52 protein-coding genes and 1 pseudogene (1 of these 53 only partly in view) are annotated in these 56268 nt (G+C 65.3%); 28 read left to right on the top strand and 25 right to left on the bottom strand.

What is annotated here, in order from left to right; genetic code table 11:
• The 9 genes from AC1VNY_RS11840 to AC1VNY_RS11800 all read left to right on the top strand — a co-directional run.
• On the top strand, nucleotides 1–74 hold the 3' end of the coding sequence (locus AC1VNY_RS11840; protein WP_482405279.1) for an ABC transporter substrate-binding protein. 1267 nt of this gene lie to the left of the window's left edge; only the last 74 of its 1341 coding nucleotides appear in the window; the start codon falls outside the window, past its left edge; it ends in the stop codon at nucleotides 72–74.
• A 116-nt stretch (nucleotides 75–190) separates the two neighbouring features.
• Entirely contained in the window at nucleotides 191–1129 is a 939-nt protein-coding gene (locus AC1VNY_RS11835; protein ID WP_028340672.1) for a carbohydrate ABC transporter permease, read from the top strand.
• On the top strand, nucleotides 1129–2040 hold the full coding sequence (locus AC1VNY_RS11830; protein ID WP_016847559.1) for a carbohydrate ABC transporter permease: 912 nt from the start codon (nucleotides 1129–1131) through the stop codon (nucleotides 2038–2040). Before AC1VNY_RS11835 ends, AC1VNY_RS11830 begins: the two co-directional genes overlap by 1 nt.
• A 4-nt stretch (nucleotides 2041–2044) precedes the next feature.
• Complete coding sequence (locus tag AC1VNY_RS11825) at nucleotides 2045–3145, top strand: ABC transporter ATP-binding protein (RefSeq protein ID WP_038386336.1); 1101 nt, start codon at nucleotides 2045–2047, stop codon at nucleotides 3143–3145.
• 29 nt (nucleotides 3146–3174) lie between these two features.
• Entirely contained in the window at nucleotides 3175–4164 is a 990-nt protein-coding gene (locus AC1VNY_RS11820) for a hydroxyacid dehydrogenase (protein WP_482405278.1), read from the top strand.
• A 68-nt stretch (nucleotides 4165–4232) separates the two neighbouring features.
• Complete coding sequence (locus AC1VNY_RS11815) at nucleotides 4233–5657, top strand: amidase (RefSeq protein ID WP_482405277.1); 1425 nt, start codon at nucleotides 4233–4235, stop codon at nucleotides 5655–5657.
• 80 nt (nucleotides 5658–5737) lie between these two features.
• Nucleotides 5738–6397, top strand: coding sequence for a hypothetical protein (locus AC1VNY_RS11810; RefSeq protein ID WP_482405276.1), 660 nt, complete (start codon nucleotides 5738–5740; stop codon nucleotides 6395–6397).
• A gap of 55 nt (nucleotides 6398–6452) precedes the next feature.
• On the top strand, nucleotides 6453–7226 hold the full coding sequence (locus tag AC1VNY_RS11805) for a transporter substrate-binding domain-containing protein (protein ID WP_482405275.1): 774 nt from the start codon (nucleotides 6453–6455) through the stop codon (nucleotides 7224–7226).
• 171 nt (nucleotides 7227–7397) lie between these two features.
• Complete coding sequence (locus AC1VNY_RS11800) at nucleotides 7398–8225, top strand: DUF2147 domain-containing protein (RefSeq protein ID WP_482405274.1); 828 nt, start codon at nucleotides 7398–7400, stop codon at nucleotides 8223–8225.
• Nucleotides 8226–8415: 190 nt separating this feature from the next.
• On the opposite strand, the gene AC1VNY_RS11795 is transcribed toward AC1VNY_RS11800, so the two are convergent.
• Nucleotides 8416–8820, bottom strand: coding sequence for a (R)-mandelonitrile lyase (locus AC1VNY_RS11795; protein ID WP_482405273.1), 405 nt, complete (start codon nucleotides 8818–8820; stop codon nucleotides 8416–8418).
• Between the two features lie 23 nt (nucleotides 8821–8843).
• Entirely contained in the window at nucleotides 8844–9542 is a 699-nt protein-coding gene (locus AC1VNY_RS11790) for a ribonuclease activity regulator RraA (protein ID WP_076828879.1), read from the bottom strand.
• Between the two features lie 211 nt (nucleotides 9543–9753).
• Here AC1VNY_RS11790 and pxpB point away from each other — a divergent pair, with 211 nt between their 5' ends.
• The 4 genes from pxpB (at nucleotide 9754) to AC1VNY_RS11770 (ending at nucleotide 12873) form a co-directional block, all read left to right on the top strand.
• Nucleotides 9754–10485 (top strand): 5-oxoprolinase subunit PxpB, encoded by a 732-nt coding sequence (gene pxpB / locus AC1VNY_RS11785; protein ID WP_482405272.1) that lies wholly within the window; start codon nucleotides 9754–9756, stop codon nucleotides 10483–10485.
• The gene (locus AC1VNY_RS11780; protein WP_482405271.1) at nucleotides 10482–11516 is read left to right on the top strand and encodes a 5-oxoprolinase subunit C family protein; all 1035 of its coding nucleotides are present in this window, start codon (nucleotides 10482–10484) and stop codon (nucleotides 11514–11516) included. Before pxpB ends, AC1VNY_RS11780 begins: the two co-directional genes overlap by 4 nt.
• Before the next feature lie 30 nt (nucleotides 11517–11546).
• Nucleotides 11547–12320, top strand: a complete 774-nt coding sequence (locus AC1VNY_RS11775) for a LamB/YcsF family protein (protein ID WP_482405270.1) — start codon at nucleotides 11547–11549, stop codon at nucleotides 12318–12320.
• A 151-nt stretch (nucleotides 12321–12471) separates the two neighbouring features.
• Complete coding sequence (locus AC1VNY_RS11770) at nucleotides 12472–12873, top strand: hypothetical protein (protein ID WP_482405269.1); 402 nt, start codon at nucleotides 12472–12474, stop codon at nucleotides 12871–12873.
• A 74-nt stretch (nucleotides 12874–12947) separates the two neighbouring features.
• On the opposite strand, the gene AC1VNY_RS11765 is transcribed toward AC1VNY_RS11770, so the two are convergent.
• The 3 genes from AC1VNY_RS11765 to AC1VNY_RS11755 form a co-directional block, all read right to left on the bottom strand.
• Entirely contained in the window at nucleotides 12948–13100 is a 153-nt protein-coding gene (locus AC1VNY_RS11765) for a hypothetical protein (RefSeq protein ID WP_016844408.1), read from the bottom strand.
• A 250-nt stretch (nucleotides 13101–13350) separates the two neighbouring features.
• Nucleotides 13351–14508, bottom strand: a complete 1158-nt coding sequence (locus tag AC1VNY_RS11760; RefSeq protein WP_482405268.1) for a CmpA/NrtA family ABC transporter substrate-binding protein — start codon at nucleotides 14506–14508, stop codon at nucleotides 13351–13353.
• The gene (locus AC1VNY_RS11755; protein ID WP_028332037.1) at nucleotides 14505–15095 is read right to left on the bottom strand and encodes an ANTAR domain-containing response regulator; all 591 of its coding nucleotides are present in this window, start codon (nucleotides 15093–15095) and stop codon (nucleotides 14505–14507) included. The genes AC1VNY_RS11760 and AC1VNY_RS11755 overlap by 4 nt, the downstream gene beginning before the upstream one ends.
• Nucleotides 15096–15216: 121 nt before the next feature.
• Between AC1VNY_RS11755 and rimO the strand changes: the two genes are divergently transcribed.
• Together rimO and AC1VNY_RS11745 are read left to right on the top strand one after the other, a co-directional pair.
• A complete protein-coding gene (rimO, locus tag AC1VNY_RS11750) occupies nucleotides 15217–16542 on the top strand; it encodes a 30S ribosomal protein S12 methylthiotransferase RimO (RefSeq protein ID WP_482405267.1) in 1326 nt (441 codons plus the stop codon).
• A 235-nt stretch (nucleotides 16543–16777) separates the two neighbouring features.
• Nucleotides 16778–17974, top strand: coding sequence for an acetylornithine transaminase (locus tag AC1VNY_RS11745; RefSeq protein ID WP_482405266.1), 1197 nt, complete (start codon nucleotides 16778–16780; stop codon nucleotides 17972–17974).
• Between the two features lie 98 nt (nucleotides 17975–18072).
• Here the strand turns inward: AC1VNY_RS11745 and AC1VNY_RS11740 are convergent, their stop codons facing one another.
• From AC1VNY_RS11740 to pcsA, 3 genes are all read right to left on the bottom strand, one after another.
• Nucleotides 18073–19047, bottom strand: a complete 975-nt coding sequence (locus AC1VNY_RS11740; protein ID WP_026192759.1) for a quinone oxidoreductase family protein — start codon at nucleotides 19045–19047, stop codon at nucleotides 18073–18075.
• 159 nt (nucleotides 19048–19206) lie between these two features.
• Nucleotides 19207–19932, bottom strand: coding sequence for a TerC family protein (locus AC1VNY_RS11735; protein WP_482405265.1), 726 nt, complete (start codon nucleotides 19930–19932; stop codon nucleotides 19207–19209).
• The gene (gene pcsA, locus AC1VNY_RS11730; protein WP_461191991.1) at nucleotides 19929–20657 is read right to left on the bottom strand and encodes a phosphatidylcholine synthase; all 729 of its coding nucleotides are present in this window, start codon (nucleotides 20655–20657) and stop codon (nucleotides 19929–19931) included. Before pcsA ends, AC1VNY_RS11735 begins: the two co-directional genes overlap by 4 nt.
• Before the next feature lie 133 nt (nucleotides 20658–20790).
• Here pcsA and AC1VNY_RS11725 point away from each other — a divergent pair, with 133 nt between their 5' ends.
• The gene (locus tag AC1VNY_RS11725) at nucleotides 20791–21975 is read left to right on the top strand and encodes a UbiH/UbiF family hydroxylase (RefSeq protein WP_482405264.1); all 1185 of its coding nucleotides are present in this window, start codon (nucleotides 20791–20793) and stop codon (nucleotides 21973–21975) included.
• Between the two features lie 12 nt (nucleotides 21976–21987).
• On the opposite strand, the gene AC1VNY_RS11720 is transcribed toward AC1VNY_RS11725, so the two are convergent.
• Entirely contained in the window at nucleotides 21988–22941 is a 954-nt protein-coding gene (locus AC1VNY_RS11720; protein WP_016845765.1) for an AEC family transporter, read from the bottom strand.
• A gap of 121 nt (nucleotides 22942–23062) precedes the next feature.
• On the opposite strand from AC1VNY_RS11720, the gene hspQ reads away from it, so the two are divergent.
• A complete protein-coding gene (gene hspQ, locus AC1VNY_RS11715; protein WP_021081543.1) occupies nucleotides 23063–23395 on the top strand; it encodes a heat shock protein HspQ in 333 nt (110 codons plus the stop codon).
• A gap of 47 nt (nucleotides 23396–23442) precedes the next feature.
• Here hspQ and AC1VNY_RS11710 read toward each other — a convergent pair whose 3' ends face one another.
• On the bottom strand, nucleotides 23443–24717 hold the full coding sequence (locus AC1VNY_RS11710; RefSeq protein ID WP_482405263.1) for an MFS transporter: 1275 nt from the start codon (nucleotides 24715–24717) through the stop codon (nucleotides 23443–23445).
• Between the two features lie 196 nt (nucleotides 24718–24913).
• Between AC1VNY_RS11710 and AC1VNY_RS11705 the strand changes: the two genes are divergently transcribed.
• Nucleotides 24914–25039, top strand: coding sequence for a hypothetical protein (locus AC1VNY_RS11705; RefSeq protein WP_370195945.1), 126 nt, complete (start codon nucleotides 24914–24916; stop codon nucleotides 25037–25039).
• A gap of 17 nt (nucleotides 25040–25056) precedes the next feature.
• On the opposite strand, the gene AC1VNY_RS11700 is transcribed toward AC1VNY_RS11705, so the two are convergent.
• On the bottom strand, nucleotides 25057–25890 hold the full coding sequence (locus AC1VNY_RS11700) for an invasion associated locus B family protein (RefSeq protein ID WP_482405262.1): 834 nt from the start codon (nucleotides 25888–25890) through the stop codon (nucleotides 25057–25059).
• A 385-nt stretch (nucleotides 25891–26275) separates the two neighbouring features.
• On the opposite strand from AC1VNY_RS11700, the gene AC1VNY_RS11695 reads away from it, so the two are divergent.
• The 3 genes from AC1VNY_RS11695 (at nucleotide 26276) to AC1VNY_RS11685 (ending at nucleotide 30925) form a co-directional block, all read left to right on the top strand.
• A complete protein-coding gene (locus tag AC1VNY_RS11695) occupies nucleotides 26276–28009 on the top strand; it encodes an extracellular solute-binding protein (RefSeq protein ID WP_482405325.1) in 1734 nt (577 codons plus the stop codon).
• 28 nt (nucleotides 28010–28037) lie between these two features.
• Entirely contained in the window at nucleotides 28038–29591 is a 1554-nt protein-coding gene (locus AC1VNY_RS11690) for an AMP-binding protein (RefSeq protein ID WP_482405261.1), read from the top strand.
• 107 nt (nucleotides 29592–29698) lie between these two features.
• Nucleotides 29699–30925, top strand: a complete 1227-nt coding sequence (locus AC1VNY_RS11685; RefSeq protein WP_482405260.1) for a GGDEF domain-containing protein — start codon at nucleotides 29699–29701, stop codon at nucleotides 30923–30925.
• 63 nt (nucleotides 30926–30988) lie between these two features.
• Here the strand turns inward: AC1VNY_RS11685 and AC1VNY_RS11680 are convergent, their stop codons facing one another.
• The 5 genes from AC1VNY_RS11680 to AC1VNY_RS11660 are packed head-to-tail and all read right to left on the bottom strand — an operon-like array spanning nucleotide 30989 to nucleotide 35436.
• Complete coding sequence (locus AC1VNY_RS11680; RefSeq protein WP_197971312.1) at nucleotides 30989–31924, bottom strand: arginase family protein; 936 nt, start codon at nucleotides 31922–31924, stop codon at nucleotides 30989–30991.
• A complete protein-coding gene (locus AC1VNY_RS11675; RefSeq protein ID WP_482405259.1) occupies nucleotides 31921–33177 on the bottom strand; it encodes a M20/M25/M40 family metallo-hydrolase in 1257 nt (418 codons plus the stop codon). Before AC1VNY_RS11675 ends, AC1VNY_RS11680 begins: the two co-directional genes overlap by 4 nt.
• Nucleotides 33164–33829, bottom strand: a complete 666-nt coding sequence (locus AC1VNY_RS11670) for an amino acid ABC transporter permease (RefSeq protein ID WP_283061502.1) — start codon at nucleotides 33827–33829, stop codon at nucleotides 33164–33166. The genes AC1VNY_RS11675 and AC1VNY_RS11670 overlap by 14 nt, the downstream gene beginning before the upstream one ends.
• Before the next feature lie 8 nt (nucleotides 33830–33837).
• Nucleotides 33838–34632, bottom strand: coding sequence for an ABC transporter substrate-binding protein (locus AC1VNY_RS11665; protein ID WP_304495366.1), 795 nt, complete (start codon nucleotides 34630–34632; stop codon nucleotides 33838–33840).
• Between the two features lie 27 nt (nucleotides 34633–34659).
• Nucleotides 34660–35436 carry an amino acid ABC transporter ATP-binding protein gene (locus tag AC1VNY_RS11660; RefSeq protein ID WP_482405258.1) on the bottom strand — a complete coding sequence of 259 codons (777 nt, stop codon included), beginning with the start codon at nucleotides 35434–35436 and terminating at the stop codon, nucleotides 34660–34662.
• A gap of 192 nt (nucleotides 35437–35628) precedes the next feature.
• On the opposite strand from AC1VNY_RS11660, the gene AC1VNY_RS11655 reads away from it, so the two are divergent.
• Nucleotides 35629–36534 carry a LysR family transcriptional regulator gene (locus AC1VNY_RS11655; RefSeq protein ID WP_482405257.1) on the top strand — a complete coding sequence of 302 codons (906 nt, stop codon included), beginning with the start codon at nucleotides 35629–35631 and terminating at the stop codon, nucleotides 36532–36534.
• A gap of 24 nt (nucleotides 36535–36558) precedes the next feature.
• Here the strand turns inward: AC1VNY_RS11655 and mfd are convergent, their stop codons facing one another.
• A complete protein-coding gene (gene mfd, locus AC1VNY_RS11650) occupies nucleotides 36559–40077 on the bottom strand; it encodes a transcription-repair coupling factor (protein ID WP_482405256.1) in 3519 nt (1172 codons plus the stop codon).
• A complete protein-coding gene (locus AC1VNY_RS11645; protein WP_028332052.1) occupies nucleotides 40074–40364 on the bottom strand; it encodes an FAD assembly factor SdhE in 291 nt (96 codons plus the stop codon). Before AC1VNY_RS11645 ends, mfd begins: the two co-directional genes overlap by 4 nt.
• Before the next feature lie 142 nt (nucleotides 40365–40506).
• Between AC1VNY_RS11645 and recG the strand changes: the two genes are divergently transcribed.
• A complete protein-coding gene (gene recG, locus AC1VNY_RS11640; protein ID WP_482405255.1) occupies nucleotides 40507–42615 on the top strand; it encodes an ATP-dependent DNA helicase RecG in 2109 nt (702 codons plus the stop codon).
• Between the two features lie 17 nt (nucleotides 42616–42632).
• Here the strand turns inward: recG and AC1VNY_RS11635 are convergent, their stop codons facing one another.
• From AC1VNY_RS11635 to AC1VNY_RS11620, 4 genes are all read right to left on the bottom strand, one after another.
• A complete protein-coding gene (locus AC1VNY_RS11635; protein WP_482405254.1) occupies nucleotides 42633–43430 on the bottom strand; it encodes a DUF502 domain-containing protein in 798 nt (265 codons plus the stop codon).
• 106 nt (nucleotides 43431–43536) lie between these two features.
• Nucleotides 43537–45363: a glutamine--fructose-6-phosphate transaminase (isomerizing) gene (gene glmS, locus AC1VNY_RS11630; protein WP_028340707.1), complete on the bottom strand. Its 1827-nt coding sequence runs from the start codon at nucleotides 45361–45363 to the stop codon at nucleotides 43537–43539.
• Between the two features lie 175 nt (nucleotides 45364–45538).
• Nucleotides 45539–46186, bottom strand: coding sequence for a hypothetical protein (locus tag AC1VNY_RS11625; protein WP_482405253.1), 648 nt, complete (start codon nucleotides 46184–46186; stop codon nucleotides 45539–45541).
• Nucleotides 46183–46458, bottom strand: coding sequence for a hypothetical protein (locus AC1VNY_RS11620; protein ID WP_482405252.1), 276 nt, complete (start codon nucleotides 46456–46458; stop codon nucleotides 46183–46185). The genes AC1VNY_RS11625 and AC1VNY_RS11620 overlap by 4 nt, the downstream gene beginning before the upstream one ends.
• Before the next feature lie 395 nt (nucleotides 46459–46853).
• Here AC1VNY_RS11620 and AC1VNY_RS11615 point away from each other — a divergent pair, with 395 nt between their 5' ends.
• Nucleotides 46854–48821 carry an oleate hydratase gene (locus AC1VNY_RS11615; RefSeq protein WP_482405251.1) on the top strand — a complete coding sequence of 656 codons (1968 nt, stop codon included), beginning with the start codon at nucleotides 46854–46856 and terminating at the stop codon, nucleotides 48819–48821.
• Between the two features lie 54 nt (nucleotides 48822–48875).
• Here the strand turns inward: AC1VNY_RS11615 and AC1VNY_RS11610 are convergent, their stop codons facing one another.
• Both AC1VNY_RS11610 and AC1VNY_RS11605 read right to left on the bottom strand, forming a co-directional pair.
• Nucleotides 48876–49670 carry an adenylate/guanylate cyclase domain-containing protein gene (locus tag AC1VNY_RS11610; RefSeq protein ID WP_038376465.1) on the bottom strand — a complete coding sequence of 265 codons (795 nt, stop codon included), beginning with the start codon at nucleotides 49668–49670 and terminating at the stop codon, nucleotides 48876–48878.
• A 175-nt stretch (nucleotides 49671–49845) separates the two neighbouring features.
• The gene (locus tag AC1VNY_RS11605; protein ID WP_482405250.1) at nucleotides 49846–50910 is read right to left on the bottom strand and encodes a carbon-nitrogen hydrolase family protein; all 1065 of its coding nucleotides are present in this window, start codon (nucleotides 50908–50910) and stop codon (nucleotides 49846–49848) included.
• 175 nt (nucleotides 50911–51085) lie between these two features.
• Between AC1VNY_RS11605 and AC1VNY_RS11600 the strand changes: the two genes are divergently transcribed.
• From AC1VNY_RS11600 to AC1VNY_RS11590, 3 genes are all read left to right on the top strand, one after another.
• Nucleotides 51086–52036 carry a LysR family transcriptional regulator gene (locus tag AC1VNY_RS11600; protein WP_482405249.1) on the top strand — a complete coding sequence of 317 codons (951 nt, stop codon included), beginning with the start codon at nucleotides 51086–51088 and terminating at the stop codon, nucleotides 52034–52036.
• Between the two features lie 77 nt (nucleotides 52037–52113).
• Complete coding sequence (locus tag AC1VNY_RS11595; protein ID WP_482405248.1) at nucleotides 52114–52440, top strand: DUF485 domain-containing protein; 327 nt, start codon at nucleotides 52114–52116, stop codon at nucleotides 52438–52440.
• A gap of 12 nt (nucleotides 52441–52452) precedes the next feature.
• Complete coding sequence (locus AC1VNY_RS11590) at nucleotides 52453–54036, top strand: solute symporter family protein (protein ID WP_482405247.1); 1584 nt, start codon at nucleotides 52453–52455, stop codon at nucleotides 54034–54036.
• A gap of 257 nt (nucleotides 54037–54293) precedes the next feature.
• Here the strand turns inward: AC1VNY_RS11590 and glmU are convergent, their stop codons facing one another.
• Entirely contained in the window at nucleotides 54294–55652 is a 1359-nt protein-coding gene (gene glmU, locus AC1VNY_RS11585; RefSeq protein ID WP_482405246.1) for a bifunctional UDP-N-acetylglucosamine diphosphorylase/glucosamine-1-phosphate N-acetyltransferase GlmU, read from the bottom strand.
• A 183-nt stretch (nucleotides 55653–55835) separates the two neighbouring features.
• Here glmU and AC1VNY_RS11580 point away from each other — a divergent pair.
• Nucleotides 55836–56268 (top strand): annotated as a pseudogene (locus AC1VNY_RS11580) (hypothetical protein); the annotation flags it as partial.

Genomic DNA, 56268 nt, shown 5'->3' with positions numbered 1-56268 from the left:
ACCACCAGGGTGAAAGCATGGAAAAGACACTCGCCTGGGCCGAGGGCGAGTGCGAAGGTTTCATGCGAAGCTGACGACAAGCGAGGTCTCGCGCGACCACCCGTAATGTTGGCCGCGCGAGGTCCCGTCTTCACATCCCAGCCGTCGGACCGGCGAGCTGTGCAACCAACCCGCGCGAGGGACCTGCGTTATGGTTGATGTCGCATTCCAATCCAACCGCGCAGCCGCTGCCCAGACGGGACGAAGGCGCGTCGGCCTGCGCAACGCGCTGCGGCGCAAGTCGATGGCCGCGTTCCTGATGACGTTGCCGCTGATCCTTCTGATCGCGATCCTGGTGCTCTACCCGGCCCTCTACTCCTTGCACCTTGCGACGCTGAACAAGGCGATGACGAAGTTCGTCGGGTTCGGCAATTTCGAGTTCCTGTTCAAGCGCGACACCTTCTGGCTGGTGGTCAAGCAATCCTGCATTTTCGCGATCTCGGCGGTGATCTTCAAAGCCCTGATCGGCTTCATCGTCGCGCATTTCGTGCACAACGTACCCGCCAACAAGCAGCGCAAGTGGCGCGGCATGCTGCTGGTGCCGTGGGTGATCCCGCCGGCGATGAGCACGCTGGCGTGGCTCTGGCTGTTCGACCCCTCCTACAGCGCCTTCAACTACACGCTTTCCTTCTTCGGGATCGGGCCGATCCCGTGGACCGGCGATGCGATGTGGGCGCGCTTCTCGGTGATCCTGGTCAACGTCTGGTACGGCGCGCCATTCTTCATGATCATGTATCTGGCGGCGTTGAAATCGGTACCCGACCAGCTTTATGAGGCGGCCGCGATCGACGGCGCCAATTGGTGGCAGCGGATCTGGTACGTGACCCTGCCGATGATGCGGAACATCATCGCGATCACGACGCTGTTCTCGCTGATCGTGACCTTCGCCAATTTCGACATCGTGCGCATCCTGACCGCGGGCGGCCCGCTCGACCACACCCATATCTTCGCCACCTGGGCGTTCCGCGTCGGCATCGAGGGCAGCGATGTGCCGCTCGGCGCCAGCGTTTCGCTGTTCATGGTGCCGATCCTCGCGGTCGCGGCGATCTTCATCCTGCGCGACATCACCAAACGCGGGAACGAAGCCTGATGAGCTCGCTGACGATCGACAAGTCCGGACCGACCCGCAAGGTCAAGTACGGCAGCATGAGCCGCGACCGCGCCTGGGCGCTACGCTGGTCCTATTTCTTCCTGGTGCTGTTTGCGATCTTCTCGCTGACGCCGCCGATCTACATGCTGATCACGTCGCTGAAGAGCAGCGCCGAGATCTCGGCCGCGACCAATCCGTGGTGGGTCTATCACCCGACACTCAGCAACTACATCGAGCTCCTGACCTCGAACCAGTTCCTGCGCTTCTTCTGGAACTCGGCCTGGGTCTCGATCATCGTGGTCACCATCACGATGCTGATCAGCGTGCCGGCGGCCTTTGCGCTGGCGCGGATGAAATTCTGGGGCTCTGCGACGCTCGCGACCGGCGTGTTCCTCACCTATCTCATTCCGGACAGCCTGCTGTTCATTCCGCTGTTCAAGATGTTCGCCGTGTTCGGCGACTGGACCGGCATCCAGCTGGTCAATCGCTGGTACGTCCTGCTCTTCATCTACCCGACGCTGACGGTGCCGTTCTGCACATGGATCATGATCGGCTATTTCGCCTCGATCCCGAAGGAGCTCGACGAGGCGGCGATCATCGACGGCGCGAGCTGGTTCCAGACGCTGACCCGGATCTTCATCCCGGTCGCCCTGCCCGGCCTGATCGCGGCCACGATCTTTGCCTTCACCGTCTCCTGGGCTCAGTTCCTCTATCCGCTGGTGTTCACGACATCGACCGATCAGCTGGTGCTGCCGGTCGGCATCATCACGACCCTGATCAAGGGTGACGTCTTCAACTGGGGACAGATCATGACCGGCGCCCTGCTCGGCGCCGCGCCGCCGCTGATCATCTACGCCTTCCTGATGGACTACTACATTGCCGGCCTGACCGCCGGTGCGACAAAGGGTTGAACTTATGGCTGACGTCAGTTTGCGGAAGGTTGTGAAGCGTTACGATGAGGTCGAGGCGGTGCGCGGCATCGACCTTGATATCGCCGACCATGAGTTCGTGGTGCTGGTCGGGCCGAGCGGCTGCGGCAAGTCGACGACGCTGCGGATGATCGCCGGCCTCGAGGACATTTCCGACGGCGACATCATGATCGGCGGCGACGTCGTCAACGACGTGCCGCCAAAGGACCGCGACATCGCGATGGTGTTCCAGAACTATGCGCTCTATCCGCATATGACCGTTGCCGAGAACATGTCGTTCGGTCTGCGGCTGAAGCACTATCCCAAGGCCGAGATCAAGAGCCGGGTCACCGAGGCCGCCCGCATGCTCGACATCACCGACCTGATCGACCGCAAGCCGAAGCAGCTCTCCGGCGGCCAGCGCCAGCGCGTCGCGATGGGACGGGCGATCGTGCGCAATCCGAAGGTGTTCCTGTTCGACGAGCCGCTGTCCAACCTCGACGCCAAGCTGCGCGTGCAGATGCGGATCGAGATCAAGAAGGTGCATCAGAAGGTCCGCACCACGACCGTCTACGTCACCCACGACCAGGTCGAGGCGATGACGCTCGCCGACCGCGTGGTGGTGATGAACCACGGCAGGATCGAGCAGATCGGCACGCCCAACGAGCTCTACCACAAGCCGGCGACCCGGTTCGTCGCAAGCTTCATCGGCTCGCCCGCGATGAACTTCGTGCCCTGTCGGCTCGAGGACACCGCAGGCAAGCTCAACGTGCGGCTGACCGACCGCCTCGCTTTCACACTGCCGCCGGCACGCGCCGCCCGCTACCAGGCTCTCTCCCGGACCGACAAGCTGTTGCTGGGCATCCGGCCCGAGCACGTCATGGAGGCGCGGCCGCATGCCGAACCGGGCATCGAGCCGTTCGACGCGACGCTCGACGTCACCGAGCCGATGGGGATGGAGACCTTGGTCTATTTCACGCTCGAGGGCACTCAGGTCTGCGGCCGGGTCAATCCCAATGCCGGTGCGCAGGATGGCAGCCCGCTCCGATTGGCTGTGGACCTCAACAATATGCATTTGCTAAACGAGGTGACCGGCGCCGTCCTTTGACGGCGCACAAGAAACCTCAAGGGCAGGAAATGGCCACCAACAAGAAGAAGATCTTTATTACCCAGACTCTGTCGCCGGGGGCACGGATGCTCCTCAACGAGCGGGACGACGTCGAACTCATCGAATTTCCCAACCTGATCTCCGCCAAGGACTTTCAGACCATGCTCGAGCAGCATGCGCCGGTCCATGGCGTGGCGCTCGGCGCAACCCGCTTCGGCGAGGCGGAGCTGGAGGCGTCCAAGGGCATGATGGTGGTGACCCGGATCGGCGTCGGCTATGACGCCGTCGATGTTCCGGCGCTGTCGCGCCGCAAGGTACCGCTGATGGTCGCAGGCACCGCGAACTCGCCGTCGGTCGCCGAACAAGCCTTGTTCATGATGCTGACGCTGGCCAAGCGCGCGCAGGAAATGCACACGATGGTCAAGGATGGCACCTGGGCGAGCCGGCTCGGCGTGCTGCCGTTCGACCTCTACGGCAAGACCGTGCTGATCGTGGGCTTCGGCCGCATCGGCTCCCGCACCGCCAAGCGCTGCCTCGCCATGGAAATGAACGTGCTGGTCTACGATCCCTACAAGCCCGCCAGCGAGATCACCGCGGCCGGCTGCGAGGCCGTGTCGAGCCTCGAAGCGGCGCTGCCGCGGGCGGACTTCGTCACCATCCACTGCCCGAAGAATCCCGAAACGGTCGGGCTGTTCAATGCCGCGCGGATGCGGCTGATGAAGCCGACCGCCTATCTCATCAACACTGCTCGCGGCGGCATCGTCGACGAGAAGGCGCTGCACGACGCGCTGGTGTCAGGCAAGCTCGCCGGCGCCGGCCTCGACGTGTTCGAGGTCGAACCGCCGCCGGTCGGCCAGCCCCTGCACGCTTTGCCCAACGTGATCATGGCGCCGCACGTCGCGGGCGTCACGGTCGAGGCCGTCGATCGCATGAGCGAGCAGACCGCACGCAATATCCTCAGCGTGCTGGATGGCAATCCGCTGCGCCAGAATGTGATCAACCAGGACGTCCTCGGCTGAGCTTTCAGCCTTCCTCGTTTGCGCCGCGGCCGATCCGAAAGATCGGCCCGGCGATGCGGAGTACCCACATGGCTTTCAAGGAATTCGGCAACTGCGATGCGGTCGGTCTCGCCGAACTCGTCCGCAACAAGGACGTGACGCCGAAGGAGCTGCTCGACGAGGCGATCGCGCGCACCGCCGCCGTCGATCCGAAGATCAACGCTGTCGTCGTCAAGCATTACGACTATGCCGAGCGCCAGATCGCCAAGGGGTTGCCTGACGGTCCCTTCACCGGCGTGCCGTTCCTGCTGAAGGACCTCGATCTGCTCGAAGGCACCCGCACCACGTCGGGCGCTAGCCTGCTGAAGGACTTCGTCGCCGATCACAACGGCACGCTGGCCCAGCGCTTTCTCGATGCCGGGCTTGCGATTTTCGGCAAGAGCTCGAGCCCGGAATTCGGGCTGATGCCGACGACGGAATCCCGCCTGTTCGGCCCGACTCGCAATCCCTGGAATCTCGACCATTCCTCCGGCGGCTCGTCCGGCGGCGCCGGGGCTGCGGTCGCGGCCCGCATCCTGCCCGTCGCGCATGCCAGCGACGGCGGCGGGTCGATCCGCATCCCCGCCTCCGCTTCCGGCGTGTTCGGCATGAAGCCGACGCGCGCCCGCAACCCCTGCGGACCCGATCGCGGCGAAGGCTGGGGCGGCTTCTCCGTCGGCCATGTGCTCAGCATCAGCGTCCGCGACAGCGCGGTGATGATGGATGCGATCCACGGCCCGGAGCCGTCGAGCCTCTATGTCGCGCCGCCGCCGGAGCGGCCGTTCTCGCAGGAAGTCGGCCGCGATCCCGGCCATTTGCGCATCAGCTTCACCGACAAGTCGCCCTATGGCGATGCCATTGATCCCGAGATCGCCGCGGCCGTGCGCGACGTGGCGAAGCTGCTGGCGGGCCTCGGCCATCATGTCGAGGAGCGCGCGCCGCCGCTTGCGGCCGATCCCGCCGCAGTCATGACGACGATCGTCGGCGGCAACACGGCGCTGACCATCCGTCTGCTCGAGCAGCGCGTCGGGCGCACCCTGACGTCGGATGATGTCGAGCGGCTGACGCTCGCGAGCGCCCAGAATGCGACCAAGATGAACCCGGCCGACTACGTCGCCGCGCAGCTTGCGGCATTCCAGATCTCGCGCGCGCTTGCGACCTTCTTCGAAGGTTGCGACATCTTCCTCAGCCCGACGCTGTGCGCGCCGCCGCTCCGCCTCGGCGAGCTCAACACGATGTCCGAGGACCTGACCCACATCGCGCCGGTGCTGCGCCGCTACATGCCGGGCACCTCGATGTTCAACATGTCCGGACAGCCGGCGATGTCGGTGCCGCTGGCCTGGAACAAGGCCGGTCTGCCGCTCGGCATGATGTTCGCGGCCAAGCTCGGCGAGGAAGGACTGCTGTTCCGCCTGGCCGGCCAACTCGAACAGGTCCGCCCCTGGAAGGACCGGCGTCCGCCGGTTTGTGCCTAGCTGACAAAGGGTAGTCAGATCAGGTAGATAGGAAGGGCGTCGGCACGATTCCGCCGGCGCCATGCCTGGGAGATCGAACCGTGAGTGACCCGACCGACAATGCGCTCGCCGCAATCGCGAGCATTCTCGATCAGACGACGACCCCTCCCGAGAAGTCCAAATCGTCCGAGAACAAGTCGTCCGACAAGGCGACGGACAAGGCATCCGAACCTGTCGAGGAGCCGCCGGTTTCGATAGCGATGCCGCCGCCCCTGCCGTCATCCGTTGAGATCGTTACCGTCGAGACCGTGTCCATCAAGACCGTGTCCGTTGAGGTCGCGCCGGCCGAACCGGCGGTGGTCGAGCCGGCAGCGATCGAGGAGCCCACCCCGGTCGAACAGGCTGAGACGAGTGAGGCCGAGTTAAGTGAACCCGAGCCCAGTGCGCCGGAGCCGGAGCCGATCCAGCCGCCGCCCCAATCGATCGAGGCCAATGGCTATTCGAAGTCCGGCCCAGGTCCGATGGCCGCGCTGCGCTTCCGCTGGACGGTGCGCCAGGACGGCGCCCAATATTATGTCGACGAGACCGTCGGCGAGGCATCGACCCCACTCGTCAACGGCCCGATGGACGGGGATGCCGCGATCAAATTCGTCGACGATCGCGAGGCCGAAGCGCGGCGGCGCTTCGAGCATTTCAAGCACGAGATGCTCAGCCGCACTGCGAGCGTCATTCGGGCGAGCGAGGACAGCAACGAGGCCTGAGACGCGATACGTTCCCTTCGGGCGTCGCAATCAAACGCGGATGGAGAAGACCTCGATGTTTCGCGCGCTGGCCGGCCTCGCCCTCGCTTTGCTTCTGTCGGCCGCGCACGCGCAGCAGGCGCCGTCCCGGCTCGATGAGATCGTCAAGCGCGGCATCCTGCGTGTCGGCATGACCGGCGACTACTTGCCCTTCACCTATCTCGACAAGGAGACCAAGGCCTTCCGCGGCTTCGATGTCGACATGGCGCAGTCACTCGGCAAGGCGCTCGGCGTCAAGGTCGAGTTCGTGCCGACATCGTGGCCACAGATGACCAGGGATTTCGAGGCCGACGATTTCGACATTGCGATGGGCGGCGTCTCCATCACCTTCGATCGGCAGAGGAAGGGTCTGTTCTCCACGCCAATCATGCGCGAGGGCAAGACGCCGATCACGCGCTGTGCCGACACGGGCAAGTTTGAGACGATCGCCGAGATCGACAAACCCGGCACCCGCGTCATCGTCAATCCCGGCGGCACCAATGAGCGCTTCGCGCGCGCCCATTTGAAAACCGCCGAGATCCGGGTCTTCAACGACAACACCCGGATCTTCGACGAGATCGCCAAGGGCGACGCCGATCTGATGATGACCGATGCGTCCGAAACGCGCTATCAGCAGAAACTGCACCCCGGCGTGCTGTGCGCCGTGCATCCCGATAAGCCGTTCGACTTCGCGGAAAAGGCCTACTGGATGCAGCGCGACGTCGCATTGAAGGCGTTCGTCGACCAATGGCTTCACATCGCGCGCGAAGATGGCAGCTACGCGAAGATCTACGCCGCGTGGTTCGAATAGCTGCTTCACGCTCATAATTTGAAGCGCGCGGCCTGAAACCAGACCGCAATCCAGCGATTTGAACCTAAGCCGCAAGGATACGACTCATGTTCTGACCGTGATCTGGGACACGTTCAAGGAGGCGGTCACCGGATAGCCTTGCGAACGGAGTTCCCCGCATCGGAGATCGAGATGAGAAAGCTTCTGGCGATCGCCACGCTCGTACTTGCGAGCACGGCCGCAGCGCAGGCGCAGTACACATTCGATTACGGCGGCCGCACCGTTCGCATCGATCCCGATCGCGGCACGGTTTCGATCCCCGGCGTCTACGACAATACCGGCCGCGGCACCAAGCGCGCCAAACGCGAGGACACCGAGCAGAAGCGCAAGGCTCCGAAGGAGGCCAACACGGACGCCAGGACGGACACCAAGACGGATTCCCAGGTCGCGCCGCCCGGCGCGCCCGCGGCGGCTGCTCCGCAGGCCGTTGATCCGGCCGTCGTCCCGCCGGAGCCTGCCGCAACAACGACAGAGCCAGCCGGCACGGGTGTTGCGGCCACGCCGCCTTCAGCTACCGCAGCGACCACACCGCCGCCGCCGGCGCCGCCAGCCGTCCAGCAAACTGCTGCTCCGGCTGCAAAGCCCACCACCGCTCCAACCGTTGGTGCCGCCTGGCCGAGCGCTCCGGCGCCCAAGCCACTTGCCAATCCCGTGCAAGCAGCGAACTCGCCGCTCGGCGTCTGGCTCACCGAAGAGAAGGAAGGCAAGATCCGCATCGAGCAATGTGGTGCCAATCTCTGCGGCTACGCCGTCGACAAGAAATCGAACGCCAACGGCGAACAGGTTCTGATCAACATGAAGCCGGGCAAGGACAGGTGGAGTGGCCGCATCTTCGATCCGAACAGCGGCAGCACCTACGATTCCACCATCGCGATGAGGAACCCGGACACGCTGCGCGTCCAGGGCTGTGCGTTCGGCGGCATGTTCTGCGGCGGCCAGACATGGACGCGGGTGAATTAATCGGCCGGAATTCGTAGCCCGGGTGAAGCCAACGGGTCGCGCGATCGCGCGCCCGATGACAGGCTCCGCAAAATCCGGGGTTTTCACCGAGCGAAAGTGCCCCGGATTGCGCTTCGCTCCATCCGGGCTACGCATACGAAAAAGCCCCGCTCAAGAGCGGGGCTCTCATCTTGCGAACTGCTGTGGCTGCTCAGCCGACCTTGCCGTTGTATTCCTCTTCGGTGACGTGCTCCATCCAGGTCGAATAGACGCCATCGAGCGCCTCCTGCATGGCGATGTGGGTCATGCTGTTGTCCGGCGAGGCCCCGTGCCAGTGCTTCTCGTTCGGCGGAATCCAGACGACATCGCCGGGACGGATCTCCCTGATCGGGCCGCCCTTGGCCTGCACGCGCCCGATGCCGGAGATCACATACAGTGTCTGTCCGAGCGGATGGGTGTGCCAGGCGGTGCGTGCGCCGGGCTCGAACGAGACGCGCGAGGCGTTGAGCCGCGCCGGCGCAGGCGCCATGTTGATCGGGTCCTGCAACACGGTGCCGGTAAAATTCTCCTTCGGCGCGCGGCGGGTCGGCCGCGAGCCGGAAACGTGGATATCCATGGGGTTACCTCCCTTTCTTGACGTTATTTCTTGGTGGCGGCGTAGCGCGCCTTGGTCTCGGCATTCATCGGATACAGGCCGGGCAGCTGGGCGCCATTGTTCACCTCGTTGACGATCCAGGCTTCCATCCGTTCCTGCTCCGGCCCCTCGGCCAGCACGTGATCGAGGAACGCCTGCGGGATCAGCACCGCGCCGTCCTGGTCGGCCACCACGACGTCATTCGGGAATACGGCAACGCCGCCGCAGCCGATCGGTTCGCCCCAGCCGACGAAGGTCAGACCTGCGACTGACGGCGGAGCCGCGTAGCCGTCGCACCACACCGGCAGGCCGGTGCCGAGCACGCCCTCGACGTCGCGCACCACGCCGTCGGTGATCAGCGCCGTCACCCCGCGCTTGGCCATGCGGGCGCAGAGGATGTCGCCGAAGATGCCGGCATCGGTGATGCCCATGGCATCGACCACGGCAATGCAGCCCGCCGGCATCGCCTCGATCGCGGTGCGGGTCGAGATCGGCGACGACCAGGATTCCGGCGTCGCCAGATCCTCACGGGCCGGCACGAAACGCAGCGTGAAGGCCGGTCCGACCAGCCGCTTCTGCCCCGGCTTCAGCGGCTTGGTGCCGCGCATCCAGATGTTGCGCAGGCCCTTCTTGAGCAGGACGGTGGTGATGGTGGCGGTGGACACGTGCGACAGCGTCGCGATCGCTTCGGCGGATAGTGACATCTGGAAAGAGTGCTCCGATGGAGGAAAAGACCGGCGCATGTTGCCGGGCAAAGGCCTTGCGTCAAGGGCTGCGCGAAAAAGCTGCGATCATCCAAATTTATCGCCGGCATGCCGATTAATTTATTGAAGTTGCTGCATCATTTTGCACGAAGCGAATTCCGTTTTATCCCGAAACACGCTAGCTTGATGGCTGACGACAGCGCTTGACCCAATGGCAGAACCCTTAAGTCCTCCCCGCCTTTTGCCGAGTGGCGACAGCGCCATCACGGTGGAATTCAGCCGCACCATCGATGACGCCGCCAACCGGCGGGTGCTGGCGCTCGACCGCGTGATATCCGCCGAGCCGATCGCCGGCATCACCGAGACCGTGCCGACCTACCGGTCGCTGCTGGTGCATTACGACCCCGTCCAGATCAGCTTCGATGCGCTCGGCGCGCAACTGCTCACGCGCGCCGCCAAGGCGCCGCCGACCGAGACCGGAACGCGGCGCTGGCGCATCCCGGTGACCTATGGCGGCGAGCACGGCATCGATCTCGAGGATGTCGCGAAGGCGCTCCAAACCACGCCCGACCAGATCGTGGCGCGCCATGTCGCCGGCGACTATCGCGTCGCCATGATCGGCTTCACGCCGGGCTGGTCCTATCTCAGCGGACTGGAGAAGTTCCTGCACATGCCCCGGCGCAAGGATCCGCGGCTCCTGACCCCGGCCGGCACCATTTCGATCGGCGGCATCCAGACCGGCGTGCAGTGCCTGGCCGGCCCGAGCGGCTGGCACCTGCTCGGCCGCACCCCGGTGCGGACCTACCAGTTGCATCGCGATCCGACCTTCCTGCTGGAGCCGGGCGACGCCATCACCTTCACGGCGGTCGACGCCAAGACCTTTGCCGAACAGGACCGCGCCGCCGAGGCCGGCGAGTTCGTCGCTGAACTGGTGACGCCATGAGCAAGCTCGTCGTCACCTCGATCGGCCCGGCAAGCTCGGTGCAGGACGCTGGTCGTCCGGGCTCGCAGCGCTACGGTCTCGTGCCGAGCGGCGCGATGGACCGGCTTTCGCTGGCGGCCGCCAACGCGCTGGTCGGCAACGAACTGTTCGCCGCCGCGGTCGAGATCGGCCCGTTCGGCGCCAGCTTCACCGCGCGCGGCGGCGCGGTGCGCGTCGCCCTCGCCGGTGCGTCGCGCAATGCCGATATCGGCGGCCGGCCGGTCGCGTTCGACAGTTCGGCAACGCTTGCCGAAGGTGAGACGCTCACTCTCGGCTTCGCCCGCGGCGGCTCGTTCAGCTATCTCGCGATCGAGCACGGCATCGAAGGCGAGCCGATGTTCGGCAGCCTCGCCGTCAACGCCCGTGCCGGGCTTGGCAGCCCCTACCCGCGGCCGCTGCAAAGCGGCGACGAGTTGAAAACGCAAGCCGCAAGCGGCGCGCCCGAACGCCGCATCGAATTGCCGACCGCGACCGATGCGCCGATCCGCATCGTGTTCGGCCCGCAGGACGACGAGTTCGCCGAGGACAACAAGAAGCTGTTGGTCGACAGCGAGTGGAAGATCTCGGCGACCAGCGACCGCATGGGCTATCGCCTCGAAGGTCCCGTCATCAAGCATCTCGACGGCCACAACATCGTCTCCGACGGCACCGTGAACGGCAGCATCCAGGTGCCCGGCAACGGCCAGCCGATCGTGCTGATGCCGGACCGCGGCACCAGCGGCGGCTATCCGAAGATTGCGACCGTGATCACGGCTGATTTCGGCCGCTTCGCGCAGATCTCGGCCGGCCGGCCGTTCCGCTTCAAGGCGGTGACGATGGCGGAAGCGCAGGCCGAGGCGATCAAGTTCCACGAGCTGCTGCGTTCCCTGCCCGACCGCCTCCGCGGCATTGAGGATTTTGGCCTCAACATTGAAGCGCTGCGGGATGCGAATGTCGCGGGTCAGGCCGTCAACGCCGTCGATGTGTCGACCTGGCAAGTTGCGCTACCCTGAATCTGTACAACAACAGACGGATCGATCGTCATGACCTCAACCATCGACCTCAATTGCGATCTCGGCGAAAGCTTTGGCCCGTGGGAAATGGGCAATGATGCCGCGATGATCGAGCTTGCGACCTCGGTCAACGTCGCCTGCGGCTTTCATGCCGGCGATGCCGACATCATGCGCAAGACGGTCGAGCTCGCGAAGGCGCGCGGCGTCAGCGTCGGCGCCCATCCCGGCTATCGCGACCTGCACGGCTTTGGCCGCCGCCCGATGCCGGGACTGACGTCCTCGGAGATCGAGAACCTGATCGCCTATCAGATCGGCGCCCTGCAGGCGATCGCGACCGCGGCCGGCCACAAGGTCACCCATGTGAAGGCGCACGGCGCGATTTCCAACGTCGCCTGCGAGGATGACATGACTGCAAGGGCGATCGCCCATGCGATCAAGGCGGTCGACCCGAACCTGATTTTCGTGGTGCTGGCGAATTCGAAACTGGTGCGTGCCGGCGAGGCTGCCAATCTGCGCATGGCGCATGAGGTGTTCGCCGACCGCGCCTATGAGGACGACGGCAACCTGGTGTCGCGCAAGAAGCCCGGCGCGGTGCTGCACGATCCCAAGGCGATCGCCGATCGTGTGGTGCGGATGGTGCAGGACGGCGCGGTCGTCTCGGTCACCGGCAAGGTGATCAAGATGCAGACCGATACCGTCTGCATCCACGGCGACACGCGCGGTGCCGTCGAGATTGCGCGCGGCCTGCGCGAGGCGCTGAAGCAGGCGGGCATCACCGTTGCACCGTTCAAGACCGCGCACTGAGCCGCGAACGCATCGATCAAAAAGGGGCCGGCCGCCGCGCCGGCCCTTTTAGATTCCGTTAAGAGTCTTCTTAAACCCAAACTTGCCGTTTGATTGTTAGGTGCAGCTTCCGAGCCTTTGATTGTCCTCTTAGGAAATTGGGTACGAAAGCATGTTCCGCACCAGCCTCTCCCTCGCCATCGCCGCGGTTGCTACCGCCGCTTTCACCAGCGCGGCATCCGCCGGCTGCAACAGCTGCTATACGCCGCCGCCGCAGCCGTGCACGACCTGCTATCAGGTGCAGAGCGTGCCGCCGCAATATCGCACGGTGCAGGAAACCGTCATGGTGGCGCCGGGCCGCGTCGTCGCGCATCGCACGCCGGCGCAGTATCGCACCGTGATGGTGCCGAAGACGGTGATGGTCGCGCCCGAAGGCGTCGCCTATGAGCGCATCCCGCCGCAATACGCCACTCAGGAGCGCGTGCAGATGGTCTCGCCGGGCTATTCCTATTATGCGCCGGTTCAGCCGACCTGCAACACCTGCGGCGGCTACGGATACGGTTACGGCTACTGAGCTGCCAGCATCCACCCAACACAAAGCCGCCGCCTGAGGATATCAGGCAGCGGCTTTTGAATGTTCCGAAGCGCCTAGAACGGGTGGACGGACAGCGTGCCGAACACGATGGCCGCGATCACTGCAAAGGCGCTGTACAGCGCTGCCGTGTGAATTCCGGTCCCGGACTTCCGTGAAATGTTTCGCGCGTAAAGGTGCAGGCGGGCTTCCGCCGATAGCTCGCGCATGGTCGATCTCCAACGCCCCATTCTCGGGCATATGGAATATCGTTCGCGGGCGGATTCAAGCGGGCGGCAAAAATAGCGATGCCGCCGCCTTCGGGAACCCGGTTCCGAGAGGAATATTCCTCCTCGCGCGCTCGACCGAGAATCCTATTCGCTGCAATTCGAGGCGTCGGGAACCCGCACCAGTCCCGCACTAACCAAAATCTCGAAAACAACCCCATGCAAAGTAGCCGGAGGCGGAGTTGCGTCGCGCTCAGGCCTTCCAGCGCCCGATCTTGAACGCCGCCAGATGCCCCGGAACGTCGCTCGGGTCGAACGGCGGGCCGGCGAACGCCCCGATGGCACTGGAGGCGCCGGCCGGGCGACCCGATGCGGCGTCGTAGAGATCGGGCCGGAACACGGCCATGGCGGTCTTCAGCGCCTCCGGCCGGTACGGCGCCTGGGCCCAGCGAACCATCTGCGCATAGAGCCAGGCCGCCTGCCCCGGATCAGGCCGCGCCGCGGCCTCGCGCCCGACCAGCAGATAGCGATTGCTCTCGCGCATGGTGCCGTCGGGCGAGATCTTCAGGTGGCCATCGAGCGTGCGCTGGATGACGCTGGCATCGACGCCGATCCGCTCGGGCTGCGCCAGGATGCGCGCGACCTCGGACCGGTTCTCGGGCCGCTCGATGAACTCCACGGCGCGCAGATGTGCACGCACCAGCGCCGCCACGATGTCGGGATGCTTCTCCGACCAGATCTGCCGCACTGCCAGCACTTTTTCCACCGCGCTGAGCAGGATGTCCGAGACGAAATGCAGGATGTGGCCGATGCCGAGATCGACCGCGATCGAATTCCAGGGCGCGCCGACGCAGAACGCGTCGACATGGCCGTTGGCGAGGCTGTCGACCATGTAGGGCGGCGGCAGCACCACGAGCTGGACGTCCTCGTCGGGATCGACGCCGCCGGCGGCCATCCAGAACCGCAACTGGTAATTGTGGGTCGAGAACGGGAAAGTCATGCCGAAGGTCAGCGGCTCCGCCCCGCTCTTGCGCCGCTTGGCCACCACGCGGGCGAGCGCCTGTGCGGTGGCCATCGGATCGAAGCGGTCGCCGTCGAGCTCTTCCATCAGCGCGGCGTGCAGCGCCGGCGAGACCGTGATGGCATTGCCGTTGAGCCCGAGGTTGAAGGGCGCCGCGATCGGCACCTTGACGTGACCGAGCCCGAGGCTCGAAGCGATCGCCACCGGCGCCAGCAGATGGGCGGCATCGAACAAGCCGATATTGAGCTTGTCGCGGACGTTCGACCACGACACTTCCCGCACCAGCGTGACGTCGAGGCCTTCGGCCGCCGCGAATCCCTTGTCGACGGCAACGATCAGCGCGGCAGCGTCGACCAGCGGAATGAACCCGATGCGCAAAGGTGTGGTCATTTCAGAAGCTCCGACGCCGTCAGGATCGATTGCGCGATCTCCCCGATCTTCTTTTTCTCGCGCATCGCGGTCGAGCGCATCAGCACGTAGGCCTCCTCCTCGGTCAGCCCCTTCACCTTCATCAGGATGCCCTTGGCGCGGTCGATCACCTTGCGCTCCTCCAGCGCATGCTTGGTGCGATCGAGCTCGTCCTGCAGCTTGGCGAAGGCATTGAAGCGGGAGACGCAGAGATCGAGGATCGGCTTCATCCGCTCCTTCTTGAGACCGTCGACGATGTAGGCGGAGACGCCCGCCTCCACCGAGGCCTGGATCGAGGCAGCGTCGCTCTGGTCGACGAACATCGCGATCGGCCGGCGGACGGCACGGCTGACCTGGAACATTTGTTCCAGCACGTCGCGGCTGGGATTCTCGAGGTCGATGACGATGATCTCGGGGTCGAGCGCATAGATCCGCGAGAGCAGGCTCTGCATCTCGCTGATATGGACCACGTCCGTATAGCCGGCCTCCCGCAGTCCCTCCTCGAGGATGGCTGCGCGGATCGGGCTCTCGTCGACTATGACGATCTTGGGAGACGACTCAGCGCTCATCGACGACTCTTAGGGACCCGGCAAGCAGCATCCATATCATGCCGGAAGCCCCGGGAAAGGGTTGTAATTCTCGGCAATTGGGACTAGCTCCTGCCCATCAATCAGGCAGATTTGGGAAGATATGCAAGAGGCCGCCGCGCCGAAAGTGAGCTTTGTGTCCTTGGGTTGCCCCAAGGCGCTGGTCGATTCCGAGCGCATCATCACCCGGCTGCGCGCGGAGGGCTATGAGCTGGCGCGCAAGCATGACGGCGCCGACATCGTCATCGTCAACACCTGCGGCTTCCTCGACAGCGCCAAGCAGGAATCGCTCGCCGCGATCGGCGAGGCCATGGCCGAGAACGGCAAGGTGATCGTCACCGGCTGCATGGGCGCCGAACCCGAGCAGATCGAGAGCGCCTATCCCGGCGTGCTCTCGATCACGGGGCCGCAGCAATATGAGAGCGTGCTGGACGCCGTGCACCGCGCGCTGCCGCCGGCGCACAACCCGCATATCGACCTGGTGCCGCCGCAGGGCGTCAAGCTGACGCCGCGGCACTACGCCTATTTGAAGATTTCCGAAGGCTGCAACAACCGCTGCAGCTTCTGCATCATCCCGAAGCTGCGCGGCGATTTGGTGTCGCGGCCGGCCAATGACGTGCTGCGCGAGGCCGAGAAGCTGGTGAAGGCCGGCGTCAAGGAATTGCTCGTCATCTCGCAGGACACCTCGGCCTATGGCGTCGACCTGAAATACGCCGAGAGCCCGTGGCAGGACCGCAGCGTCCGCGCAAAATTCTTCGATCTCGCTAAGGAGCTCGGCGAGCTCGGCGCCTGGGTGCGGCTGCAATACGTCTACCCCTACCCGCATGTCGACGAGGTCATCGGCCTGATGACCGAGGGCAAGGTGCTGCCCTATCTCGACATCCCGTTCCAGCATGCGAGCCCGGACGTGCTGCGCGCGATGAAGCGCCCGGCTGCGCAGGAGAAGACGCTGGCGCGGATCCAGAAGTGGCGCGAGCAGTGCCCCGAGCTGACGCTGCGCTCGACCTTCATCGTCGGCTTCCCCGGCGAGACCGATTCCGATTTCGCCTATCTGCTCGACTGGCTCGATGAAGCCGGGATCGATCGCCTCGGCTGCTTCAAGTACGAGCCGGTTGCCGGCGCCGCGTCGAACGCGATTCCCAATGCTGTGCCCGACGAGGTCAAGCAGGAGCGCTGGAATGCGCTGATGGCCCGCCAGCAGAAGATCTCCACGAGGCGCCTCAAGCGCAAGGTCGGCACCCGCCAGCAGGTCATCATCGACGAGGTCGGTCCGACGGTGGCGAAGGGCCGGTCAAAGGCCGACGCGCCCGAGATCGACGGCGCCGTCTACCTCACCAGCCGCCGCCCGCTGAAGGTCGGCGAGATCGTCACCGCCAAGATCGAGCGCTCCGACGAATACGACCTGCACGGCAGCGTCGCCGGATTCTGACGCTTGACATGTTCCGGCGTTCGGCTGTATGGCCCTCCGCCATGAAGCTGAACCGGACCCACCGCCGCGCCATCTGCCGTCGTCGCACCCGCGACGATGCTGGGCTGCGCCGTGTCCGACGCCATCGCTGATCTCATAAATCAGCCAAGGTTTTCGAGAAGGCCGCGCCCCCAAAGCGCGGCCTTCTCGCTTTTCGGCCTGCCCTTTCCCAACACCGACCCCAGAGGAGATCGACATGACCAACGCTACCCCTCCGTTCGATGCGCTGATGGACATCACCGCTCGCCCCGAGGTCGTGTTCGTGCGCGGCGCCGGCTCGTATTTGTGGGACAGCAACCGCAACCGCTATCTCGACTTCGTGCAGGGCTGGGCCGTGAACCCTCTCGGCCACTCGCCGGTCATCGTGGCCGACGCGCTGGCCGCGCAGGCCAGACGACTGCTGACGCCAAGCCCGGCGTTCTACAACGAGCAGAGCCTGAAACTGGCAAAGTTGCTGGTCGACACGAGCTGCTTCGACCAGGTGTTCTTTGCCAATTCGGGCGCGGAGGCCAATGAAGGCGCGATCAAGCTCGCGCGCAAATATGGCACGAAGTACAAGAATGGCGCCCACGAGATCATCACCTTCGAAGGCGGCTTCCACGGCCGCACGCTCGCGACCATGTCGGCCTCGGGCAAGAAGGCGTTCGAGCCCCTGTTCGAGCCGAAGGTCTCGGGCTTCCGCAAGGCCCGGCTGAACGACATCGAGTCGGTGCGAAAGTTGATCTCGTCGTCGACGGTCGCGGTCATGCTGGAGCCGATCCAGGGCGAGGCCGGCGTCTGGCCCGCGACGGATGAGTTTTTGAAGGAGTTGCGGGCGCTGACCCAGCAGCGCGGCCTGCTGCTCATTGTCGACGAGATCCAGACCGGCATCGGCCGGACCGGAAAGCTGTTCGGCTATCAGCACGCCGGGATCGAGCCCGACATCATGACGCTCGGCAAGGGCATCGGCGGCGGCGTGCCGCTCGCGGCCCTGCTCGCGACCGAGCATGCCTCGTGCTTCGATCACGGCGATCAGGGCGGCACCTTCAACGGCAATCCACTGATGTGCGCCGCGGGGCTTGTCGTGCTCGATCAGATCGGAAAGCCCGATTTCCTGAAATCGGTCGTCGATGCCGGCCTTTTGCTCGAGCGCGAATTGCAGCGGCTGTCGTCGCGGCACGGTCTCGGCGAGATCAGGGGCCGCGGCCTCCTGCTGGCGCTCGACCTCAAGATGCCGATCGGCGCCGCCGTGGTTGCCGAGGCGTTCGCGGCCGGCGTGCTGATCAACTCGCCGCAGCCGGACACGCTGCGCTTCATGCCGGCGCTCAACGTGACGCGAGAGGAGATTTCCCTGGTCATCGACTGCCTGGATACGGTGCTGACCAAGGTCGGCGCTGCGCGCCGGGTGGCGTAGTCGCCACCACCCCGTCATTCCGGGGCGATGCGCAGCATCGAACCCGGAATCTCGAGATTCCGGGTTCACGCTTCGCGTGCCCCGGAATGACGATCTACTTACGGCCGCAGGATCGCTGCTCCGGTGGTCGCCCTGCTCTCCAGGTCGATATGCGCCTTGGCGGCATCCTTGAGCGCATAGGCGTGGTTGATCGGCACGTGCAGTTTGCCGTTGATCACGGCGGCGAACAGCGTGTCGGCGCCTTCGAGCAATTCCTTGCGGGTGCCGACATAGTCGTTGAGCTTGGGCCGCGTCGCGAACAGCGATCCGTGGTTGTTGAGCTCGGCGAGTGGGAACGGCGGCACCGGACCCGACGCGTTGCCGAAGGAGACGAACAGGCCGCGCGGCCTGAGGCAGGACAGCGATCCCGGGAACGTGGTCTTGCCGACGCCGTCATAGACGACGTCGCAGAGCTCGCCGCGGCTGATCTGCTTGACGCGTTCGACGAAGTTCTCCTCGTTGTAGAGAATGACGTGATCGCAGCCATTGGCGAGCGCGAGATCGGCCTTCGCCTTCGAGCCGACGGTGCCGATGACATGGGCGCCGAGCGCCCGCGCCCATTGGCAGGCGAGCAGCCCGATGCCGCCCGCCGCGGCGTGGATCAGCACGCGATGGCCCTGCTCGACCTTGAAGGTCTTGTGCAGAAGGTACCAGACCGTGAGTCCCTTCAGCATCAGCACGGCGCCCTGCTCGTAGGTGATGTGGTCGGGCAGTTTGACGAGCTTGTCGGCCGGGATGACGCGCTCGGACGCGTAGCCGCCGAGATTGTAGTAATAGGCGACGCGGTCGCCGGGGTGGAAATTGGTCACCCCCGGACCCACGGCCAACACCTCGCCTGCGGCCTCATTGCCGGCGATGAACGGCAGGCCGGGCGCCTTGTAGAGGCCGGTGCGGAAATAGACGTCGATGAAATTCAGACCGACCGCATGCTGGCGGATCCGGACCTCGCCGGTCCCCGGCGCGCCCACCTCGACGTCCTCATAGGTCAGGACTTCCGGTCCCCCCACCTGGTGCACGCGCACAGCCTTGGTCATGTCGTCGCTCCCCTCAGATATCAGCGTCAAGCGAGCGAATGCCATCGCGGCCGGCTTGTCAACCAAGCGGGCCGGAACCGGCCCCGGCATGATCCGGAAAAGCGCGAAGCGGTTTCCCTGCGCGACAAACGCGCAGCGTTGGCGCGGAGACAAAGCCCATTAGCGCGCCGGCCTCTTGCGGTTGCGCTTGGCCATGACGTTGAACGCCTCGACGGCGGCCGAGAAGGCAATCGCGAAATAGATGTAGCCGCGCGGAATGTGGAATTTGAATCCGTCGGCCACCAGCGCCACGCCGATCAGCACCAGGAAGGCCAGCGCCAGCATCTTGGTGGTCGGATGCTCCGCGACAAAACGTGCCACCGGTCCCGACGAGATGTACATGATGGCGCAGGCGATCACCACCGCCGCGACCATGATCTCGATGTCCTGCGCCATGCCGATCGCGGTGATGATCGAATCCAGCGAGAACACCAGGTCGATGATGATGATCTGCACGATCACCCAGAAGAACGCGCTGGCGCTCGGCCTGTCGTCGGCTTCCGCCTCACGCGACTCGACCTCGCCGTGGATCTCGTGGGTTGCTTTCGCGATCAGGAACAGGCCGCCGCCGATCAGGATGATGTCGCGCCACGACAGCTCGACGTCCCGGACTGATATCACCGGCTGGGTCAGCCCGATCAGCCAGACCAGGATCGAGAGCAGCAGAATGCGGAACACCAGCGCCAGCAGCAGGCCGATCTGCCGCGCGCGCTTGGCCTGTGCGGGCGGGATCCGCGACACGATCACCGACAGGAAAATCACGTTGTCGATGCCGAGCACGATCTCGAGCGCAGTCAGGGTCAACAGCGCCGCCCAGGCTTCCGGGCTGGTGATCAATTGCATCATGCTCTGAAGGCTTTCATCCGGCGGATCACGGTATCGCTGCCGATGATGTAGGCGGCGATGGCGCAGAGCCCGAAGGTAATCGGAGCTCCGACCACGAAGTCGTTGGCAAGCGTGTACATGCCGAGCAGCGCCCATGCGGCGAGCAGCCACAGCGTCAGCCAGCGCAGCCGCACCACACGCAGCGGGTGCAGCACGTGGAACGGCGCGAAGGTCAGCGCGATCAGGGCCGCGACCACGATCGTCGACAGCACCGGCGGCAGGTGCAGCAGGAACAGATAGAACGCCGCCGCATTCCACAGCGCCGGGAAGCCGCGGAAATGGTTGTCATCGGCCTTCATGCGGCGGTCGGCGAAATACAGCGCGCTGGAGACCACGATGCCGATGCCGAGGATCGGCGCGGCCAGCGGCAGCAGCATGCCGCTCGCGGTGATCGCATAGGCCGGCACGAACACATAGGTGACGAAATCAACCACCAGGTCGAGCACCTCGCCCGACCAGTTCGGCTGTAGCCGCACCACGTCGAGCCGGCGCGCCAGCGGGCCGTCGATCCCGTCGATGATCAGCGCGACCCCGAGCCAGGCGAACATGTTGGCCCAGTGCTCGCGCACCGCCTCCAGCATCGCCAGCAGCGCCACTCCGGCACCGAGCGCCGTGAAAATATGAACGGAGAATGCGGCGGTCCGCATCCGTTCTGGCAACGCATCAGGCTGGCTCGAATGCTCCATCGGCCGAAGTGCTATCAGGAATCGGACCGGTTTGCATATGCGGTCTTGCGGCGTTCCGCCGCGCAAAGCTTTGGAAACTCTTGGTGGTTAGCGATGGCTTGAAAATCGGGCCAAGCATGTCAAATGTCCTGATATGACCGACAGCTCGCTGGATTATGACGTTATCGTAATAGGCGGCGGTCCGGCCGGATTGACGGCTGCGATTGCCCTTGCCGACGCCGGTGCACGGACCGCGCTGCTGGCTCGCCGCGCACCCTATGCCGACAACCGGACCACCGCGCTGCTCGGTGCGTCGACCGATATCCTGGACCGGCTGGACGTCTGGCGGCGCTGCAGCGACCGAGCGGCGGCGCTCAAGACCATGCGCCTCGTCGACGACACCGGCCGCCTGATCCGTGCGCCCGAGGTGCGCTTCTCATCCGACGAGATCGGCCGCGAGCAATTCGGCTTCAACATCGACAACCGCTCGCTGGTCGCCGCGCTCGAGGACCGCGCCGGTGAAATATCCGCGCTGACGCGGTTCGACGATGAAGCCGCCTCGGTGCGGCCGGACGATGCCGCGGTCACCGTGGTGACGCGGCAGGGCCAGTCGCTTCAGGCCCGGCTCGTGGTCGGTGCAGACGGGCGCAATTCATTGTCCCGCGAGGCCGCCGGCATCGAGGTGACGAGCCGCGATCTCGGGCAGTCCGCCCTCACCTTCAACATCACCCATACCCGCCCGCACAACAACATCTCGACCGAGTTCCACACCGAGCACGGCCCCTGCGTGTTCGTGCCGCTCAGCGGCGTCAGAAGCAGCGTGGTCTGGGTCTCGGCGCCCAAGGAGGCCGAGCGGCTGATGGCGCTCGGCGACGACGAATTGTCCCTCGCCGCCGAGCGGCAATCGCATTCGATCCTCGGCCGCGTCGCGGTCGAGGGTGGCCGTCACGTGTTTCCGCTCGCGATCGAGCGGCCGCGGCAATTCGCCAAGGACCGGATCGCGCTGGTCGGGGAATCCGCCCATGTGCTGCCGCCGATCGGCGCGCAGGGTCTCAATATGGGACTGCGCGATGCCGCTGATATCGCCGAGATCACGGGCCAGGCGATCGGTCGCGGCGAAGATCCCGGCGCGCCCAATGTGCTGTCGCGCTACCAGGCGGCGCGACGGCCCGATGTCGCCAGCCGGACTTGGGCGATCGACATCGCCAACCGGTCGCTGCTGAGCGATTTCCTCGGCATGCAGACGGCGCGTGCTGCCGGCCTGCATCTGCTCGGCGCATTCGGCCCGTTGCGGCGGCTAGCGATGCGCGAGGGCCTCGCGCCGTCGTGGCGGCGGTGAGAACGGCGTACGTTAGGGAAACACCAGCCGTCCGCTCTGGATGAACCACATCACGCTGGTCAGCGTGACCACCGAGGCGAAGGTGCCGATCAGCACCGCGACCGAGGCCGGCTCGATCCAGGTGTCGTTCTGCCGTGCGATCACGAACACGTTGAGCGCCGGCGGCAGCGAAGCCATCAGCACCGCTGTCGCAGCCCAAGGCTGCGCGAACGGGCCGAACAGCAGCATCAGGCCGAACGCCAGCAGCGGATGGATCAAAAGCTTGATCGCAACCACGCCCGGGACCTCCCACGGCACCCGCTCGAACGGCCGCAGCGCCACCGTGATGCCGAGCACGAACAGCGCCGTCGGCGCGGCGGCGTTTTCCAGGAACTGGATGGTGCGATCGAGCGCGACCGGGATCGGAATGTGAAACGCCGCAACCAGCGCCCCGAACACGGCCGACATGATCAGCGGGTTCTGCACGATCTGCCGCAGCACCACGCCAAGTGCGTGCAGCAGCGAGGGATGGTCGCGGTCGGTGAGCTCGATCAGCAGCGGCACGATCGAGAACAGGAAGATGCTGTCGCAGCAGAAGATCAGCGCGGTCGGCGCCGCCGCCTTGGCACCGAGCACGGCGAGCGCGAGGCCAGGACCCATATAGCCGATATTGCCGTAGGCGCCCGACAGGCCGGCCAGCGTCGCCTCGCGCAGCGTGAGCCCGCCGATCACCTTGCCCGCGACCATCGCCAGGAAGAACGCGAGCACGGTTCCGAGCGTGGTGGCGATCAGGAATGGCGGGTTGTTCAGCTCCGCAAACGGCGTCTTGGACATGATCCCGAACAGCAGCGCCGGCAACGAAACGTAAAGCAGGAAGAAATTCATCCAGGCGAGCCCGCTCTCGGGCAAACCCTTGGCCTTGCCGCACGCGTAACCGATGAAGATCAAGCCGAAATACGGCAACGCCAGATTGAGGATATCGATCATTCTGAAAGTAGTTTCTCGGCCGGATTTCGGGTCGTTTTTGCAGGGCTGGAATCGGTAAAGCGCGGGTTAATTCGGACCTTAGCCCCTAGCATCGGCCACAATGTTGGTCTATCGACGAGCCATGATCAAAGCGCGCACCGCCAAGTTTCAGATCGGGCAGATCGTCCGTCACCGGGTGTTCTCCTTCCGGGGCGTGATTTTTGATATCGACCCGGAGTTCAACAACACCGAGGAATGGTGGCTGTCGATCCCCGAGGACATGCGGCCCCACAAGGACCAGCCGTTCTACCATCTGCTCGCGGAAAACTCGGAGACCGAGTACGTCGCCTATGTCTCGGAGCAGAACCTCTTGCCCGACGAGTCGGGCGAGCCGATCCGGCATTCGCAGGTGGCGGAGATCTTCATCAAGGACAAATCGGGCGGCTACCGTCCGCGCAACCCGTCGCTGAACTGAGGTTCGGCGGCTGTCCCGCGACTGCCACGGCATTCGCGCTGCCACGCTCACACCCCCTCGCGCCTGGCCAAGACAACCGCGATCGCCCAGACCACAAATCCCGCCAGCGCCAGCCCCGCGCCGACGAGGCCGGTCGACGTCCAGCCATAACCCGCGGCAACCGCCATTCCGCCGAGCCACGGCCCCAGCGCATTGGCGACGTTGAAGGCGGAGTGGTTGAGCGCGGCGGCGAGGCTCTGTGCCTCGCCCGCGACGTCCATCAACCGGGTCTGCAACACGGTGGCGAGCGCCCCGCCCAGCCCGATCAGGAACACATCGGCGGTCAGCGTCCAGAAATTTCCTGCCGCCAGCGGATAGAGCGCGAGCGTCGCCGCCGACCACAGCAGGAGCCCGCCTGCGGTTGCCATCAGCGCGCGGTCGGCAAAGCGCGGCACGATGATGTTGCCGGCGGTAAGGCCGGCGCCGAACACGCACAGCGTGACCGGCACCAGCGCGGGCGAGGTGTGGGTTACCGCCAGCATGGTCGACGCCAGATAAGTGTAGACCGAGAACAGCCCGCCGAAACCGATGGCGCCGATCGCCAGCGTCAGCCAGACATGCTTGCGCCCGAGTGCCGACAGTTCACGCAGCGGGCTCGCCTTGCTGTTGGCGGCATCACGCGGGGCGAAGATCAGCACCAGGATCGCGGTCAAGAGCGCGAGGCCGGCAACGATCGCGAAGGCCCAGCGCCAGCCGATTGCCTGCCCGACCCCGTTGGCGAGCGGAACGCCGATCGTCGTCGCGATGGTGAGCCCCAGCAGCACGCGGCCGACCGCCGCCGTGCGCTTGTCGATCGGGACCAGCGAGGCTGCGACCAGCATGGCGATGCCGAAATAGGCGCCGTGCGGCAGCCCCGCCATGAAGCGCAGCGCCAGCATGGTGTGATAATCGGGCGCGAGCCCCGAAAGGCCGTTCATCAGCGCGAAGAAGCCCATCAACGCGATCAGCAGCGTCCGCCGCGTCATGCGCGCCGACAGCACCGCGATGACCGGCGCGCCGACGACAACGCCGAGCGCGTAGGCGCTGATCGCGTGGCCGGCCTGGGGCTCGCTGACGTGCAGATCGTGGGCGAAGAACGGCAAGAGGCTCATGGTCGCGAATTCGGCGATGCCGATCGCAAAGCCGCCCATCGCCAGCGCGAGATGGACGATGCCGGGATGAAAGTTACCGGGGGCGTTATCCTGGCTGACGCGAATAGCTGCATCGGCCGAAGGGCGGCCGGTCGGCCGTTCCGGAGGCCGGGAGCGCGGTTCGCGCCGCTGCGTGCTGACTTGCTGGGACACTGCGCGACTTCCATGACTGCGAACGGCGGCCAGGATTCGCGGAAGAACCACGCGCACATTTGCGCATCGAAGGCGCTGTCCGCGCTTTCGTCTGGCCTCCCGTATCGGATTTATGATTGTGCTTCGACGCCGGACTTGTCCGGACGAGGCACGAACGATGCGCGCTCATCGCGCGACGCAATCGAAGCACCCTTCGATGACCATCGCACACGATCTGCGCGATCACCAGCGCAGCAGGCTGCCAGCAGCCAGTCTGTTTCGCATGACAAAAAAGGCGCCCTTCCGGGCGCCTTTTGATCGCGATGATCTCGCGTTTTCTTGAACGCGAGATTGAAGTGGTTACTTGGCCGCCGGGTTGGCCGGCGCCGGAGCCTGCGCAGAGCCACCGCCCGCGCCTTCCAGCTTCTTGCGCTGCTCTTCGGCGCGCTTCTGCAACTCTTCCTGCAGCTTCTTCGAGTTTTCCTCGAACACCTTCGGATCGGTCGGCGGGCCGTCATAGGCCTTGGCGAATTCGGTGTTGAGCGGCAGCGGCAGCGTCAGCGGCGCGCCGTTGGAATTAATCGCCTGGACCACGAGGTTCTGGCCCTTCTTCATGTTGGCGATCAGCTCGGGCGTTGCTTCATAGTCGGACATGCAGCCGTTCTGGAAGCAGATCACATAGGGCGCCTGCTGCGGCGGGTTGCCGTCGACGATGATGCGGGTGCCGTGCACGAGCTGCATGCCGAGCGGCAGCGTGACGCGCAGGATCTTCTTCGGTTCGCCTTCCGGCTCGATGATCACGGCGGCGATCACCGGCTGGCCGGACTCGATGCGGCCGTCCTTGCCGGTGAAGCAGACCTGCTTGGCGTTGGCTTCCTGGCCCTTCAGGCAGAACTTGGTCCAGGGGGCGTAGATCAGCTGGATCTGCTGATCCTGCGCCGGCGGCTGGGCGGCCGCAGCGGGCGGCTGGCCGGCGGCCGGTGCCTGGGCTGCTGGTGCCTGGGCTGCCGGAGCCTTCGGAGCTGCCTTGGGTGCCGCCTTGGGCGCAGCCTTCGGTGCCGCAGGCGCCGGCGCTGCCGGCTGCTGGGCCCGAGCGGCAGGAACCAGGAGCGCTGCAGAGAATGCCGTCGCCGCCATCAGGGCAACAATTCGCCCATGCGGCCGGACCGGGGCGGCCAAGATACGGAAATTCATTGCGGAAAACCCTTTCTGAACGGAAGCCCGAAACCGCTGCAGGCGCCGACACATAGCCGTTTGGGCGGCTGTCTCCTAGTCAATTGAGGCGGATACGTGACAGGCGTTCCCGCCTTCGAATTGCACGCCTTCAATACAGCGGCGCGCGGAAAGATCAATGCCGACAAGCGTATTTGCGCCCATCTCGCGGCGAGTTTCAGCGGCCTGTGATAAACCTCCGGACGTGACGTTTCGCGAATCAAATCCGGCGCCTCACGCACGTGTTCCCGGGCACACTTGGCGCGCCGCATTGGCCGCGATCTGGCTGGCCTTGGGGGTCCTGGTTTTGGGATTCCTGACGAGCGGGCTGGCCCCTGCGGCGGCCGCCGAGAGCCACGCGATCGCGATGCATGGCGCGCCCGCGCTGCCGCCCGACTTTACCCACCTGCCCTATGCCAATCCCGACGCTCCCAAGGGCGGCCGCCTGATCCAGGGCGTGATCGGCACCTTCGACAGCCTCAATCCCCTGATCATCAGGGGCGTCCCCGCGCAGCAGGTCAGGGGTTACGGCTATGAGCGCGGTTATGTCTACGAAAGCCTGATGGCGCGGGGCAATAACGAGCCATTCACGCTGTACGGCCTGCTCGCGCGCAGCGTCGAGACCGACGACGCCAGAAGCCATGTGACGTTCCGCATCGATCCCCGCGCCCGCTTCTCGGATGGCCGGCCGGTACTGGCCGACGACGTGCTGTTCTCGCTGGCGCTGCTGCGCGACCACGGCCGTCCGATGCACCGTCAGTATTATTCGAAAGTCGCAAAGGCCGAGGCGCTCGACCCGCTCACGGTCCGGTTCGATTTCGGCGGCGTGGCGGATCGCGAATTGCCGCTGATCCTCGGTCTGATGCCGATCCTGCCGCGGCACGCCATCGACCCGGACAAATTCGAGGAAACAACCTTGGCCCCGCCGATCGGGTCCGGCCCCTACCGCGTGACGGCAGTCAAGCCCGGCGCCAGCGTCACCTTCACGCGCGATCCGGATTATTGGGGCCGCGACCTGCCCATCAATCGCGGCCTCTGGAACTTCGACGAGATCAGACTCGATTACTACCGCGAGGCCAACGGCATGTTCGAGGCCTTCAAGCGCGGCTTGTATGATTTCCGGACCGAGACCGAGCCGCTGCGCTGGCACGACGGCTACGACTTCCCGGCGGCGCGCAACGGCGAGGTGATCCGCGACACCATCAAGATCGGCACGCCGCGGCCGTCCGAATTTCTGGTGTTCAACAGCCGGCGGCCGAAATTCGCCGACCTGCGGGTGCGTCAGGCACTGGCGATGCTGTTCGATTTCGAATGGGTCAACCGCAACTATTATTTCGGACTGTTCTCGCGCGCCGGCGGTTTCTTCGCCGGATCGGATCTGTCCGCCTATGGCCGTCCCGCCGACGATCGCGAGCGCGAGCTGCTCAAGCCATACCTGTCGCACATCCAGCCCGACATCCTCGACGGCCGCTATCGTCTGCCGGTCACCGACGGGTCGGGACGCGACCGCAGCCTTCTGCGCAGTGCGCTCGCGCTGCTCGCCGAGGCGGGCTACGCGCTCGACGGCACCGTCCTGAAGCAGCGGTCGACAGGGACGCCGCTGCGCATCGAGATCCTGGTCACGACGCGCGAGCATGAGCGGATCGCCCTCGCCTATCAGCGTGACCTGAAGCGGGCCGGCATCGAAGCCACGGTGAGGGTGGTCGACGCGGTGCAGTTCGAGCAGCGCCGGGTCGGCTATGACTTCGACATGATCCCCATCCGCTGGGACCAGTCGCTGTCGCCGGGCAACGAGCAGTGGTTTTACTGGGGCAGCCAGGCCGCCGATGTGCCGGGCACAAGGAACTACATGGGCGCCAAGGATCCCGCCATCGACGCTATGATCGCGGCGCTGCTCGCGGCGCGCGAGCGGCCGGCCTTCGTCTCGGCGGTGCGGGCGCTGGACCGGGCCCTGATGTCGGGCTTCTACGCTATCCCCCTATTTAACTTGGGAGAGCAATGGATCGCGCGCTGGAATCGGATAGAACGGCCTTCGACCACGGCGTTGACGGGCTACCTGCCGGAGACCTGGTGGCAGAAGCCCGGCACGCAATCCAGATGATTTGCCGGGTGATGCGACCCGACGCGGCATGATCTGGTCCGACCGAAGCGATGCAACCGACGTTGAACCCGTGAACCAGTCGATCACCTCGCCAACGCTCGATACCCTGTTCAAGCGCACTTTGGCGCGGCAGCCCGAGGCGCTGGCGCTGGTCGACCCGCTCAACAAGCAGCGCATCACCGGACAGACCCGCAAGCGCCTGACCTATGCCCAAGCCGACCGCGCGATCTCGGCGATCGCCGCCCACTTCGTCCAGAGCGGATTGCCGGCCAACACGGTGATCGCCGTGCAGCTGCCCGGCACGGTTGAATTCGCCCTCACGGTCCTCGCCGCGCATCGGGTCGGCCTGGTGGTGGTGCCGCTGCCGCTGCTGTGGCGGCAGGCCGAGCTGACGTCCGTGCTCAACCGCACCGCGGCGCGGGCGATCGTCAGCTGCGGCCGGATCGACGGCGTCTCCTATGCCGACATCGCCATGAACGCCGCGGCGGAAGCCTTCTCGATCCGCCATGTCTGCGGCTTCGGCACCGATCTGCCCGAAGGCATGGCCTCGCTCGACCAGGCGATCCTGGAGGACTCCCGGGCCTCGCGCCCGATGATCCAGGACGGCCGCAAGCCGGCGCTGATCTCCTTCGACGTCACCAGCGAAGGTTTTCGTCCGGTGCCGCGGGCGCATTTCGGCCTGATTGCCGGCGGGCTCGCGATGTCGCTGGAGAGCGATCTGCCGCCAGGCGCCACCATCATGTCGGCGTTCGCGCCGATGTCGTTCGCCGGCATCTGCGCGTCGCTGGTGACCTGGCTGCTGTCGGGCGGAACGCTGGTGCTGCACCACCCGTTCGACGAGGAAGCGTTCGAGACCCAGTTCAACGATCACACCTGCAACACGCTGATCGCACCGGCGCAGCTCGCGCTGCGGCTCGACGAGCGCGGCCTGTCGGAGCGCCTGCCCAGCCTGCGCAACGTGATCGGCCTCTGGCGTACGCCGGAGCAAGTCGCCTCCAGTGCGCACTGGACCTCGCGGCCGGTGACCATGACCGACGTCTATCTGTTCGGCGAGGCCGGGCTGTTCGGCGCCCGCCGCACCGCTGAGGACGGATCGCCGGCCCTGATCAAGCCGGGGTCGCACAGTGCGCCGCGCGAAGCGCCCGGCGCATCGATCGCCGGCGAGATCCTGCTGACGCCGAAGGGCACGCTCGGCCTGCGCGGCCCGATGGTACCGGTCGCCGCTTATGCGCCGGCGCCTCCGCCCGGCGACAGCCTGATTGCGCCGCCGCCGCGCGATTTCGTCGACACCGAATATGCCGCGCGGGTCGATCGCGCGACCGGGGCCATCAACATCACCGCGCCGCCGTCGGGGGTGATGACGGTCGGCGGCTACCGCTTCCTCGCCCAGGAGCTGCAGGAGTGGTCGCGCCGCCTCGGCCAGGGCGCGCTGTTGACCGCATTGCCGGACCGTCTCAGCGGCCACCGGCTGGCCGGACGGGCGCAGGACAATGCGCGCGCCCGCGACGCCCTCACAGAACTTGGGCTTAACCCCTTGATGGTCGAAGCATTTCGCGACCGTGGTGGCGCCGGACTGAGTTAAAATCTTATCATTGCGTTAGTCTTATCATTGTGTTGACGCCGCATTAAGCCATGCGAACTAGCATCGCAGCCGTTTGCTGATCTTAAGCATTGGTTTCGAGCGTTCGAATGTCCCAACAAGGTCCGGTCCTCATCGTATCGGCGTCGACAAAGCCGTCGTTCGCCGCAGTCCTCGATGAGACGAAACTGTTCCCGGTCGTGGTCAGCGACTGGAACGAGGCCGGACGGGCCATCGAGCAGGTTAAGCCGGCAGCGATCATCGCGGCCGCCGAGGGCGTCGACTTCGTCACCCTGTCGGGTCTCGCCAAACGCGCCGCCGCCCGCGCGCCGTATCTGCCGTTGATCGCGGTCGATCCTGCGACCACCCTGCCCGACACCGTGATCGCATTCTTCCAGAACAAGGGTTTGCCGGATCGGCTGGTCGCCCGGCTCAATGCGTCCTTACGCGTTCGCGGCCTGCATGCCACCGTGATGCGCCGCCTGGTGCCGCCGGTACCGATCGCCCTGTCTGACATCGATCCGATCGGAGAGGCCACCGCGCTGTTGATCGGCCGCGGCGGCGCCTACCCGACGCTGTCGGTCGCGCTCGGCGAACGCGCCGGCGTGGTCGGCGCGCTCAGCATCGAGGCCGCCGCCAAGCATCTCAGTAGCCGCGACATCGACGGCATCGTGCTGGCGGAAGGCTTCACGCCGCGGGTGATGGATGCGTTCCTGACCGTGCTGACCGAGGATGTCCGCTTCCGCCCGTTGCCCGTGATCGTCGCCTCGGGCGAGATGACGCCGCGATACGAGCTGCCCAATCTCGAGATTGTCACGGCCGGGCCGACCCGCATCGCCGACATGGCGCTGCCGATGATCCGCCAGCACGCCTTCGAGGCGCGGCTCGGCCGCATGCTGAAGGCGATCGACGCCAAGGGCCTGATCGATGCCCGCACCGGCCTGCTCACCAAGGTCGCGTTCGAGCGCGACTTCGCAACCGCCGTCTACCAGACCGCCGAGCGCGGCGGCGCGCTCTCGGTGGCGCGCTTCACCTTCGACGACGCGCAACCGCGCGCGCAATTCGACGGCGCACGGATCATCAGCCGGCTGATGCGCCGGGCCGATTTCGGCGCGGTGCATGACGACCGCTCGCTGGTCGTGGCATTCGCCGGCACCGACCTGCGCAACGCGCAAGCGATCACGCGGCGTCTGGCGAGCGTGATGCGGCACACCCAGAACGGGCGCCGCGATGCCCGCTCCGAGCCCGCCGTCAGCGTCGCAACGCTGATGCCGGGCGATTCCGCGCTATCGCTGCTGGGGCGTTTGTTCGGGACGCCGGAGCGCGCAGCGTCGTAAGGCCCGCGGATTTTAGGGCACGGTCATCGCCGGCGCAGCATGACCCATCAAGCCGCTGCGATTTCAGTCCGGCAACAGCCCCATGCCCGCGGCAAGCAGCACGAGAGCCTCCATGATCATATGGGCGCAGAGCTGGGCGGCCATCCCCTGAACGTCCTGTGGCGGGCTGACCGTGTTGAAATCCATCGCGACGATATTCAAGCCTGAAAGGCTGCGCAGCAATTCGATCCCCTCGCGGGCCGACAGGCCTCCCCAGGCGGGCGTGCAGACGCCGGGAGCAACCGATGGATCGAACACATCCATGTCCCAGCACAGATAGACCGGCCGCGCGCCGACCACCTGGCTGAATTCCGCAACGGTCTGCGCGAAACCGCGCCGCATCAACTCCTCGATCGTGACGACGCGAAATCCGAGCGACCGCGTATGTTCGAGCACACCCGGGCAATAAGTGAAGCCGCGCACGCCGATGTGCCAGGATCGGCCGGCGTTCACCACGCCCTCTTGCGCCGCGTTAGTGAACTGCGTGGCCGCATTGTACCGATCGTCCGGCGTATACGGATATGCATCGGTATGGCTGTCGATATGCAGTGCGACGAGATCCTTGTGATACCGGGCGGCGGCCCGCATCAGCGGAAGCGAGACCGAACCGTCGCCGCCGATCCCGACCGGCACCGCGCCAAGCTCGAGAATCTGGCCGGCGGCAGCCTCGATCTTGACAAAGGCGTCTTCGATGCGTCCCGGCACCAAGGCAACATCGCCGGCATCGACCGCCCCCAGCAATGACAGCACATCGACGTCGGCGAGCGACGGATGATAGCGGCGAATGAGCCGCGACTCCCGCCGGACCTCCAGGGGACCTTGCCGGGCGCCGACGCGGAACGGATGCGTGCCGCAATCGAACGGCACGCCGAGCACGGCAGCGCGGCTGCCCGGCCGCGGTAACCCCGCCGGCAATCCCATGAATGTTTCCGGACCCACGAAACCCGCCACGTCGCTCATTCTCTGTTCTCTCTTGTCAGCATGTCGAAGGCGGTCAGCGCGTGCACGCGCGACACCGTCGCCAGTTCGGCGATGTCAGCGTACTCGTCCGGCGCGCCCATGTTGTGAGGTGTCGGTCCATAGACGACCGTCGGGATTCCGGCCATGCGAAACCAGCGCGCATCGGAGCCGCCGACGCGCATATTGATCGCCGGCGCCCTGCCGATGATGTCCGTCGCCGCAGTTGCGCAGCGCGTGACGATCTCGTCACCGGGATCGGTGTGATTGGGTTCGAAGCAGCGCAACACGCGCCATGTGATGCCGGGCAGATCGAGCACCTCTCGCAACAGCCCGAGAACAGCTTCCGACGTGACGCCGACCGGCAGACGCAGGTCGATGGCCGCTCGCGCCTGGCTCGGCACCAGGTTCGGTGACGAACCGCCACTCACCGTTCCGATGTTGACCGTGACGCTCGACAGGACGTCGGCTTCGCCGGCGCCGCACAACGGTTCGGAGACAGGCCTTGCGCGGCGGATGGCGTCGGCGACATTGACCGGCATCGCAACGGCCAGGCTGCGCAGCTCACTCACTCTGTCCAGCGCTTCGCGCAAGCGATCGATCGCATTGATGCCGAGATGGACATGCGCGCCGTGCGCCGCGCTGCCCTCCGCCTCGATCTCGATCCAGAGGAATCCCTTCTCGCCGAAGCGCAGCACCATCGGCGAACCGGCGTCGCCAATGATCACGGCGTCGCCGCTGGCATGGGAGACCTGGTCGAGCAGGTATTTGGTCCCGTACGGACCCATGCTTTCCTCGTCGCCGGCGAGCGTCAGCACCACCTCTCCCGCCCATGCCTCGCGCTGCTCGGCCAGTGCGGCCATCGCGGCCATCGATGCCGCAATGCCGCCCTTCATGTCGGCCGCGCCGCGGCCGTAAAGGCGGCCGCCCACGACCTCTCCGTCGGGATTGACCGACCAGCTCATCCGCTCGCCCAACGGATAGGTGTCGAGATGGCCGTTGAACACGATGCGGCGGCCGGGGGCATGGCCTTTGATCCGCGCGACGACGTTGACGATCTCGGCTGTCCCCGGATGCAGCTCAACCGCAACGCCCGGCACATGCGCCCTGAGAAGATCGGCCGCCAGCGCCGCCACGGCGCGCGTGTCGCCGTCCGGATTTGGCGACGGCACTCCGATCAGCCGCATCGCGAGCTCGACGACCTGGCTGGTCCGATCGCTCGAAACCGCGCGGCGAACTTGATCAACGTCGTGCAAGGCGCGCTTCCCATATGCGGATTGAGTGGGTGAGCGGCCAGCAGATCGCGAAATACACCACCGCGATGAAGGTGAATATTTCCAGCGGCCTGAACGTCGACGACGACAACTCCATCCCGCGCCGCGTGACCTCGCCGACCGACACCACGGACGCAAGCGAGGAATATTTGATGAGCTGGACGAAATTGGCCGCCAGCGGCGGCAGCACGCTGCGAATCGCCTGCGGGCCAACGATCCGCACAAAGCTCTGCGCGGGCGTCAGGCCGAGCACCTGCGCCGCTTCGCGGTGCCCGACCGGAACGGTCTGGATGCCCGCCCTGAAGACCTCGGAGATGAACACCGCCGAATAGAGCGAGAGACCGAGAATCGACGCGGCCAGCGCATCGATCCTCACATTGAAGACGATCGGCAGCACGTAATAGACCCATAGCAGTTGCACGAGGATTGGCGTATTGCGGACGATTTCGCCGACCGAAAGCGCGATGATGCGTGCCAAGCGGAAACGGGACATCTGCATGATCGCGATGACAAGCCCCAACAGGGTCGCCACCACGAGCGTCACAATTGAAATGAAAAGGGTCATTTCCATGCCGGAGGCAAGAAAACCCAGGTTGTTCGGGATGACGTCCCAGCGAAAGCTGTAGCTTTGCATCTGATGTCTCAGGGCGCGACGATCGGTCCGAGCTTGTTCTTCTCGGCGGCGGCCTTGAGCCGGCCGTCGAGCTTGATGGTGCGAACGAACAGGTTCACGTAGTTCAGCCAGATCTGGTCGCCCTGATTCATGACGTAAGCGTAGGGCGTCACGGACAGGTTTTCCGGCGGCGCCACCGTCGTGGTCCAGTCGAACTGGGCATTCATTTTGATCGAGGCCGGATAATCGGTCATGACGACGTCGACGCGTTGCGCCATCAGCTCAGCCGGGGTCGTGGCCGGAGGTGCAACCGCGACGGTCTTGGCGTTCTTGAAGTAAGACCGCATGAAGTTCTCGACATAGCTGCCGAGCGAGACGCCGGCGTTGACGCCCGGCTTGTCGATATCCGCCCAGGATGTGATCGGGCCGCCCTTGCGCACGACGGCATAGACACCGCTCGTCAGATACGGGTCCGAGAACGCGACGGCCTGCGCACGCTTCATCGTCGCCCCGACGCCGAACATGCCGAGATCGCATTTGTTGGCCTGCAGGTCGGCGATGAAACTGCCAAAGCTGGTCTCGACATAGTCCAGCTTCACGCCCATGTCCTTTGCCAGCTCCTTGGAGAGGTCGATGTCGATCCCCTCGAGCTGTCCGCTATCCGGATTGCGGAAAGAAATCGAGTAGTACATGGGCCATATGCAGACCCTGAGTACCCCGCTCTTGGTGATCTCGTAGAGGCGCGATTGCGTCTGCTGGGCAGCCGCCGGCGTCATCGAGAGAAAGAGCGCGCAAACGAAGGCAAGTCGGCGCAGATTTGGCATGAGCTTCAATCTCCTGTCATGCAGTGATCACTCGTCAAACTGATTGAGAAAGCGCTTGGCGCGCTCGGTCGTCGGCCGTTCGAAAAAGGCGGCGGGCGTGCCGTGCTCGACGATCATCCCCTCGTCCATGAACACGACATGGCTCGCCACGCGCCGGGCGAAGCCCATCTCGTGCGTCACCACGAGCATCGTCATGCCTTCGAGCGCGAGCGTGCGCATGACCTGCAGCACCTCGCGGCGAAGTTCGGGGTCGAGAGCCGACGTCGGCTCGTCGAACAGGAGTATCTTCGGCTGCATGGCAAGCGCCCGGGCGATCGCGACGCGTTGTTGCTGGCCTCCGGACAGCCTGGCCGGATAGGCATCGCGCTTCGCCTCCATGCCGACCTTCTGAAGCAGCCGTTCGGCCGTGACGACCGCCTCATCCCGGGTGACGCCGCGCACGCGCATCGGGGCCTCGATGATATTTCCCAGCACCGTCATGTGCGGCCACAGATTGAACTGCTGGAACACCATTCCGATTTCCGGCCGCACCTTGCGGGCAGCGAGCCGCACATCCGACGATGGCCGGGCCTGCGAGACCGTCGCCCCCTCCATCACGACGCGCCCGTCGGAAGGAGCTTCCAGCAGCGCCATGCATCGCAGAAGTGTCGTCTTGCCGGAGCCGCTTGGACCGATGATGCAGGTCGACTGCCCGGTGCCCAGCGCAAGGTCGACGCCGTTCAGAACGGTGTGGACGCCGAAGCGTTTGACCACCGCCTCGGCGGCCAGGACCGACGCGGCACATGATGCGTGGCTGGTGTTCATCCCCGCAAGACCCTCCAGACGAGTTCATCCCGAAACATAAGCAAATATAATGCCAATGCTCGTCACGCTCAGGATTACGGTAACATTATCTGGAATTTCGCCGGCGTGATGTGCGAAAATTCCTTGTATTATTGGCGTTTCCCTCCATGCTCATACCACGAGCAGCATCGAAACGATATATAGATATTGGTTATGGATCGGCGTCTTGTTGAGATTTTCCATGCTGTTATGCAGCATCGATCGGCAACCGAGGCCGCGCGCGCACTCGGCATATCGCAGCCGGCTGTGAGTACGGCCTTGAAACGGCTGGAGGCGGATGTCGGGTTTGCGCTGTTTCGCCGGGAGAGCCGCCATATCGTGCCTACGCCGGAGGCGCATCTGCTGCACAATGAAGCGATCCGGGCGCTCGCCGGGTTTGCCGAGCTGGAGGACGCCGCTGCCGGAATCTCCGCAGGCAAGCGCGGCGTTCTGACGATCGCGAGTCCGGGACCTGGGATAGTCTGGCTTCCGGGCGTCGTCAGCCGCTTCCAGCGCGAGCGCCCGTCAACAACGATCAGGCTCCTGACCCGAAGCTCCGAGAATGTCCGGAGCCTGGTCTCGGCGCGTGCATTCGACTTCGGAGTCGCCGAGCCACCGTTCGACCGCACCAATGTCGTGTTGCGGCGCTACCGGATGTCGCTCGACTGCGTGATGCCTGCAACGCATGCACTGGCTGACCGGAAAGTCGTCACCCCCGATCTTCTCGAACGACATGATCTGATCATCACCTCGCAGAGCCGATCGACCTATGCCGCGGTATCGCGCGCCTTCGAAACCAGCGGTACGCCGTTTCATCCGGCGATCGAGTGTGAATTCTTTGCCGTCGCGCTCAACCTCGTCATCGATGGCGCGGGTGTCTGCCTCGTCGACGCGCTCAGCGCGTCCGAAACGCTCAGGCGAACCAGCGGAGCGAGCGCGCTCGTCGTCCGCCCCTTCGCGCCGGCGATCCACTACGAGGTCGGAGTCCTCAAGCCGACGATCGGCGAACTCAGCGTTCTCGCCGAGCAGTTCCTGAAACTGCTCGACGACCACGTTGCGCCATATTTGATCCGATCCTGAGCGGGGCTTGCGTCGGACCGCGTGTCAAGCCGCCTTCTTGCTCTCGGCGAGATTGGCGAGCTGGCGCAGGATCTCGGTGGTGCCGGCGAGCCGCTCTTCCGGCGTGTCCCACTCCTGGAAGAACACCACCTTCATGTCGGGCCGCACCTTGGCGGCCTGGCCGTGCTGGCGAATGAAGCTCACCAGCCGCTCCGGATGCGCGAAGCTGTTGTCGCGGAATGCGATCACGGCGCCCTTCGGGCCGGCATCGACCTTCCCGACATTGGCCCTTCGGCAATAGGCCTTGATCGCCGCGACCTTGAACAGATAGCGCACCTCGTCCGGCAGCACGCCGAAGCGGTCGCGCATCTCGGCGGCGAAGGCGTCAATGTCCTCGTCGGTGTCGAGATCGGCGAGCCGGCGATACAGCGACAGCCGCACGCTGAGGTCGTTGACATAGTCCTCGGGGATCAGGACCGGCATGCCGATCGTGATCTGCGGCGACCAGCGGTCGGCGGCCGGCTCGGCGACGCCGGCCTTGAGGTTGACGATCGCCTCCTCCAGCATCGACTGGTACAGCTCGAAGCCGACTTCCTTGATGTGGCCGGACTGCTCTTCGCCGAGCAGATTGCCGGCGCCGCGGATGTCGAGGTCGTGCGAGGCGAGCTGGAAGCCGGCGCCCAGCGTCTCCAGCGATTGCAGCACCTTGAGCCGGCGCTCCGCCTGCGCGGTGATCTTCTGCTGCGCCGGCAGCGTGAACAGCGCATAGGCGCGCAGCTTGGAGCGGCCCACGCGGCCGCGCAGCTGATAGAGCTGGGCAAGGCCGAACATGTCGGCGCGGTGCACGATCAGCGTGTTGGCGTTCGGGATGTCGAGACCGGACTCGACGATCGTGGTCGAGAGCAGGATGTCGTACTTGCCGTCGTAGAACGCGGACATGATGTCCTCGATCACGGTCGGCGGCATCTGGCCGTGGGCGACCGCGACCTTCATCTCCGGCACGTTCTTGTCGAGGAAGTCCTTGACGCCGGCGAGGTCCTCGATCCGCGGCACGACATAGAACGCCTGTCCGCCGCGGTAGCGTTCGCGCAGCAGCGCCTCGCGGATCATCAGGGGATCGTGCGGCGCGACGAAGGTGCGCACCGCAAGGCGATCGACCGGCGGCGAGGCAATGATCGAGAGCTCGCGGACGCCGGTCAGCGCCAGTTGCAGCGTGCGCGGAATCGGGGTTGCCGACAGCGTCAGCACATGGACCTGGGCGCGCAGCTGCTTCAGCCGCTCCTTGTGGCTGACGCCGAAATGCTGCTCCTCGTCGACGATCAACAGGCCAAGATCCCTAAACTTGATCGCCTTGCCGAGCAGCGCGTGGGTGCCGACCACGATGTCGACATTGCCGTCGGTGAGCCCCTTCTTGACCTGGTTGAGCTCCTTGGTCGACACCAGCCGCGACGCCTGCGCGACATTGACTGGGAAACCTTTGAAGCGCTCCGTGAAGGTCCGCGAGTGCTGGCGCGCCAACAGCGTGGTCGGCACCACGACCGCGACCTGCCTGCCCTCCAGCGCCACCGCGAACGCCGCGCGCAGCGCCACCTCGGTCTTGCCGAAGCCGACGTCGCCGCAGATCAGCCGGTCCATCGGGCGGCCGATTTCGAGATCCTTCAAGGTCGAGGTGATGGCCCCGAGCTGATCCTCGGTCTCCTCATAGGGGAAGCGCGCGCAGAACTCGTCATAGACGTGCGGCTGCAGCGGGAATTTCGGCGCCTCGTGCAGCTGCCGCTCGGCCGCGATCTTGATCAACTCGCCCGCGATCTCGCGGATGCGGTTCTTCAGCTTCGCCTTGCGCGCCTGCCACCCGCCGCCACCAAGACGATCGAGCTCGACATTGGCGCTGTCGGAGCCGTAGCGCGACAACAGCTCGATGTTCTCGACCGGCAGGAACAGCTTTGTCTCGGCGGCATAATGCAGCTCGAGACAGTCATGCGGCGCGCCGGAGACTTCCAGCGTCTGCAGGCCGACGAAGCGGCCGATGCCGTGCTCGACATGGACCACGAGATCGCCGGTCGCAAGGCTTGTCACCTCCGAGATGAAATTGTCGAGCTTGCGGCTCGCCTTGCGCGGCCGCACCAGGCGGTCGCCGAGAATGTCCTGCTCGCTGATGACGGCGAACTCGTCGGTCTCGAAGCCGGCTTCCATGCCGAGCACGGCCAGCATGGTCTCGTTGCGCGGCGTCGCCTGCACGATCCGCCAGGTGTTGACGCTGGTCGTGTTCAGGAGCTTGTGGTCGCGCAGCATCGCGCCCATGCGGTCGCGCGAGCCCTCGCTCCACAGCGCGATCACCACCTTCTTGCGCTGCGACTGCAGCGCGCCGACATGGCCGACCACGGCCTCGAACACGTTGACGTTGCTGTCGGCGCGTTCGGGAGCGAAATTGCGGCCCTGCCGCGCGCCGGCGTCGAACACGTCGGGCGAGCCTTCCGGCACCGCGAACGGCGTCAGCCGCGCCAGCGGCGCATCGCCGAGCAGCTTGGTCCATTCGGCCTCGGTCAGATAGAGTTGGTCCGGCGGCAGCGGCTTGTAGATCGCGCCGCTACCCGGATGCTCCAGCGCCTCGCGCCGCGCGTCGAAGTAATCAACGATCTGCGAGAAGCGCTCGCGCGCGGCGTCCTCGCCCTGCGGCTCGATCGCGATCGTTGCGCCGTCGAGATAATCGAACAGCGTGTCCATCCGTTCCTGGAACAGCGGCAGCCAATGCTCCATGCCGGGATGACGCCGTCCCTCGGAGACGGCTTCATAGAGCCGGTCGTCGCGTTCCGGCGCGCCGAACGCGGCGACATAGCCCATGCGGAAACGCCGGATGGTCTCGGTGGTGAGCTGGAATTCGGAGACCGGCACGAGATCGAGCCCGCGCATGTCGAGCAGCGTGCGCTGGGTCTCGGCATCGAAGGTGCGGATCGATTCCAGGCTGTCGCCGAAGAAGTCGAAGCGCACCGGCTGGTCGAGGCCGGCCGGAAACAGATCGAGGATGCCGCCGCGCACGGCATATTCGCCGGGTTCGCGCACCGTGGACGAACGGGTGTAGCCGTTGTGCTCGAGCCAGGCCACGACCGAATCCATCGGCACCACATTGCCGGGCGCAACCGACAGCGCTTGCGCCGCGACCTGATCGCGCGCCGGCACCCGCTGCACGGCCGCGTTCACTGTCGTGAGCACGATCAGCGGTTTGTCGCTGCCGACCAGCCGCGACAGTTTTGCCAATGCGGTCAGGCGTTGCGCCAAAATGCCGGAATGCGGCGAGACGCGGTCATAGGGCTGGCAGTCCCAGGCCGGAACCTGCATCACGGCGATGTCGGGCGCGAAGAACTCCAGCGCGCGGGCGAGCTGCTGCATCCGCGCGCCGTCGCGGCACACCACGGCAAGGCTCACAGCCGGACGCTTCGGCTGCGCCGCGATGGCGCGCGCCAGATCGGAGATGACGAGCCCCTCGGCGCCCTCGGCGACGTTGGCGATGGTCAGCACCCGGCCGGGCGCGAGCATCGCGGCCGGTGATTTCATGGACTGTTTCATGCGCTGGGATCCGCGACCCGAAACGCCTTGATGCGGGCAAACAGCGCGGTCGCGTACTCTGCGGGAAGCACCTTGTCGCCGGTCAGCGCCGCATAGAGGTCGGGATCCGGCACCTCGATCAGATGCTCGAGCTCGCCGAGCTCGTGGTCGGACAGTTCGCCAATGGTCGCGTCGGCGAAGCGGCCGAGGATCAGGTCCATCTCCCGGGTGCCGCGGTGCCAGCAGCGAAACAAAAGCCGCTTGCGGCGGTCATCGAGCCCGCTGCTCGATCGTGTCGATCCCGTCATGTCCCAAAATCCATCCAACGCCAAAAGCCCGGACGTGCCGGGCGGGCTTGATATAGCCATGGCAAGGGCCGATGTCAGCCCTCATTCGCCGCGCTTTGGGGTTTCCTTGCGCGCATGCCGTGAGTCGTGTGTAAAGGCACCGATGCGCCCAGCCCTGCTCAATCCGCTGTTTGCCCAGGTCACGACCCTGCAAGGGGTCGGCCCGAAGCAGGACAAGCTGCTGCGCTATCTGCTCGACCGCAGCGAGACGCCGCGGCTGGTCGACCTGCTGCTGCATCTGCCGGCGAGCGTGATCGACCGCCGCGCCCGGCCGAAGATCCGCGACGCCGCGGTCGGAACCATGGTGACGCTCGAGGTCACCGTCGACCGCCATCGCCCGCCGCCGCCGCGGAATTCGCGCGCGCCCTACCTCGTCTATGCCAGCGACGACACCGGCGACGTCGTGCTGACCTTCTTCCGCGCCCAGCCCGGCTATGTCGAGAAACTGCTGCCGGTCGGCGAGAAGCGCTACGTCTCCGGCACGCTGGCGATGTATGACGGCATCCCGCAGATCGTGCATCCCGATCGCGTCGTCGATGAAGCGGGCTTTGCAAAACTGTCCGGCATCGATCCGGTCTATCCGCTGACCGAGGGGCTTGCGATCGGCTCGCTCCGCCGCGCCATCGCACAGGCGCTGACCAGGCTGCCGGATCTGCCGGAATGGATCAGCCCCGAGGTGCTGCGCCGCTGCAACTTCCCGCCGATCAGGGAGGCGCTGACCCGCGTGCATGTGCCGGTCGAGCTGACCGACATCCTGCCCGACGGCCCGTTCTGGTCGCGCCTCGCGTTCGACGAGTTACTCGCCGGCCAGCTCGCGCTCGCCCTGATCCGCGCCACGCTGCGCCGCCCCGCCGGTGTACGCAACGCCGGCGACGGTCATCTGCGCAGGAAGATCATCGACGCCCTGCCCTATGCGCTGACCAGGTCGCAGCAAGAGGCGGTCGCGGCGATCATCGCGGACCTGCAACAACCGGTGCGAATGTTGCGCCTCGTGCAGGGCGATGTCGGTTCCGGCAAGACCGTGGTGGCGCTGCTGGCAGCCGCTGCGGTTGCGGAAGCCGGCAAGCAGGCCGCGCTGATGGCGCCGACCGAAATCCTGGCGCGCCAGCACATCAAGACCATCGCGCCGCTCGCCGAGAGCGCCGGCATGCGCGTCGCGATCCTCACCGGCCGCGAGAAAGGCAAGGAGCGCCGCGAGCTCCTGGCACAGCTTGAGGCCGGCGAGATCGATCTCCTGGTCGGCACCCACGCGCTGATCCAGGACGATGTGATCTACAAGGCGCTCGCGCTTGCCGTGGTCGACGAGCAGCATCGCTTCGGCGTGCGCGAGCGCCTCGCGCTGACCTCCAAGGGCGAGGCCGTCGACGTGCTGGTGCTGAGCGCCACCCCGATTCCGCGCACGCTGGTGCTGACTTACTTCGGCGACATGGACGTCTCGGAGCTGCGCGAAAAGCCCGCTGGCCGCCAGCCGATCGACACCCGCGCGGTGCCGATGAGCCGGATCGAGGACGTCATGGACGGCGTCGGCCGCGCGCTCGCCGCCGGCAAGCTGGTCTACTGGATCTGCCCGCTGGTCGATGAATCCGAGGCCGAAGGCACCGAGCACCTCACCAACGCGACCGAACGCTTCGAGAGCCTGCAGAAGCGGTTCGGCGATCGCGTCGGCCTCGTGCACGGCCAGATGAAGGGCACCGAGAAGGATCGCGTGATGGCGCAATTCGCCGCGCACGAGATCGGCCTCCTGGTCGCGACCACGGTGGTCGAGGTCGGCGTCGACGTGCCGGCGGCGACCATCATGGTGATCGAGAACGCCGAACGCTTCGGGCTTGCACAACTGCATCAGCTGCGCGGGCGCATCGGCCGCGGCTCGGAAGCCTCGACCTGCCTTTTGCTCTACAAGGAGCCGCTCGGCGAGATGTCGAAGGCGCGGTTGAAAGTGATCCGCGAGACCACGGATGGATTCCGGATCGCCGAGGAGGATCTCAAGCTGCGCGGCGAAGGCGACGTGCTCGGCATCCGCCAGAGCGGCCTGCCCGGCTACCGCATCGCGCGCTCCGAGGTGCACGGCCAGCTCATCACCCAGGCCCGCGACGAGGCGCTGCGGATCATGAAGGACAATCCGAAGCTGAAGGGCGAGCGCGGCGAAGCGCTGCGCGTCCTGCTCTACCTCTATGAACGCGACGAAGCCGTGCCGCTGATCGGGGCTGGGTAGTATGGAGTGGCGCTTGCCTACTCCACCTTCGCCGGCGCGGGCTGTGTGGCCGGCTGCAGCGAGGCCTGGTTGGTCGAGGCCTGGTTGGCAATGCGCGCGGCGTTGGCCATGCCGGCGAGCGCCGCGGCGCGCTTCTGGTCGTTGCTGCCGGGCTGCACCACGCCGGCCGACATGATCAGCGTCGCGGCATCCTCGGTGCTCATCTCGATCTCGATGATCTTGCTCTTCGGCACATAGAAGAAGAAGCCGGTGGTCGGGTTCGGCGCGCACGGCAGGAACACCGAAATATGCTCCTCCTCTCCGGGGAAGCTGGCGGCGAGCTCGGTGCTCGGCGCCTGCGAGATCAGCACGATCGACCACATGCCGGGCGATGGAAACTCGACCAGGCCGACGCGGCGGAAGCTCGAGCCGTTGCCGGAGAACAGCGTCTCGAACACCTGCTTCAGGCCGCGATAGATCGCGCGCACCGCAGGGATGCGGCCAAGCAGCCGTTCGCCGAGATCGACCAGGGTGCGCCCGATCAGGTTGGCGGTGAGGAAGCCGAGCAGCGTCAGCGCGATGACCGCGACGATCAGGCCGGAACCCGGCAGTCCGAACGGCAGATAGGTTTCCGGCCGGTAGGCCGTGGGCACGAACGGCCGGACCAGATTGTCGACCCAGTTCACGAACCACCAGGTCAGATACAGGGTGATCGCAACCGGCCCGGCCACCACGAGGCCGGTGAGGAAATAGTTGCGAAACCGCGCCATCAGCCCGCGCGGGGCATCCGGGGGCAATTCACCGGTCGAGGCGGGAGGCACTTGGTTGGAGGTCATTGCGGTTCCAAGGTCGTCGAAGCGGCGTCGGAGCGGCCGTAGTCCATCACCCAGCTAAGCCATTCTATCAGCTTTTTGAAGGGCCGCGTGAAGCCGCGGCTTGCGACTATTCGACCGTGACCGATTTGGCCAGATTCCGGGGCTGATCGACGTCGGTGCCCATCACGACAGCGGTATGATAGGCGAGCAGCTGCACCGGAACGGCGTAGACGATCGGCGCGAACGTCGCCCCCATGTCCGGCATCACGATCGTCACCAGCGACTGGATCGTCGCTTCCGCCGCGCCCTTGGCGTCGGTCATCAGGATGATCTTGCCGCCGCGGGCGGCGACCTCCTGCATGTTGGAGACGGTCTTCTCGAACACCTTGTCGTACGGCGCGATCACCACGACGGGCATGTGCTCGTCGATCAGCGCGATCGGCCCGTGCTTGAGCTCGCCGGCGGCATAGCCCTCGGCGTGGATGTAGGAGATTTCCTTCAGCTTCAGCGCGCCTTCCAGCGCCAGCGGATAGCTGGTGCCGCGGCCGAGATAGAGCACGTCGCGCGACTTCGAGATCTCGCGCGCCAGCTTCTCGATCTGCACTTCGGTGGTGAGCGCTTCCGACATCAGGCGCGGGATCTCGACCAGGCCATGCACCAGCTTGGCCTCGTCGGCATCGGACAGCTCGCCGCGCGCCTTGCCGGCGGCGACCGCGAGCGAGGCCAGCACCATCAGCTGGCACGTGAACGCCTTGGTCGAGGCCACGCCGATCTCGGGGCCGGCGAGCGTCTGCAGCACGGTCTCGCTCTCGCGCGCGATCGTCGAGGTCGGCACGTTGACGACCGAGAGCGTGTGCGCGCCCTGCGCCTTGGCGTAGCGCAGCGCCGCCAGCGTGTCGGCAGTCTCGCCCGACTGCGAGATGAAGACCGCAAGATCGCCCTTGCGCAACGGCGCCTCGCGGTAGCGGAATTCGGAGGCGACATCGAGCTCGACCGGCAGCCGCGCCAGCCGCTCCAGCCAGTATTTCGCGACGAAGCCGGCATAGCTCGCGGTGCCGCAGGCCGTGATCGAGATGCGCTGGATATCCTTGAAGTCGAACGGCAGTTTCACCGGCATGGTGACGCGCTCGGTCGCCATGTCGACATAGCGCGCCAGCGTGTGCCCGACCACTTCGGGCTGCTCGTGGATCTCCTTCGCCATGAAGTGGCGGTAGTTCGCCTTGTCGACCAGCGCCGTCGCCGTGGTGTGCTTGATCGCCTCGCGGTGGACGATGGCGTTGTCCTTGTCGAAGATCGTGGCGCCCTTGCGGTTCAGCACCACCCAGTCGCCGTCTTCGAGATAGCTGATCGTGTCGGTGAACGGCCCGAGCGCGATCGCATCGGAGCCGAGATACATCTCGCCCTCGCCATGGCCGACCGCGAGCGGCGGACCGTTGCGGGCGCCGATCATCAGGTCGTCCTCGCCGGCGAAGATGAAGCCGAGCGCGAACGCGCCGCGCAGCTGCGACAGCACAGCCCTCACCGCCTCGATCGGCTTGACGCCGCCCTTCAGCAGATTGTCGACCAGATGCACCACGACCTCGGTGTCGGTCTCGGTCGAGAACGCCGCGCCCTTGGCCTCGAGCTCCTCGCGCAGCTCGCGGAAATTCTCGATGATGCCGTTATGCACCACGGCGACGCGCTCGGTGGCGTGCGGATGCGCGTTGTTCTCGGTCGGCCGGCCGTGGGTGGCCCAGCGGGTGTGGCCGATGCCGGTGTGGCCGCCGAGCGGCTTGGCCTCGAGCCGGGCTTCGAGGTTCTTCAGCTTGCCCTCGGCGCGACGCCGCGCCAGGCCGCCATTCTCCAGCGTGGCAACACCGGCGGAATCATAGCCGCGATATTCCAGCCGCTTGAGCGAATCCACCAACTGCTCCGCGACCGGAGCGCGTCCAAGAATGCCGACGATGCCGCACATGCGGTTCAATATCCCCAAAAATCGCCGAAAATTTGCCAAAGCGGCGACACGGTCCCTTAACGGGAATCGCCGGCCGCAAGATACTCAATAATTATTGCCGATTGCGACAGTCTTAAACGGCAAGGTTGATGCGAAAGGCTGGTTAATCGGGGCTAACCATTTTGGCAAGAGTGCGTCAGCGGGGATCCGCCGGCGCTGGCCACGGTTTCGCCTCCCAAATCGTGGTCCATTCTTGACCCGCGCCGCACGCAGGCGCGCTGACCTCGACGCGAACCACGACAAAGCTTTCGCGATTGGTCACGTCCAGCCGATAGACATGCCGCAGGTGTCGGCTGGGACACAGGTCCGATCCGGTTTCGGCCTGAAACAAGCCGGCCTCCTCCCTCCATGTGATGAAACCCGGAGTGTCCGTCGTACCGAAGCCGTTCAGCGCGACGTACGGAAATTCCATTGGCTTTGGTCTGCTGACGTCGGAGAGATCGAACGCGCGATGCGATCCGGTCACGGAAAAGCGACAGAACATCAGCGCGAGACGGTGCCCGGCCACTTTCATGAAGCGAACCGGCAGCTTTTCGATATCGTCCCTGTATTTGCAGCCGGATTGCTCGGCCGCAAGCGCAAGCATCCTTGGCACCAGGGCCGGATCGGAAATTTCAAAGTCCGTGCGTCCATTGGCAAGGCTGCTCCATTCACGAAGCGCCTCGCGTCGTGCATTGATGCTCGAAGTTTCGTCGCCGCGTGCGACCGACACGAGCGACGGGCCGGCCGTGAGAAGACCTCCGAGCAGCACCTTGATCAATCCAGCGATCAGCCGCGCGCTCACGATTCCCATCCCCGGCCATGCAGCCAGACGTCGCGGCACGTAACCAGCATGCCGTGCAGTCCGTTCTTGAGGAAAAACAGATAGAGCGCGAACAGCAGCACGAAGCTGAGCCGATCGTCGCCCCAGGAAACGAACTCAGGTTGGTCGTGTGTCTTCCGGGACAGCACCGCCAGCTGTCCGGTCCCGGCCCATTGGCAGAGTCGCGCGGCGCTGAAGTACGTCACGAGGCTGCAAAAGACTCCAATCAAAGCGGTCGCAGCATGTTTGCGCATGACGTGTTTTGCCTCATCGCCTCCTAAGAGCGATGAAACCGCCGACGGCAAACGTCGTTAACCGCATCAATACGTCATTAACGCCTTTCGACGAGGCCAGCCGACGCCGGAGGTAGTCGGCGCTCCCAGAAGGTGCTCGGCGGCACGCCATGGCAGCGCATCCTCGGCACGCGGTAGAGACGCACCTGCGACCCCGGACCGGCGCGCGGCGATCCGGTCGACCTCCCAAATCACTGAAAATTTGCCGGCTCCGCGACACCCTCCCTTAACGAAGCATCGCCGGTCGCGCCGCGACATCTTCGCCGCAACCGGGCCCGGGCCAGAAAATGACATGGCGAACTGCCAACATCGGCCCCACGAAGATCGCGAAAGCCAATCACGCAGAAAGGTCGCCAATGACTGATGTCGCAGCTTCCGGCACGCCCACCTTCGAGGTCGAAACCGACGCGTCCAGGCGCTACTGGCACAACGGGAGCCACAACACGTTGCCGCCGCCGGACATGATGGGCGCTTACATGCGCAACCGTCCCGTGTCGATTCAGCCGGTCGAAGCCCGCAAGGCCTGGATCATCGGCAGCGGCATCGCGGGACTGGCCGCGGCCTTCTACATGATCCGCGACGGCGGCATGAAGGGCAACGACATCACCATTCTCGACACCATGCACATCGAGGGCGGCTCGCTCGACGGCGCCGGTGATCCCGAGAACGGCTACATCATTCGCGGCGGTCGCGAGATGAACTGGAACTACGACAATCTCTGGGACATGTTCCAGGACGTCCAGGCGCTGGAATTGCCAGAGGGTTACAGCGTTCTCGACGAATACCGGCTCGTCAACGACAACGATCCGAACTTCTCCAAGGCGCGGCTGATGCACAAGCGCGGCCAGATCCGCGACTTCTCGACGCTCGGCCTGTCGAAGCCGCAGCAATGGGAATTGATCCGCCTGCTGCTTAAGCGCAAGGAGGATCTCGACGACATCACCATCGAGCAGTACTTCAGCCCGGGCTTCCTCGAGACCAACTTCTGGTTCCTCTGGCGCTCGATGTTCGCCTTCGAGAACTGGCAGAGCCTGCTCGAAATGAAGCTCTACATGCATCGCTTCCTCGATGCGATCGACGGGCTGAGCGACATGTCGGCGCTGGTATTTCCGAAATACAACCAGTTCGACAGCTTCGTCCGTCCGCTGGTGACGCATCTGCGCGAGCGCGGCGTCAAGGTGCAGTTCGATACCCGCGCCCACGATCTCGACATCAAGGCCGACGGCGATGCCCGCACGGTCACCGCGATCCACGCCAAGGTGGGCGGCGCCGACACCACCATTCCGGTCGGTCCGAAAGATCTGGTCTTCGCGCTCACGGGATCGATGACCGAGGGCACCGCTTATGGCGACATGGACGATGCTCCGGTTCTTCAGCGCGGCAAGCATGATCCGGGTCAAGCCAGCGACTGGACGCTGTGGACGAACCTCGCGAAGAAATCGCCGATCTTCGGCAAGCCCGAGAAGTTCTACGGCAATGTCGACAAGTCGATGTGGGAGTCGGTCACGCTCACCTGCAAGCCGTCGCCCTTCGTCGACCGGCTGAAGGAGCTTTCAGTCAACGATCCCTATTCCGGCAAGACGGTCACCGGCGGGATCATCACCTTCACCGACTCCAATTGGGTGCTCAGCTTCACCTGCAACCGGCAGCCGCACTTTCCGACCCAGCCGAAGGACGTCCTGGTGGTCTGGGTCTACGCATTGCTGATGGACAAGGAGGGCAACTACGTCAAGAAGCCGATGCCGGCCTGCACCGGCCGCGAGATCCTGGCGGAGCTCTGCTACCACCTCGGCATCGAGGACAAGCTGGATGCGGTGGTGGCGAACACCAAGGCCCGCCTCGCCTTGATGCCCTACATCACCGCGATGTTCATGCCCCGCGCGGCGGGCGACCGGCCGCATCCCGTCCCCGCGGGCTGCACCAATCTGGGCCTGATGGGCCAGTTCGTGGAAACATCGAATGACATCATCTTCACGATGGACAGCTCGGTCCGCACCGCGCGGGTCGCGGTGTACACGCTGCTCAAACTCGCCAAGCAGGTGCCGGACATCAGCCCCACGCAATATGATATCCGGACCATCCTGAAGGGCGCCCGTGCCTTGAACAACAACGAACCGTTCCCGGGCGAACGCCTGCTGCACCGGCTGCTCGACAAGACCTACTACGCCCACATTCTTCCACCACTGCCCGAGCCCGATTCCACGCGGCGCGGCAGTGCCGAGCGCGAGCTGGCGGGACTTCCCGGCAAGGGCGATCAGGCGCTCGGCGCCATCATCGGCTGGCTGGAACGGATTCGAGAGAACATCTCGACCCGCAAGGGCTAGAGCACGATCCGCGAAAGTGCGATGCAACGCCGACGTCGATCCTTGCCGGACGCCCTAATGCTCAACCCGGTAGAGCCGCCATCGCTCCGGCACGCCTTTGAGCTGGTGCGCGCCGCGGTCCTTGAAGCGGATTTCGGACTTTGACATCAGGTCCTTGACGGCGCTCGAGACCAGCACTTCGCCGGCCCGCGCTTTCGCCGCGACGCGCGCGCCGATGTGAAACGCAAGACCGATCACCTCCGCCCCACTCACCTGGTATTCGCCCGCGTGCAGTCCAACCCTGATCTCCAGCCCCAACGTGCGCACGGACTCGCGGATTGCGGTCGCACAACGGATCCCGGCTGCCGGCGCGCGGAACGTCGCCAGCACCCCGTCTCCCGTCGTCACGACTTCCTTCCCCCGCAAGGCCTTCAGCTCCCTGCGCACAGCGACGTAGTAGTGATTCATCACCGTCGCCCAGCGCGTGTCGCCGAGCCGCGCGGCCTTTTCGGTGGATCGGACGATATCGACATAGAGGATGGTGGCAAGCGCCTGCTTGAGCTGCGAGTCCCGATCGGCGGTTCGGCGCCGGTTCGCGATATTCCCAGCCAGCGGTTCATAGCGATGGCTGCGTCGCCGCGCGATGGCGGCCTTGGTGTAGTCCTGGGCGCGCTGCACCGTGCGGCAGCGAATGGTTTTTTCCTGCGGTGGAAACGTCCAGTAGACCTTTCGCCCGTCGCCCGCGCCATCAACCTGCACGGCGCCCCACTTCAGGAAAACCGTCGAGCCGGCCCGTCGAATGCACCATGCCTTCGACGTGTATCCGGAAACGTTCGACTGATGGACTCCGATGCGAAGGAATTTTGGCATGAGCGTCCGGCCGATCGAAGAAGCGTTTGGCAGCCTACCCAGGGTAAAGCGTAGCCATACATTCCCGCGTTGGCAACGGTGCAGGTTTGCGGGCTATCGAGAATGCCGGACTTCGATGTTCGCATCGGGTCCCGCAAGCGGACGAAGGATTGTATGAGTCAGCACCAGCTCTTCGTCAGCTCCGGCAGTCGCGCCCCTGCCCGTTCAAACCCGCGTCGGCATCGACCGACAGAATTGCCGCGTCTTGCGTATCCGCTATTGGCTGCTCTGCATCGCGGAATCGCGCCGGGGTCAACCGGCTGCGGTCGACCGTCACGCCAAAGATGTCGAAGCGGTTGTAGTAGCCGACCACGTCATGAAACTGTTTCGGCTCGACGCAGCGATTGAGATCGATCTCCGCGTAGGCGATCCCCTCCTCGTCCTGCAATCCATCGCCGAACACGCTGCCCGTCGGATCGACGAAGAAGCTCGCCGCACGTGGCGTCTGGTCGATCACGTCGGCGATCGTTCGATCGCGTTCGATGAGGAAGGCGCGCATCGCCTGGTCCATGTAGCCTGCGGTGACGATCCCGAATACCTTGGCTTCGAAGCAGTGGGCGCTGGCCCGGATGCGGTTGGCGGCCACGTTGTCGAAATTGCCGCCGCCTGCCGGGCGCCGGGTGGGCCACATCGGCGGCCAGCTCGAAACGTGCACCTGCTCGCCCTGCGCCATCAGCGCGAAGCGGGCCAATGGATTGGTATTCTCGCCGCAAATCAACCCGCCGATCCGGCCCTGCCGCGTCTCCGCGACCTTAAGGCCCGCACCATCCCCTGACGACCACACCAGCTTCTCATAGAAGGTCGGAACCAGCTTGCGGTGATGGATCAGAATTTCTCCGGTCTCGCCGATCAGCAGGTTCGAGTTCCACAGCCCCCCGACGCTGACGGCGGAGCGCTCGCTGATGCCGATCGAGACCGTGACGCCGAGGGCGCGCGCCTCGGCGCAAAGCCGCGCCACCTCCGGTCCGTCCGCCAGCACGGATTGCTCCGCCATGCGCACGAACAGATCGTGGTTGTCGATCGGAGGCCACAGCGCGGCCCAGACCGGAAAGGCGGGAATATAGGTCTCGGGAAACGCGATCAGCTCGGCGCCGGCTCTGGCCGCCTCGCGAATGATGGCGATCGCCTTTTCGGTGGTCGCCCAGCTGTCGAGGAAGACGGGCGCGGCGTGGACGGCAGCAGCCTTGAAACGAGGGAGCATGTCGAAAATCCCGGCTAGGACTAAGGGAGCGAAGCGGTATCATCCTTGCCTTGCCGGCGTGCATGGGAATTGTCGCAAGGTCGGTTGCGAAGGATCGGAACCGCCACGCGCTGGAATGGGAATTGCTTTGCTGACAAGGGCCGCAATCTCAACGGCCGCAACCTGGAGGCAGATCATGTTCGACACGATCAACTGGGACGATCTGCGGGTGTTTCTCTGCGCCGCCCGCGCCGGCAATTTGAGCCAAACAGCAAAGCGGCTGCGGCTCGACCATTCCACCGTCAGCCGGCGCATCGCCCAGATGGAAGCCTCCCTCGGGGTGGCGGTGTTCGAACGCCACCGCACCGGGCTCAAGCTCAACGAAGTCGGCGAGCGGCTGTTGCGTCATGCCGAGCGGGTCGAGAGCGCGGTGATCGCCATTCGCGAGGAGGCCAGCGCCAGCGACACCCAGGAGCTCGTCGGGACCGTGCGGCTCGCCACCATGGAGGGGATCGCCTCGCTCTATCTGGCGCAACGCTTTGCCAGGCTGCGTCGCACCACGCCACAGCTCACCGTCGAACTCGTCACGTCCGCCCAGACGGTCTACGTCCATAAGCGCGAGGCCGATCTGTTCGTGTCCTTCTTCCGGCCACCTGGTCCCGGCCTGATCTCGGAGCGCATCGGCAAGTTTCGGCTCGGGCTATTCGCGAGCCAGGACTATCTCGACAGCCACGGGATGCCCGCAAGCCTGCGCGACCTGCAGCATCATTGGTTCGTGTCGTATATCGAGGACCTGATCCAGGTCGATTCGGTGCGCTGGCTCGCCGACGTCATCGAAGAGCCGAAAATCGCCTTCCACTCCAACAGCATGATCGCGCAGATGAACGCCGCGGCGGGCGGCCTCGGCATCGTGATGCTTCCGAGCTTTGCCACCAGGGACCGGCCCGACCTGATGCCCGTGCTGCCCGCCCTCGCCGGCACCGTTCGCGAGGTCTGGCTCAACGTCCACAGCGACCTGCAATTCGCCCCGCGCATCCGCGCCGTCCGCGCCTTCCTGAAAAATACCCTGAAGCAGGATCCCGACATGCAGGTCACGCTGGCCGATGTCGTGCCGCAGCCGCGCACAGTAGATTGCAAAAATCCATAATTCCCTTCCGTCAGACCCCGGCTGAAGCTCGTCCGGTTGGCGCAAGCAGAGCGCGCTGAAGTTTTGAGGGGGCCGATATGAACGTGGTTATTCCCGGCAATGCCGATCCGGCGCAGAGCGGCGGCGCATTGGCCAAGAAAGCGGCCGAGCAACTGGCCAAAAAACTGGCCAAGAAGCGGCTGACCGTCGCGCTCGTTCTGAGCGTCGCGATGATCGCGATCTATTTCGGCTTCATGGGGCTTTTCGCGTTCGACAAGCCGCTGCTCGGCACCATCCTGATGCCCGGCCTGTCGCTTTGCATCGTGCTCGGCCCGCTCGTCATCATCTCTTCCTTCGTGCTCTGCCTGATCTACGTGCTGTGGGCGAACCGGGTGTTCGACGCAGGCGTTCGCGAGCTACGCTAGGGGGACAGGCAAATGGGCAGCAGCACGCTTTCGATCGGGTTCTTCTTCGCTTTCATGACGCTGACGCTGGCGATCACCTATTGGGCTGCGCGGCGCACGCGCACCACCGAGCACTTTTTTGCCGCCGGCGGCAAGGTCACGCCGTGGCAGAACGGCTGGGCACTCGCGGGAGACTTCCTCAGCGCCGCGGCCCTGCTCGGAATTGCCGGCATCGTCACCTCGAACGGCTTCGACGGCATGATCTATTCGATCGGGTGGCTGGTCGGCTGGCCGATCATTCTGTTCCTGATCGTCGAACCTTTGCGCAATGTCGGCCGCTTCACCTTCGCCGACGTCGTGGCCTATCGCCTGCGCCAGCGCCCGGTGCGCCTCGCCGGCGCCATCGGTACGCTTGCCGTGATCCTGTTCTACCTCATCGCCCAGATGGTCGCGACAGGATCGCTGATCAAGCTGCTGTTCGGCCTGCCCTACACCTGGTCGGTCATCGTCGTCGGCAGCGTGATGCTGGTCTATGTGCTGTTCGGCGGCATGTTGGCGACGACCTGGGTGCAGGTGGTCAAGGCCGTGCTGCTGATGGGCGGCGGCATCCTGCTCGCCTTCCTCGTGTTGACCCATTTCGACATGAACCCGCTGAAGCTGTTCGCCGCGGCGTCCGAGAAATACGGCACCAAGGTGCTGCAGCCGGGATCGAAGGTGGTCTCGGGTCAATGGGATGCCATCTCGCTCGGGCTCGGCCTGATGTTCGGCACCGCCGCGATGCCGCATGTGCTGATGCGGGCCTATACGGTGAAGGATTCCAAAGCCGCACGGCTGTCGATCCTCTATGCCACCGGCCTGATCGGCGTCTTTCATCTCATGGTCTTCATCATCGGCTTCGGCGCCATGGTGCTGGTCGGCCCCGAGGCAGTGGCCAAGGCCGGAGGCGGCGGCAACATGGCAGCGCCCCTGCTCGCACTCACCGTCGGCGGCAATGCGTTCTTCGGCTTCATCTGTGCGGTCGCGTTCGCGACCATGCTCGCGGTCGTCGCGGGGCTGACGCTGTCGGGCGTCGCCACGCTCTGCCACGACGTCTGGACCAATGTGATCCGGAACGGCACCGCTCAGGAGGCCGAGCAGCTCAAGGTCGCGCGGGTCGCGACCGTTCTGATTTCCATCCTCGCCATCGGCCTGGGCATCGCGTTCGAAGGCCAGAATGTCGCCTTCATGGCGGGACTTGCGTTCTCGATCGCCTGCGCCGCCAACTTCCCTTCGCTCGTGCTCGCCATCACCTGGCGCCACTTCACGACGCCTGCTGCCGTGGCGAGCATCCTCGTCGGCACGCTGAGCTCGCTGGTGCTGATCTATCTGTCGCCGACCATCCAGGTCGACATTCTCGGCAAGCCGCTCGCCGCGGTCGAGCATCAATGGTGGTTCGTGTCGCTGCGCAATCCCGCGATCATCAGCATGCCGCTATCCTTTGCGGTCGCGATCCTGCTGTCGCTGGTGACACGGGAGAAGAACGCAAACCTCGCCTTTGACGAGATGCAGCGGCGCATCCTGCTCGGACCGGTCCAGCCGAACACCGACGAGCCGCGCCAGGCGAAGAATGCGGCATGAACCGCGGCAACCGATCGACGTTGCGATCGGCCTGTCGCGAACCCCGTCGCCCGATACGCACATGTGACTCACGGATCGCGCAACACGTTGGCTGTCGTCCCGGCGAAAGCCGGGACCCATAACCACCGATGGTCATTGCTTCACGATGCTGGAACGACGAGTCCTGTCCCCAACTTCCGCTGCGGAGTATGGGTCCCGGCTTTCGCCGGGACGACACCTTATCGTTGAGACAGGCTCGCAAATATGTCGCGAGAAGATCACTTCCCCTTCGCGGCCTTCTCCTTCAGCTTCGCCGTGCGGTAGCGCGCGGCGCCGCCTTCGCGGATGGACTGCTCGCTGCGCTCGAGCGCCATCGCATCGTCGGGAACATCCTTGGTGATCACCGAGCCCGAGCCGATATAGGCGCCCTTGCCGATCGTGACCGGCGCGACCAGCGACGTATTGGTGCCGATGAAGGCGCCCTCGCCGATCAGCGTCTTGTGCTTGAGGAAGCCGTCATAGTTGCAGGTGATGGTGCCGGCACCGAGGTTGGAATTGGCACCGACATGGGCGTCGCCGACATAGGAGAGATGGTTGACCTTGACCCCGGCCTCCAGCCTCGAACCCTTGGTCTCGACGAAATTGCCGATCTTCACGCCGTCGCCGAGGGAAGTGCCGGGCCGCAGCCGCGCGTAGGGTCCGAGCTCCACCTTCTTGCCGAGCGTAGCCTGGGTGATGTGCGAGAAGGAATGGATCACGGCGCCGTCGTCGATCGAAACGCCCGGTCCGATCACCACGAATGGCTCGATCGTGACGTCCTTGCCGAATTTGGTGTCGGCGGCGAGATAGACGGTCTCCGGTGCGATCAGGGTCACGCCGGCCTCGAGCGCCTGCTTGCGCAGCCGCGCCTGCATCACGGCCTCGGCCTCGGCGAGCTGCGCCTTGGTGTTGATGCCGCGCACTTCGTCTTCGCTGGTCTCGATCACGACGGCCTCCAGTCCGAGTTCCCTGACGATGCCGACGGCATCGGTCAGATAATATTCGCCCTTGGCGTTGGCGTTGCCGATCTTCTCGATGATCGCGAGCGCCTTCTTGCCGTCGAACGCCATCACGCCGGCATTGCACAGCGTGATCTTGCGCTCTTCGGCACTGGCATCGGCCTGCTCGCGGATCGCAACCAGCTTGCCGTTCTCGACCACCAGCCGGCCGTAGCCGGTCGGGTCGGCGGCATGGAAGCCGAGCACCGCAAGCGCCGCGCCGTCGCGCAGCGGCGCGCGCATACGGGCAAAGGTCTCGGCCGAGATCAGCGGCGTGTCGCCGAATGCGATCAAGAGGTCGTCGGCGCCGCGGGCGATCGCCTCGCGCGCCGCCAGCACCGCATGCGCGGTGCCGAGCCGCACGCGCTGCACGAAGGCCTGCACGTCGGGCCGCACCCGGCGCGCCTCGGCGGCGACCGCCTCGTGGTCCGGGCCGACCACGACTGCCAGCTGCGATCCCTCGCCGGAGGCCGCGGCGTCGAGCACATGCGCCAGCAGCGGCTGCCCGGCCACGGGGTGCAGCACCTTCGGCAGCGACGAGCGCATCCGCGTGCCCTCACCGGCCGCAAGCACCACTGTCAGGCTCGTTCGCGCAGTCATTCGCAATCCTCGATGTCGCGCGCAGTTCGCTGCGCAAAGCTTTCTTCGAGGCCGTCTTTAATTGTTTTCCCCGGCAGAAGAAACCGATTCGCCTCCGGGGCGCTCCGGATTCAAGTTCCCGGTCCATTTCCTGTTAATCTTTGCCTCGTGATTCGGCGGGCCTTGAGGAGGGCCAAGCGGGCTTTGGCCAAAGATCGCGACAATCTGGCGGCGGAATTCGACACCGAGAGCACCACCGGCTTTTTGGCCGAGGAGGAAGCTCTGGATCGCCGCATGCTGTGGCGGCTCGGCTCGTGGGGCGTCGCCGCGGTCGGCGCCGTCACCGTCGCGGTGATGGCCAACCAGTCGGCGCTGACGCTGCGGCGCGACCAGGTCGCCGCCGCGGACATTGCACGACAGGCCCAGCAGTTGCAGACGCTGGCGAAGGAGAGCCACAACGAGACGCGCCGGCTGGCGTCCGCGATCGATACGCTCAACGGCGACCGCGACCGGCTGTATTCACGCGTCACCACGCTGGAGCAGGGTCTCGACTCCGTGACCGGCGCGATCGCGAGGCAGCCGCCGACACCCATGGCGGCACCATCACCCTTGGCAGCGGCGCCCGGTGCCAAGGGTG

It is taken from the genome of Bradyrhizobium ferriligni (assembly GCF_056837965.1).
The sequence above is the reverse complement of the archived record's forward strand: the minus strand, read 5'-3'. Positions and strand labels throughout refer to the sequence as shown.

Coding starts and splice junctions, on each gene's coding strand:
- AC1VNY_RS11660 (WP_482405258.1), bottom strand. CDS start 35,436: ATGAACACCAGCCACGCATCATGTGCCGCGTCGGTCCTGGCCGCCGAG.
- AC1VNY_RS11615 (WP_482405251.1), top strand. CDS start 46,854: ATGACTGATGTCGCAGCTTCCGGCACGCCCACCTTCGAGGTCGAAACC.
- rimO (WP_482405267.1), top strand. CDS start 15,217: ATGCAAGAGGCCGCCGCGCCGAAAGTGAGCTTTGTGTCCTTGGGTTGC.
- AC1VNY_RS11600 (WP_482405249.1), top strand. CDS start 51,086: ATGTTCGACACGATCAACTGGGACGATCTGCGGGTGTTTCTCTGCGCC.
- AC1VNY_RS11635 (WP_482405254.1), bottom strand. CDS start 43,430: ATGACCTCCAACCAAGTGCCTCCCGCCTCGACCGGTGAATTGCCCCCG.
- AC1VNY_RS11780 (WP_482405271.1), top strand. CDS start 10,482: ATGAGCAAGCTCGTCGTCACCTCGATCGGCCCGGCAAGCTCGGTGCAG.
- AC1VNY_RS11695 (WP_482405325.1), top strand. CDS start 26,276: ATGCATGGCGCGCCCGCGCTGCCGCCCGACTTTACCCACCTGCCCTAT.
- AC1VNY_RS11800 (WP_482405274.1), top strand. CDS start 7,398: ATGAGAAAGCTTCTGGCGATCGCCACGCTCGTACTTGCGAGCACGGCC.
- AC1VNY_RS11680 (WP_197971312.1), bottom strand. CDS start 31,924: ATGAGCGACGTGGCGGGTTTCGTGGGTCCGGAAACATTCATGGGATTG.
- AC1VNY_RS11720 (WP_016845765.1), bottom strand. CDS start 22,941: ATGATCGATATCCTCAATCTGGCGTTGCCGTATTTCGGCTTGATCTTC.
- pxpB (WP_482405272.1), top strand. CDS start 9,754: ATGGCAGAACCCTTAAGTCCTCCCCGCCTTTTGCCGAGTGGCGACAGC.
- mfd (WP_482405256.1), bottom strand. CDS start 40,077: ATGAAACAGTCCATGAAATCACCGGCCGCGATGCTCGCGCCCGGCCGG.
- AC1VNY_RS11760 (WP_482405268.1), bottom strand. CDS start 14,508: ATGACCACACCTTTGCGCATCGGGTTCATTCCGCTGGTCGACGCTGCC.
- glmS (WP_028340707.1), bottom strand. CDS start 45,363: ATGTGCGGCATCGTCGGCATTCTTGGACGCGCTCCGGTCGCGGAGCAG.
- AC1VNY_RS11685 (WP_482405260.1), top strand. CDS start 29,699: ATGTCCCAACAAGGTCCGGTCCTCATCGTATCGGCGTCGACAAAGCCG.
- glmU (WP_482405246.1), bottom strand. CDS start 55,652: ATGACTGCGCGAACGAGCCTGACAGTGGTGCTTGCGGCCGGTGAGGGC.
- AC1VNY_RS11825 (WP_038386336.1), top strand. CDS start 2,045: ATGGCTGACGTCAGTTTGCGGAAGGTTGTGAAGCGTTACGATGAGGTC.
- AC1VNY_RS11665 (WP_304495366.1), bottom strand. CDS start 34,632: ATGCCAAATCTGCGCCGACTTGCCTTCGTTTGCGCGCTCTTTCTCTCG.
- AC1VNY_RS11790 (WP_076828879.1), bottom strand. CDS start 9,542: ATGTCACTATCCGCCGAAGCGATCGCGACGCTGTCGCACGTGTCCACC.
- AC1VNY_RS11595 (WP_482405248.1), top strand. CDS start 52,114: ATGAACGTGGTTATTCCCGGCAATGCCGATCCGGCGCAGAGCGGCGGC.
- pcsA (WP_461191991.1), bottom strand. CDS start 20,657: ATGGAGCATTCGAGCCAGCCTGATGCGTTGCCAGAACGGATGCGGACC.
- AC1VNY_RS11745 (WP_482405266.1), top strand. CDS start 16,778: ATGACCAACGCTACCCCTCCGTTCGATGCGCTGATGGACATCACCGCT.
- AC1VNY_RS11655 (WP_482405257.1), top strand. CDS start 35,629: ATGGATCGGCGTCTTGTTGAGATTTTCCATGCTGTTATGCAGCATCGA.
- AC1VNY_RS11645 (WP_028332052.1), bottom strand. CDS start 40,364: ATGACGGGATCGACACGATCGAGCAGCGGGCTCGATGACCGCCGCAAG.
- AC1VNY_RS11755 (WP_028332037.1), bottom strand. CDS start 15,095: ATGAGCGCTGAGTCGTCTCCCAAGATCGTCATAGTCGACGAGAGCCCG.
- recG (WP_482405255.1), top strand. CDS start 40,507: ATGCGCCCAGCCCTGCTCAATCCGCTGTTTGCCCAGGTCACGACCCTG.
- AC1VNY_RS11700 (WP_482405262.1), bottom strand. CDS start 25,890: ATGAATTTCCGTATCTTGGCCGCCCCGGTCCGGCCGCATGGGCGAATT.
- AC1VNY_RS11770 (WP_482405269.1), top strand. CDS start 12,472: ATGTTCCGCACCAGCCTCTCCCTCGCCATCGCCGCGGTTGCTACCGCC.
- AC1VNY_RS11610 (WP_038376465.1), bottom strand. CDS start 49,670: ATGCCAAAATTCCTTCGCATCGGAGTCCATCAGTCGAACGTTTCCGGA.
- AC1VNY_RS11740 (WP_026192759.1), bottom strand. CDS start 19,047: ATGACCAAGGCTGTGCGCGTGCACCAGGTGGGGGGACCGGAAGTCCTG.
- AC1VNY_RS11795 (WP_482405273.1), bottom strand. CDS start 8,820: ATGGATATCCACGTTTCCGGCTCGCGGCCGACCCGCCGCGCGCCGAAG.
- AC1VNY_RS11725 (WP_482405264.1), top strand. CDS start 20,791: ATGACCGACAGCTCGCTGGATTATGACGTTATCGTAATAGGCGGCGGT.
- AC1VNY_RS11835 (WP_028340672.1), top strand. CDS start 191: ATGGTTGATGTCGCATTCCAATCCAACCGCGCAGCCGCTGCCCAGACG.
- AC1VNY_RS11735 (WP_482405265.1), bottom strand. CDS start 19,932: ATGATGCAATTGATCACCAGCCCGGAAGCCTGGGCGGCGCTGTTGACC.
- hspQ (WP_021081543.1), top strand. CDS start 23,063: ATGATCAAAGCGCGCACCGCCAAGTTTCAGATCGGGCAGATCGTCCGT.
- AC1VNY_RS11705 (WP_370195945.1), top strand. CDS start 24,914: ATGACCATCGCACACGATCTGCGCGATCACCAGCGCAGCAGGCTGCCA.
- AC1VNY_RS11590 (WP_482405247.1), top strand. CDS start 52,453: ATGGGCAGCAGCACGCTTTCGATCGGGTTCTTCTTCGCTTTCATGACG.
- AC1VNY_RS11690 (WP_482405261.1), top strand. CDS start 28,038: ATGATCTGGTCCGACCGAAGCGATGCAACCGACGTTGAACCCGTGAAC.
- AC1VNY_RS11820 (WP_482405278.1), top strand. CDS start 3,175: ATGGCCACCAACAAGAAGAAGATCTTTATTACCCAGACTCTGTCGCCG.
- AC1VNY_RS11830 (WP_016847559.1), top strand. CDS start 1,129: ATGAGCTCGCTGACGATCGACAAGTCCGGACCGACCCGCAAGGTCAAG.
- AC1VNY_RS11775 (WP_482405270.1), top strand. CDS start 11,547: ATGACCTCAACCATCGACCTCAATTGCGATCTCGGCGAAAGCTTTGGC.
- AC1VNY_RS11815 (WP_482405277.1), top strand. CDS start 4,233: ATGGCTTTCAAGGAATTCGGCAACTGCGATGCGGTCGGTCTCGCCGAA.
- AC1VNY_RS11620 (WP_482405252.1), bottom strand. CDS start 46,458: ATGCGCAAACATGCTGCGACCGCTTTGATTGGAGTCTTTTGCAGCCTC.
- AC1VNY_RS11765 (WP_016844408.1), bottom strand. CDS start 13,100: ATGCGCGAGCTATCGGCGGAAGCCCGCCTGCACCTTTACGCGCGAAAC.
- AC1VNY_RS11605 (WP_482405250.1), bottom strand. CDS start 50,910: ATGCTCCCTCGTTTCAAGGCTGCTGCCGTCCACGCCGCGCCCGTCTTC.
- AC1VNY_RS11670 (WP_283061502.1), bottom strand. CDS start 33,829: ATGCAAAGCTACAGCTTTCGCTGGGACGTCATCCCGAACAACCTGGGT.
- AC1VNY_RS11805 (WP_482405275.1), top strand. CDS start 6,453: ATGTTTCGCGCGCTGGCCGGCCTCGCCCTCGCTTTGCTTCTGTCGGCC.